This window comes from Devosia litorisediminis (assembly GCF_018334155.1).
Taxonomy (GTDB): Bacteria; Pseudomonadota; Alphaproteobacteria; order Rhizobiales; family Devosiaceae; genus Devosia; species Devosia litorisediminis.
This window is the reverse complement of record NZ_JAGXTP010000004.1, coordinates 111,454-155,221: the sequence shown is the minus strand read 5'-3', so window position 1 is coordinate 155,221 and position 43,768 is coordinate 111,454. Positions and strand designations below refer to the sequence as shown.

At 61.8% G+C, this 43,768-nt stretch carries 50 protein-coding genes and 1 pseudogene (1 of these 51 cut by a window edge); 14 read left to right on the top strand and 37 right to left on the bottom strand.

What is annotated here, in order from left to right:
- The coding region (locus KD146_RS18100; RefSeq protein ID WP_212660251.1) for a hypothetical protein at positions 1–194 on the top strand (194 nt) is incomplete at its 5' end.
- A 56-nt stretch (positions 195–250) separates the two neighbouring features.
- Here KD146_RS18100 and KD146_RS18095 read toward each other — a convergent pair.
- Positions 251–1,084, bottom strand: a complete 834-nt coding sequence (locus KD146_RS18095) for a glycosyltransferase family 2 protein (protein WP_212660250.1) — start codon at positions 1,082–1,084, stop codon at positions 251–253.
- Between the two features lie 120 nt (positions 1,085–1,204).
- Between KD146_RS18095 and KD146_RS18090 the strand changes: the two genes are divergently transcribed.
- Together KD146_RS18090 and KD146_RS18085 are read left to right on the top strand one after the other, a co-directional pair.
- Positions 1,205–1,624: an Hsp20 family protein gene (locus tag KD146_RS18090; RefSeq protein WP_212660249.1), complete on the top strand. Its 420-nt coding sequence runs from the start codon at positions 1,205–1,207 to the stop codon at positions 1,622–1,624.
- A 16-nt stretch (positions 1,625–1,640) separates the two neighbouring features.
- On the top strand, positions 1,641–1,928 hold the full coding sequence (locus KD146_RS18085) for a DUF1150 family protein (protein WP_212660248.1): 288 nt from the start codon (positions 1,641–1,643) through the stop codon (positions 1,926–1,928).
- A gap of 78 nt (positions 1,929–2,006) precedes the next feature.
- On the opposite strand, the gene KD146_RS18080 is transcribed toward KD146_RS18085, so the two are convergent.
- The 8 genes and pseudogenes from KD146_RS18080 to lnt all read right to left on the bottom strand — a co-directional run bounded on the left by KD146_RS18080 (position 2,007) and on the right by lnt (position 9,131).
- Positions 2,007–2,474, bottom strand: a complete 468-nt coding sequence (locus KD146_RS18080) for a PTS sugar transporter subunit IIA (RefSeq protein ID WP_212660247.1) — start codon at positions 2,472–2,474, stop codon at positions 2,007–2,009.
- Positions 2,475–2,521: 47 nt separating this feature from the next.
- The gene (locus KD146_RS18075) at positions 2,522–3,091 is read right to left on the bottom strand and encodes a ribosome hibernation promotion factor (RefSeq protein WP_212660246.1); all 570 of its coding nucleotides are present in this window, start codon (positions 3,089–3,091) and stop codon (positions 2,522–2,524) included.
- A gap of 233 nt (positions 3,092–3,324) precedes the next feature.
- The gene (gene rpoN, locus KD146_RS18070; RefSeq protein WP_212660245.1) at positions 3,325–4,836 is read right to left on the bottom strand and encodes an RNA polymerase factor sigma-54; all 1,512 of its coding nucleotides are present in this window, start codon (positions 4,834–4,836) and stop codon (positions 3,325–3,327) included.
- 129 nt (positions 4,837–4,965) lie between these two features.
- A pseudogene (lptB, locus tag KD146_RS18065) lies at positions 4,966–5,697 on the bottom strand (LPS export ABC transporter ATP-binding protein); the annotation flags it as partial.
- Between the two features lie 23 nt (positions 5,698–5,720).
- Positions 5,721–6,173 carry an LptA/OstA family protein gene (locus tag KD146_RS18060; RefSeq protein WP_212660243.1) on the bottom strand — a complete coding sequence of 151 codons (453 nt, stop codon included), beginning with the start codon at positions 6,171–6,173 and terminating at the stop codon, positions 5,721–5,723.
- On the bottom strand, positions 6,170–6,823 hold the full coding sequence (locus tag KD146_RS18055; protein ID WP_212660242.1) for an LPS export ABC transporter periplasmic protein LptC: 654 nt from the start codon (positions 6,821–6,823) through the stop codon (positions 6,170–6,172). The genes KD146_RS18060 and KD146_RS18055 overlap by 4 nt, the downstream gene beginning before the upstream one ends.
- Positions 6,823–7,440, bottom strand: a complete 618-nt coding sequence (locus tag KD146_RS18050) for a ribonuclease D (RefSeq protein WP_212660241.1) — start codon at positions 7,438–7,440, stop codon at positions 6,823–6,825. The genes KD146_RS18055 and KD146_RS18050 overlap by 1 nt, the downstream gene beginning before the upstream one ends.
- A gap of 80 nt (positions 7,441–7,520) precedes the next feature.
- Entirely contained in the window at positions 7,521–9,131 is a 1,611-nt protein-coding gene (gene lnt, locus KD146_RS18045) for an apolipoprotein N-acyltransferase (RefSeq protein ID WP_212660240.1), read from the bottom strand.
- 167 nt (positions 9,132–9,298) lie between these two features.
- On the opposite strand from lnt, the gene KD146_RS18040 reads away from it, so the two are divergent.
- A complete protein-coding gene (locus KD146_RS18040) occupies positions 9,299–10,225 on the top strand; it encodes a LysR family transcriptional regulator (RefSeq protein WP_212660239.1) in 927 nt (308 codons plus the stop codon).
- Here the strand turns inward: KD146_RS18040 and KD146_RS18540 are convergent.
- A complete protein-coding gene (locus tag KD146_RS18540) occupies positions 10,222–10,998 on the bottom strand; it encodes a LytTR family DNA-binding domain-containing protein (protein ID WP_212660238.1) in 777 nt (258 codons plus the stop codon). The genes KD146_RS18040 and KD146_RS18540 overlap by 4 nt on opposite strands.
- 88 nt (positions 10,999–11,086) lie before the next feature.
- On the opposite strand from KD146_RS18540, the gene KD146_RS18030 reads away from it, so the two are divergent.
- A complete protein-coding gene (locus KD146_RS18030) occupies positions 11,087–11,599 on the top strand; it encodes a DUF2306 domain-containing protein (protein WP_212660237.1) in 513 nt (170 codons plus the stop codon).
- Here the strand turns inward: KD146_RS18030 and KD146_RS18025 are convergent.
- The 4 genes from KD146_RS18025 to KD146_RS18010 form a co-directional block, all read right to left on the bottom strand.
- Positions 11,577–12,407 (bottom strand): alpha/beta fold hydrolase, encoded by an 831-nt coding sequence (locus tag KD146_RS18025; protein ID WP_212660236.1) that lies wholly within the window; start codon positions 12,405–12,407, stop codon positions 11,577–11,579. The two genes, KD146_RS18030 and KD146_RS18025, sit on opposite strands and share 23 nt — an antisense overlap.
- On the bottom strand, positions 12,404–13,384 hold the full coding sequence (gene mbfA / locus KD146_RS18020; RefSeq protein WP_212660235.1) for an iron exporter MbfA: 981 nt from the start codon (positions 13,382–13,384) through the stop codon (positions 12,404–12,406). The genes KD146_RS18025 and mbfA overlap by 4 nt, the downstream gene beginning before the upstream one ends.
- A gap of 83 nt (positions 13,385–13,467) precedes the next feature.
- On the bottom strand, positions 13,468–14,361 hold the full coding sequence (locus KD146_RS18015; protein ID WP_212660234.1) for an NAD(P)/FAD-dependent oxidoreductase: 894 nt from the start codon (positions 14,359–14,361) through the stop codon (positions 13,468–13,470).
- Positions 14,351–14,809 carry an RrF2 family transcriptional regulator gene (locus KD146_RS18010; protein WP_212660233.1) on the bottom strand — a complete coding sequence of 153 codons (459 nt, stop codon included), beginning with the start codon at positions 14,807–14,809 and terminating at the stop codon, positions 14,351–14,353. Before KD146_RS18010 ends, KD146_RS18015 begins: the two co-directional genes overlap by 11 nt.
- A 114-nt stretch (positions 14,810–14,923) precedes the next feature.
- Here KD146_RS18010 and KD146_RS18005 point away from each other — a divergent pair, with 114 nt between their 5' ends.
- Entirely contained in the window at positions 14,924–15,526 is a 603-nt protein-coding gene (locus KD146_RS18005; RefSeq protein ID WP_212660232.1) for a hypothetical protein, read from the top strand.
- A gap of 83 nt (positions 15,527–15,609) precedes the next feature.
- Positions 15,610–16,488 carry a glycosyltransferase family 8 protein gene (locus KD146_RS18000; RefSeq protein ID WP_212660231.1) on the top strand — a complete coding sequence of 293 codons (879 nt, stop codon included), beginning with the start codon at positions 15,610–15,612 and terminating at the stop codon, positions 16,486–16,488.
- Between the two features lie 3 nt (positions 16,489–16,491).
- Here the strand turns inward: KD146_RS18000 and KD146_RS17995 are convergent, their stop codons facing one another.
- Both KD146_RS17995 and KD146_RS17990 read right to left on the bottom strand, forming a co-directional pair.
- A complete protein-coding gene (locus KD146_RS17995) occupies positions 16,492–17,298 on the bottom strand; it encodes a glycosyltransferase (RefSeq protein ID WP_212660230.1) in 807 nt (268 codons plus the stop codon).
- 75 nt (positions 17,299–17,373) lie between these two features.
- Entirely contained in the window at positions 17,374–18,501 is a 1,128-nt protein-coding gene (locus KD146_RS17990) for a Gfo/Idh/MocA family protein (protein WP_212660229.1), read from the bottom strand.
- Positions 18,502–18,689: 188 nt separating this feature from the next.
- On the opposite strand from KD146_RS17990, the gene KD146_RS18420 reads away from it, so the two are divergent.
- Positions 18,690–19,271: a TetR/AcrR family transcriptional regulator gene (locus KD146_RS18420; protein WP_212660228.1), complete on the top strand. Its 582-nt coding sequence runs from the start codon at positions 18,690–18,692 to the stop codon at positions 19,269–19,271.
- Here the strand turns inward: KD146_RS18420 and KD146_RS17980 are convergent.
- The 10 genes from KD146_RS17980 to KD146_RS17935 all read right to left on the bottom strand — a co-directional run bounded on the left by KD146_RS17980 (position 19,261) and on the right by KD146_RS17935 (position 28,055).
- Positions 19,261–20,286, bottom strand: a complete 1,026-nt coding sequence (locus tag KD146_RS17980) for a DUF2793 domain-containing protein (RefSeq protein ID WP_212660227.1) — start codon at positions 20,284–20,286, stop codon at positions 19,261–19,263. The two genes, KD146_RS18420 and KD146_RS17980, sit on opposite strands and share 11 nt — an antisense overlap.
- A gap of 66 nt (positions 20,287–20,352) precedes the next feature.
- A complete protein-coding gene (locus KD146_RS17975; RefSeq protein ID WP_212660226.1) occupies positions 20,353–21,189 on the bottom strand; it encodes a metal ABC transporter permease in 837 nt (278 codons plus the stop codon).
- Complete coding sequence (locus KD146_RS17970) at positions 21,186–22,052, bottom strand: metal ABC transporter permease (protein ID WP_212660225.1); 867 nt, start codon at positions 22,050–22,052, stop codon at positions 21,186–21,188. Before KD146_RS17970 ends, KD146_RS17975 begins: the two co-directional genes overlap by 4 nt.
- Positions 22,049–22,927 (bottom strand): manganese/iron ABC transporter ATP-binding protein, encoded by an 879-nt coding sequence (locus tag KD146_RS17965; RefSeq protein WP_212660224.1) that lies wholly within the window; start codon positions 22,925–22,927, stop codon positions 22,049–22,051. Before KD146_RS17965 ends, KD146_RS17970 begins: the two co-directional genes overlap by 4 nt.
- Positions 22,924–23,808 carry a metal ABC transporter substrate-binding protein gene (locus KD146_RS17960; protein WP_212660223.1) on the bottom strand — a complete coding sequence of 295 codons (885 nt, stop codon included), beginning with the start codon at positions 23,806–23,808 and terminating at the stop codon, positions 22,924–22,926. Before KD146_RS17960 ends, KD146_RS17965 begins: the two co-directional genes overlap by 4 nt.
- Before the next feature lie 80 nt (positions 23,809–23,888).
- Entirely contained in the window at positions 23,889–25,289 is a 1,401-nt protein-coding gene (locus tag KD146_RS17955; protein ID WP_212660222.1) for a mechanosensitive ion channel family protein, read from the bottom strand.
- 6 nt (positions 25,290–25,295) lie between these two features.
- The gene (locus KD146_RS17950) at positions 25,296–25,712 is read right to left on the bottom strand and encodes a host attachment family protein (protein ID WP_249327989.1); all 417 of its coding nucleotides are present in this window, start codon (positions 25,710–25,712) and stop codon (positions 25,296–25,298) included.
- Positions 25,713–25,859: 147 nt separating this feature from the next.
- Positions 25,860–26,777 (bottom strand): hypothetical protein, encoded by a 918-nt coding sequence (locus KD146_RS17945; protein ID WP_212660221.1) that lies wholly within the window; start codon positions 26,775–26,777, stop codon positions 25,860–25,862.
- A complete protein-coding gene (locus tag KD146_RS17940; RefSeq protein ID WP_212660220.1) occupies positions 26,774–27,688 on the bottom strand; it encodes an ABC transporter ATP-binding protein in 915 nt (304 codons plus the stop codon). The genes KD146_RS17945 and KD146_RS17940 overlap by 4 nt, the downstream gene beginning before the upstream one ends.
- Positions 27,681–28,055 carry a GntR family transcriptional regulator gene (locus KD146_RS17935; RefSeq protein WP_212660219.1) on the bottom strand — a complete coding sequence of 125 codons (375 nt, stop codon included), beginning with the start codon at positions 28,053–28,055 and terminating at the stop codon, positions 27,681–27,683. The genes KD146_RS17940 and KD146_RS17935 overlap by 8 nt, the downstream gene beginning before the upstream one ends.
- A gap of 123 nt (positions 28,056–28,178) precedes the next feature.
- On the opposite strand from KD146_RS17935, the gene KD146_RS17930 reads away from it, so the two are divergent.
- Positions 28,179–28,940: a copper homeostasis protein CutC gene (locus KD146_RS17930; RefSeq protein ID WP_212660218.1), complete on the top strand. Its 762-nt coding sequence runs from the start codon at positions 28,179–28,181 to the stop codon at positions 28,938–28,940.
- A 71-nt stretch (positions 28,941–29,011) separates the two neighbouring features.
- A complete protein-coding gene (locus KD146_RS17925; RefSeq protein ID WP_212660217.1) occupies positions 29,012–29,797 on the top strand; it encodes a siderophore ferric iron reductase in 786 nt (261 codons plus the stop codon).
- On the opposite strand, the gene KD146_RS17920 is transcribed toward KD146_RS17925, so the two are convergent.
- Positions 29,794–30,372 (bottom strand): SH3 domain-containing protein, encoded by a 579-nt coding sequence (locus KD146_RS17920; protein ID WP_212660216.1) that lies wholly within the window; start codon positions 30,370–30,372, stop codon positions 29,794–29,796. The two genes, KD146_RS17925 and KD146_RS17920, sit on opposite strands and share 4 nt — an antisense overlap.
- Positions 30,373–30,475: 103 nt before the next feature.
- On the opposite strand from KD146_RS17920, the gene KD146_RS17915 reads away from it, so the two are divergent.
- The 4 genes from KD146_RS17915 to truB all read left to right on the top strand — a co-directional run bounded on the left by KD146_RS17915 (position 30,476) and on the right by truB (position 33,651).
- A complete protein-coding gene (locus tag KD146_RS17915) occupies positions 30,476–31,489 on the top strand; it encodes a 2-hydroxyacid dehydrogenase (protein WP_212660215.1) in 1,014 nt (337 codons plus the stop codon).
- Positions 31,490–31,635: 146 nt separating this feature from the next.
- Complete coding sequence (locus KD146_RS17910) at positions 31,636–32,313, top strand: hypothetical protein (RefSeq protein ID WP_212660214.1); 678 nt, start codon at positions 31,636–31,638, stop codon at positions 32,311–32,313.
- 31 nt (positions 32,314–32,344) lie between these two features.
- Positions 32,345–32,752 carry a 30S ribosome-binding factor RbfA gene (gene rbfA / locus KD146_RS17905; RefSeq protein ID WP_212660213.1) on the top strand — a complete coding sequence of 136 codons (408 nt, stop codon included), beginning with the start codon at positions 32,345–32,347 and terminating at the stop codon, positions 32,750–32,752.
- Entirely contained in the window at positions 32,749–33,651 is a 903-nt protein-coding gene (gene truB / locus KD146_RS17900) for a tRNA pseudouridine(55) synthase TruB (protein ID WP_212660212.1), read from the top strand. Before rbfA ends, truB begins: the two co-directional genes overlap by 4 nt.
- Positions 33,652–33,784: 133 nt before the next feature.
- Here truB and KD146_RS17895 read toward each other — a convergent pair whose 3' ends face one another.
- The 10 genes from KD146_RS17895 to KD146_RS17850 all read right to left on the bottom strand — a co-directional run.
- Positions 33,785–34,678 (bottom strand): hypothetical protein, encoded by an 894-nt coding sequence (locus tag KD146_RS17895; protein WP_212660211.1) that lies wholly within the window; start codon positions 34,676–34,678, stop codon positions 33,785–33,787.
- Between the two features lie 274 nt (positions 34,679–34,952).
- A complete protein-coding gene (locus tag KD146_RS17890; protein ID WP_212660210.1) occupies positions 34,953–35,924 on the bottom strand; it encodes an ABC transporter substrate-binding protein in 972 nt (323 codons plus the stop codon).
- A 19-nt stretch (positions 35,925–35,943) separates the two neighbouring features.
- Complete coding sequence (locus tag KD146_RS17885) at positions 35,944–37,014, bottom strand: ABC transporter permease (RefSeq protein ID WP_427857124.1); 1,071 nt, start codon at positions 37,012–37,014, stop codon at positions 35,944–35,946.
- 23 nt (positions 37,015–37,037) lie between these two features.
- Positions 37,038–37,904: an ABC transporter permease gene (locus KD146_RS17880; RefSeq protein ID WP_212660260.1), complete on the bottom strand. Its 867-nt coding sequence runs from the start codon at positions 37,902–37,904 to the stop codon at positions 37,038–37,040.
- Between the two features lie 15 nt (positions 37,905–37,919).
- The gene (locus KD146_RS17875; RefSeq protein WP_212660209.1) at positions 37,920–38,705 is read right to left on the bottom strand and encodes an ABC transporter ATP-binding protein; all 786 of its coding nucleotides are present in this window, start codon (positions 38,703–38,705) and stop codon (positions 37,920–37,922) included.
- Positions 38,706–38,889: 184 nt separating this feature from the next.
- Positions 38,890–39,321 carry an NUDIX hydrolase gene (locus KD146_RS17870; RefSeq protein ID WP_212660208.1) on the bottom strand — a complete coding sequence of 144 codons (432 nt, stop codon included), beginning with the start codon at positions 39,319–39,321 and terminating at the stop codon, positions 38,890–38,892.
- Positions 39,321–40,775 carry a dihydropyrimidinase gene (gene hydA / locus KD146_RS17865; protein WP_212660207.1) on the bottom strand — a complete coding sequence of 485 codons (1,455 nt, stop codon included), beginning with the start codon at positions 40,773–40,775 and terminating at the stop codon, positions 39,321–39,323. The genes KD146_RS17870 and hydA overlap by 1 nt, the downstream gene beginning before the upstream one ends.
- Complete coding sequence (locus KD146_RS17860; protein WP_212660206.1) at positions 40,772–41,287, bottom strand: endonuclease domain-containing protein; 516 nt, start codon at positions 41,285–41,287, stop codon at positions 40,772–40,774. The genes hydA and KD146_RS17860 overlap by 4 nt, the downstream gene beginning before the upstream one ends.
- Positions 41,287–42,537 carry a Zn-dependent hydrolase gene (locus tag KD146_RS17855; RefSeq protein ID WP_212660205.1) on the bottom strand — a complete coding sequence of 417 codons (1,251 nt, stop codon included), beginning with the start codon at positions 42,535–42,537 and terminating at the stop codon, positions 41,287–41,289. Before KD146_RS17855 ends, KD146_RS17860 begins: the two co-directional genes overlap by 1 nt.
- A 9-nt stretch (positions 42,538–42,546) precedes the next feature.
- Positions 42,547–43,768, bottom strand: the 3' portion of a protein-coding gene (locus tag KD146_RS17850; RefSeq protein ID WP_212660204.1) for a CoA-acylating methylmalonate-semialdehyde dehydrogenase. Its footprint extends 272 nt past the window's final position; 1,222 of the gene's 1,494 nt are visible here — the last part of the coding sequence; the start codon falls outside the window, past its right edge; its stop codon occupies positions 42,547–42,549.

The window sequence follows — 43,768 nt, the reverse complement described above, 5'->3', positions numbered from 1 at the left end:
CGAGCGCAACCGTGCTCAAGGTCAATGAGAATGAAGCCCACTCGCTGGCCTTCAACAATGACCCAGCCGCCGTAAAGGCACGCGTGCAGAACAACAAGTGGCTGATGGAGACCATTGAGCGTCAGGGTTACACGCTGGACCAGATCGTCGGTGTCAGCGGCGAAGAGAACAGCCTGACCCTCTACGCACTCTAAGATCAGCGTAGACCAAATGCTGGCCGGCTCCCTCGGGGGTCGGCCTTTTGCTGTCCTCAGCGCAGCCGGGGCTCGAGGTGATCCTCGAACAGCAGGCCGGGCTGGTGGGCCAGAGCGGGCGGATAAAGCGGCTCTGCGGCCAGGGAAATCTCGAGAAATTTCTCCAGCCCGGCGGCATCTTCAGCTGGCAGTCCATAGGCGCCGGCACGCAGGCGCTGCAGAATGGTGGCTTTGGAGGCCATCATACCCGCGGTCACATTGGCACCATTACTCATGGATGCGCTGCGCTTGATGTAGTCGTGCAGCGGGGTGCCCAGATGGTAGGAGTGCGGCACGCTGGTATAGAGCTGCAACAGGAATTCGAGATCGGTCATGTTGCTCATGGTGGGATCATAGCGGCCGTCGGCGCGGCGCCGATCCCAGACCAGCATGGAATCCATGGAAAGGCTGACCCATTTGTGCTGGCCCGGGTCCAGCGTGCGATCGGGCCCCTGCCCGACAAGCCGCAAATGGTTGAACTGCTCGTCCATAACATCGAGCGCAGTGGTGACGATGGCGTGCTCGGCCAGCGCGGCAACCGCCAGCTCGAGCTTTTGCGGCTTGAGCCGGTCATCGGCGTCCAGAATGGCCGCATAGGGTGTGCTGATCTGTTCAAGCGCCACATTGCGCGCATTGGAGGCACCACGGCCCAAGCCACCACTGGTTATGTGCATGATCCGGGAATCGCGGATGCCGGCATCCGCCAGCACGGCGGCATAGTCTTCGCCGTCATCGGCAATGATCCAGAGCTGCCAATCGGGGTGGGTCTGGCCGATCACGCTGGCCACGGTGGTCACGATTGTGGCGTGGGCCTCATAGGCTGGCGTGATGACGGACACAGTCTGGGACATGAGACGAATTCCTTGACCTTGAACGGGGCGCGCTCAGGTCCCATATTTCTTGCAGACGCGCGATGCCACTGCAATCGGGTCGCGCGTTGGTACGTTGCTTGACGATCAAGGACGGCTTGTATGTCGCGTATTTCGGTGTTTTCCGCCCCATTTCTCCTCGGCTTTGACAGTTTTGAGGAGCGTGTCGATCGGTTGGCCAAATCCGCCGACGGCTATCCGCCCTATAATATCGAGCGCACTGTTGATGCCCAGGGCACCGAGCAGTTTCTGGTGTCCATAGCCGTTGCCGGTTTTGGCGCTCATGAGCTGGACGTGATGGCTGAAGACAGCCAGATCGTGGTGCGTGGCAAGCAGCAGGATGAGGCGGGACGCGAGTTCCTGCACAGGGGTATTGCCGCACGGCAATTCCAGCGCTCGTTCCTGCTGGCCGACGGAATGATCGTCAAGGATGCAACTTTAGGGCATGGTATGCTCGTTATTGCTATCGAGCGCCCCCTGACGACCAAGGTTGCCCGCCGTATCGAAATTCGCTCAGTCTGAGGAAAGGGCCGACACTATGTATGAAAAAAGAAACGACGAGACCGTAGCAGATCACGTCATTCATCCGCTCAAGGACCTGACCCGCGCGCAGTTCGCGGCGCTGGGCGGCGATGCGGTTGCGTATCTGCGACCCGTGACTGGCGCCGTGCTGGGCACACTGATTACTGACGCAGAGTTCGAGGCGTCAGCCGAATATCAGCTTTTGATGTCCGCCGATGGCACACCGCTGCTGGTGACCGACACGGCCGATGCGGTCAGCGAGTGGCTTGGCGAAACCAATCTGGGCCTGGCCACGCTGCACTAGCCCACCAATTTTCGCACGACATGAAAAAGCCCTCCGGCACTGCGCGCCGGAGGGCTTTTGTGATTCATGGGCAGCCAATCAGGCGGCGTAGTGCGTGGCCAGTGGTTCGGTCAGCACGGCATGCAGCCGGTCCGGATCGCTGAGACGGCGCAGATCCTCAACCACCGACTCGGTGCGCAGCAAACGGGCCACGCGCGAGAGGGCCTTGAGATGATCGGCGCCGGCCCCGGTGGGGGCCAGCAACATGATCACCAGATCGACCGGTTGATCGTCGACAGCGTCGAACTCGATAGGCTGTTCAAGCCGGGCAAACAGCGCGGTAACGCCGTTCAGGCCGGCAATCTTGCCATGCGGAATCGCGATGCCATTGCCCAGGCCAGTCGAGCCAAGTTCCTCGCGGCCAGTGATGGCATCGAGGAGTTCAGCCTTGGGGTGCCCGGTCAGTTCAGCAGCACGTTCAGCAAGAACTTCGAATAGCTGGCTTTTTGCTGTTATGTCCGTGCAGAACAGCACGGCGCGCTCAGCCAGAATATCGGCCAATTCCATTCAAATCGCCTTGAGATCAACTTCGCTAGATGTGGCGCTGGCGCGGGTTAATTCGCGCCCAAGGCCGGATCAATCCAGCCTATATTGCCATCGGTGCGGCGGTAGACCACATTCAGCCCACCATGTCCAGCATGGCGGAACATCACGACTTGGCTACCGGTAAGGTCCAGTTCCATCACAGCTTCTTCGACGCTGAGCTGGCGCAGGCTCTTGGTGCTCTCAGCAATCACCGGTGGCGCATAGTCGGCATCGAGCTCATCAAACTGTGATCCCGAATCGAGGACGGTATATTGGGCGGTCAGATCGCCGCCATTGACGCCGCGGCGGTGCTGCTTGAGCTTGCGGTTGTAGCGGCGCAGACGCTTTTCGATATTGAGCGCCATGACTTCATAGGCGGCCGTGGGTTCCCCGCCCTGGGCACTGGCCTGCAGGGTCGCGCCGGAATCAAGGTGAACCACGCAATCGGCGCGGAAACCGATACCATCGGGTGTGAGGGTTAGATGCCCGTCATAGCCACCGTCGAAATACTTGCCCACGACGGCGTCGAAGTGGTCCTCGGCTTTACCGCGGAGAGCTTCGCCGACATCCATGTTCTTTCCCGAAACGCGTAAGGTCATGGCTTCTTTTCCTTCTTGTCGTTGTGCGACGCGAGGATCTCCGAAAGCCGTTCCCGGTTTTCGGGATCACGCCTGCCGCCTACCCCATTGATATGGGCATGCGACCACCATGATGCTAGACCTGCGCGCGCCACGGGTGCAATGCGCAAACCCCCGATCTGGTTTGTTTATGTTTTGGACTTCGCCCGAAAATAGCCTTAACTTACGCGAGCAAATTCGCCCGGCGCAGTACCTCAGGCCATTTGCTGCTCATTCTTCTTCTGACGCCGCCGCATGACCGAGGACGGGATGTTCATCCCCTCGCGGTATTTGGCGACCGTACGGCGGGCGACATCGATGCCCTGCTCCTGCTTGAGCATGTCGGCAATGGTGTCATCGCTGAGCACGGCCGTGACCAGTTCGGCATCGATGAGCTGCTTGATGCGATGGCGTACGGTTTCGGCAGAATGATCGACACCACCATCGCTCGAGGCGATCGCGGTCGTGAAGAAATACTTCATTTCATAGAGGCCGCGCGGGGTGGCGATGTATTTGTTGGCCGTCACCCGGCTGACAGTGGATTCGTGCATGTCGATGGCTTCGGCCACCATGCGCAGCGTCATGGGCTTGAGATGGGCGATGCCGTGGGTCAGAAAGCCATCCTGCTGGCGCACGATTTCCGCTGACACCTTGAGAATGGTCTGGGCGCGCTGATCGAGGCTTTTGGTCAGCCAGTTGGCCGTGGCCAGACAATCGGAGAGGAAGCTCTTTTCAGCTGGCGCCCGGGTCTGCTTGGTGACCGTGGCGTAATAGACGCGATTGACCAGAACGCGGGGCAGCACCTCGCTGTTGAGCTCGATCTGCCAGGCACCATCGGGGCCACGTCGGACAAATACATCAGGCACCACGGTCTCGACCGGGCCGCTGTCAAAGGCCAGGCCGGGGCGCGGATCCAGATTGCGCAATTCGGCCAGCATGTCGGCCAGATCTTCGCGGTCGCAGCCAATGGCGCGCATCAGGCCGATCTTGTCATGCTCGGTGACCATGGCCAGATTATCGAGCAGTTTGAGCATCATGGGATCAAGACGGTCCCGCTCGCGCAGCTGAATGGCCAGGCATTCGGGGACGGACCGCGCAAATACGCCGACCGGGTCACAACCCTGCAGCGCCTCGAGCACAGCTTCAATGTCGCCCATTTCGGCGCCCAGCTGTTCGGCCAGAGCATCGAGATCAATAGCGAGATAGCCCGCTTCATTGAGGCCATCGATCAGGTGCCGCGCGATCAGCCGGTCAGCAGCGGTGCGCAGAATGAGATTGGACTGGGCTTCGAGATGCTCGCTCAGCACCGGGCGCGAGGCGACGAACTGATCGATGTCGGGCGCTTCGCCGCTTTCGCTGGCGCCATTGCGATCAAGCCGACTGGCGGGGTTAAGCTGATCCTGGGCACTCTGATCGGGGAAGACATTCTCGACGGCGGTATCATAGCCATCAGCGATGGAATCGGCATCCTGAATGCGGTCGCCGCGATCAACGGTGTCTTCGTAAGCGGTGATTTCGGTGGAGCGTTCAACGGCTTCGCCGGGCTCGGCGTCGGCCGGTTCGGCGCCGTCCTCGCGTTCGAGCAGCGGATTGCGCAGCAGTTCATCCTCAACGAAGTTGTTGAGCTCAAGATGGCTGAGCTGCAACAGACGGATGGACTGCATCAGTTGCGGCGTCAGCGTCAGGCTTTGGGCCTGACGGAATTCAAGACGCGGCGAAAGAGCCATTCAGCTTAGACCTCTAGCGCAAATTCGACCAAAAACGGCCGCTTCCCAGCGCGGACCATGCCTGAAAATCGCGCATCGAACAAGGTTGGCGGCAAAATCCGTGCCAAGTCAGATCACGGCGCTGTTACGTCAGATCTGGAAATTCTCGCCCAGATAGACACGGCGTGCATCAGGATCGGCGCTGATGGTATCGGGGCGACCCTGGATCATCACCTTGCCGCCGTGGATGACATAGGCGCGATCGACCAGACCCAGGGTTTCGCGCACGGCGTGATCGGTGATCAGCACGCCAATGCCCCGTTCCGTGAGCTGGCGCACAAGGCCTTTAACCTCGGCCACGGCAATGGGGTCCACACCTGCAAAGGGTTCATCGAGCAGCATGAAGGCGGGGTCGGCCGCCAGAGCGCGCGCCAGTTCAACGCGACGGCGTTCGCCGCCTGAAAGCGCCAGCGCATTGGCCTTGGCCAGATGCTGAATGGAGAATTCCTCCAAGAGGGAATTCAGGCGCGCCTTGCGGGCTGCCCGGCCACTGACGTGATTTTCCAGCACGGCCAGAATATTGCCGCTGACGGTCAGGCCGCGAAAAATCGAGGGCTCCTGCGGCAGATAGCCAATCCCGAGCTGACCGCGCTGAAACAGCGGCAGGTGCGTGATGGCGCGGCCATCAAGCTGGATGGAGCCGGCATCGGGTTTGACCAGACCCATGATCATGGTGAAGACCGTGGTCTTGCCTGCACCATTGGGGCCGAGCAGGCCAACGGCCTCGCCGCGCCGCACGGCAATGGACACATCGCGCACCACGACCCGCTTGCCAAAACTCTTGGCGAGGCTGTGGGCGACCAGCCATCCGGTCTGGTCGAGACGCGGCTTGGTTTGCGGATCGGTCATTGCGAGGTAAAAATCCCGGTGACCCGGCCATTCTGGCCGCTGGTAAAGGTGGAGACATTGGTCGCCAGATTGACCACCAGTTCATCGGAATTGACGGTACCGCCCTCATTGACCACGATCACGTTGCCGGTCAGGCGCAGCAATTGATCACCGGGGGTGAAGACAGCGCGCTGGCCGGTAGCGGTCTGTTCGGAGGTTTCCAATTTGACGTCGCCGGTGGCTTCGAAGGTCTTGATGTCGGTGGTGCCGCCCGCGCCGTAGGTGGCGACAACCTTGGGGGCCCAAACGGTCACCGTGGGGTGAACAACCACGACATTGCCAGTGAACACGGCGGTGCTGGTCGCCTCATCAATGCTGAACAGGTCAGCCGTGATGTTGACCTTTTGCTGGGCAAAGGCCGGGCCGGCCAGCATGGCCAGGGCAAGGAAAGCGAACGTGCGCAGCATCATGGTATGTCGGATCCGGGCGTAGAGGGCAGGGTGACGTTCGCATTGGAGAATGTCCAGACCGCCTGGGTGGCGTCATAGGTCATGCCCACACCATCCAGGGTCGAACCATCGGCATAATCGATATGGACGGCGCCGCGCCCGACCAGAGTCTGGGTGGCGTAATCAAAAACAGAATCAATAATGGTGCCGGTGGTGCCGGTGGATTCGGCAATTTCTGCGAGTCCGACAATGGTCACGGTCTCGGCGCCGGTATCGAGCATGGCGTGACGGGCATTGATGCGGGTTTCCACGCCATTGGTGCGCACCATGGACAGGATGCCCTGCGTCAAGGCGATCTGGTCGGTCGCATCAATCGAGGCCTGTGCTTGTTCCGCCCAGACGCGATAGGTGGTGCCGTTGTCCAGCACCCCGGAATATTCCGGGGTCTCGATGGAGACGCTGTCACGGGTGACTTCGATGCGCCCGACGCCGAAGCGGCTGGTCAGGCTCGAGACATAGATCTGGCCGAGCAGCGACACCAGAACCAACACGCCCAGAGCAGGCACGCCGACGCGCAGGATCGCCACAATACGATTGCGGGCTTCCAGGCGCCGGTAGATGGCCTGGCGCTGAGCGGCGTCGGCCTGCAGGTTCATCGCCGCTGCCGCCATCAGCTATGCGCAAAGATGTCGGTTTCGCTCCAGCCGAGCAGATCAAGTTCGCTGCGCGTCTTGAGGAATTCAAAGCAGGCCTGAGCGATCTCGGTACGGTTTTCGCGGGCCAGCATGCGATCCAGATGCCGCTTGAGATCGTGCAGGTAGAGCACGTCGGAAGCGGCATATTCGAGCTGGGCTTCGCTGAGCTTGTCGGTGCCCCAGTCCGAGCTCTGCTGCTGCTTGGACAGATCCACGCTGAGCAGTTCGCGCGCCAGCTCCTTGAGTCCATGGCGATCAGTATAGGTGCGGACCAGCTTGGAGGCGATCTTGGTGCAATAGATGGGGCCGGTGACCACGCCAAAACGATTGCGCAAGGCGGCGACATCAAAGCGCGCATAGTGGAAGATCTTGGTGACCTTGGGGTCGGCGAGCAGCTTGACCAGATTGGGCGCTTCGCTGGCATTCTGGGGAATCTGGACCACATCGGCACTGCCATCGCCGGGCGACAGCTGGACCACGCAAAGGCGGTCGCGATGGGGGTTCAGGCCCATGGTTTCGGTGTCGATGGCCACTTCACGCCCGTCATAATTGGACAGGTTGGGCAGGTCGCCACGGTGCAGTCGGATAGCCATGAAAGGTCTCGCAAAATAGGTTCTATCCCTGATGCCACAGCATCAAGGCATTGGAAAGGCTGGGCAGGCCACCGCGCAGCCTAGAGTGGCTGCTTGCGGCGGCGATGCACCAGAACCGAGAGGCCCAGTCCGAGCAGCAGGGCGACGAGCAGGGGCCAGTAGCGCAACTGGGCGAAGGGTGTGGCGGGCAGGCGCTCATAAGGGCTGACATCAAGCGCGGCCATTTGCAGTGGCGCGAGCTGGGCGGTGACACGACCGAGCGGGTCGGTGGCAAAGGTCAGCCCGGAATTGGCCGCGCGGATCAAACTCATGCCCTCTTCGACGGCACGCACGCGGACGTGATGGGCATGCTGGGCCGGGCCGATGGAGGCATCGAACCAGGCGTCATTGGTGATGTTGAAGAGAAACTGGGCATTGGCCGCGTCGCCCAGATCGCCAGAGAACAGGATCTCATAGCAGATCAGCGCCAACAGGCTGGGCGTGTTGGGCAGGCTCATCAGGCGACGGCGGGCATCGCCATGGCTCCAACCCTCGGCGCCGGGCACGAACTGCTTAATGCCTAACTGGGCAAAGAAGGGACCAAAGGGCAGGAATTCGCCAAACGGCACCAGATGAGATTTGTCATAGCTGGCGATGACTTCGCCATTGGTGTCGATGGCCAGAATCGCATTGAAGGGCGGGGCCGAAGCCAAGGTTGAGCCCGGCTCATATTGCTGACGGGGCGCACCAGCGAGCAGGGTTGCGCCTTCGGGCAGCAGACGGGCAATGCGGGCCAATGCCTCGGGATAGGTGGACAGGAAGAACGGCAGGCTGGATTCGGGCCAGACCAGAAGATCGATATCGGCCAGTCCCTGATCGGTGGGGTCCATGCGCATGTCCGAGAGCATCAGCAGGCGATCGATCAGCGCGACAGGATCGGCATTGCTCCAGTCGGCATGCTCATAGACCAGCGGCTGCACCAGCCGCATGGCGGTATCGGTGCGTTCGGTCACGACCGTATTGGCCAGACGATTGTGCCCATAGCCGAGTTGGCCGGCGATGACGGCCACGGCAATAAAGAAGGGCAGCAGGCGGCGGCTGAGGCTGCGCTCATCGGCGGGCCAGATCAGCGCGGGGGTCATGGCGATCAGGGCGGCGACCAGGGTGAGCCCGTAAATGCCGATGACCGAGGTGATCTGCATCATCTCGTCATTGGGGGTCAGCGCATAGCCGAGCAGATCAAAGGGGAAGCCGGTCAGGACATGGCCGCGCGCCCATTCGGCAATGGTGAGGAATGTTGCCAGGGTGACGACACGCCAGGGGCCATGGGACCACAGCAGATGCGCGGCGGCGCTGGCGAGGCCCCAGAACACGGCGATCATGGCGGCCAGCGCCAGGATGGCGAACGGCATGATGGCCAGCATGACGCCGCCGTCGACGAAAAAGGCGGCGCCCAGCCAATGGAAGGCAACGATGAAATAACCCCAGCCAAAGGCGAAGCCGATGGAAAAGGCCGGACCAAACAGGCGGCGCCAACCCCGCGTGGTCTCGGCGCCATCCAGGCTCCAGATCCAGATGGGGAAGGCTATGAACAGCGCGGGCAGCACAAACAGCGGCGGCACGGACAGGCCGGCCAGCGCGCCGGCGATCAAAAGCAGCAGAAAACGCCGCCAGCCATGGCTCAACATGGCGGTTTCAGCGAGCCAGGTCATTGCGGTTTACTCAGCGAATCAGGGCGCATGCGGCCAAGCTGGCTGGTGCGGCCCAGAGCGTCAAGGCAGCGGTCATTCTGACGCATGGCTGCTTGGCTTCCGCATTGGATAAGCCAATGCTAGGCTTGAATAATCGAACTGTGTGGACACCGGGATAAGGCGGACCGATGGACCTCGACCAGCTCAGAACCTTTGACCGAATTGTGCGGGAACAGAGTTTCACGCGCGCCGCGGCTCACCTCAACATTACCCAGGCGACGGCGTCGATGCGGATGCGGGCGCTGGAGGGACTGTTGGGGGTGACCCTGTTCCGGCGCGGTCGCACGGTGACGCTGACCGATCAGGGCATGACCTTTCTGCCCTATGCCCGGCGCATTATCGGTACGGCACAAGAGGGGCGCGAGGCGCTGCGGCGGGTTGAACGCGGGCGGATCGCCATCGCCTCGCTGCGCAGTCTGGTAACGCCGCTGATCACCGAACCCTTGCTGCGGTTTCAGGCTAAATATCCAGGCGTTGATGTGGTGGTCAATGAAGGCCGCCAATCGCAGATCGCGGCCATGCTGCATGAGCGCGACGTGGAAATGGGCATATTGTGCTGGCCCAATATCGACCCGCTGGTGGTTGATCTGGTGCCCCTATTGGTGATGCGCGAGCGCGTGCCGCTGGTGGTGTCGCCCGAGATCGCCGCGCGCCTGCCGGCCACGCCGAGCATTGAAGAGGTGCTGGCGTTGGTGCCCCGGGTGATATCGCTGCGCTGGTGGCAGGCAGAACCGGAAACGGCGGCCGCTCTGGTGAGGCTGGCCAAGACCAGCGTGGAACTGCCCACCGGGCCGGCGCGCCGGCTGGCGATCAAGGGCGAAGGACTGGGGTTTTTTGTCAGCTCGGCCATTGCCGATGATGTGGCTGCGGGGCGGCTGGTGGAGATCGCGCCGACCAATTTCGAGCCGCTGCATCGCGACACTGCCATGGTAGTGCGTTCCACCGCCGCGCTGGAGCGGGTCATGCTTGCTGATTTCGTGGCCGAGATCGCCCGCGAATGCGCCGATGTCGGGATGATCGTGGAAAACCGGCTGGCCGAAACAACCAAGAGTTAAGGCAACAGGCCGGCGGCGCGGGCCGCGGGCAGATAGCTGCGACTGACTGGCACCAGCGTGCCATTTTCGAGTTCCAGCATCGGCTTGCCGGACTGGCGCAGCCCGCGCTTGACCCCATTGAGCGCCACCCAGTGGGAGCGGTGCACCTGCAAGCCTGGTTGGGGAGCGGTTTCGGCGATGGCATCGGAGAGCCGCATCAGCACCAGTTCATGGCCCTTGTCGGTGGTGACATCGACATAGTGATCCGCCACCGCCAGGTGCAGCAGCCGGCCGCGCATGGCATGGGGCAGGCGCGCCAGCAAGGCAGGAGGCGCGGCTTGCTCAGCCGGCTCAGCGGGGGCGGTTGCGCCGGCACCGAGCACATGGGAGGCCACCGTGATGCCCAGCGCTATGAGCGGGCAATAGACCAGCAGCGTCGCCAGACCGATCAACTCGCCGCCCGTGGGGCCGAAGGTGAGCAGGTTGATGACAATGACAAACAGCGCAATGGGGATGCCGGGCAACAGGCCGGTGAGCAGGAAATGGCGCCACAGCGGCCCCCGACCCAGCCACGCCTCAAAGAAGATGGCGCAGCAAAAGCCGATGGCGTAGCTGCCCGCAGCGATAGCGAACCAATAGAGCAGACGCGGCAGCACCGAGACATATTGAAAGGTATTAAACGGGCCAACCAGACCGATCAGCGCCCCTACCAGCGCAATGCCGAGCCAGGTCCGGCCATTGCTGAAATGGGCCTGCGTTCTACGCAGCGTGAAATGCAGGGGGCCGTCGTTCACGTATTGAAAGCTCCATTGGGGCAGGCGCCGTTGCCGCGCCAATCTAACGGCCGCAGGAGACAGGGCAAGTCATCGAAGAGGATTTCCCATGTCGCTCGCCCCCCTGCTTGAAGCCGGCCCCGCCGTTCAGATCCACGCCAGTACCGCCATTGCCGCCTTCCTGATCGGGGCCCTTGTACTGTGGCGGGACAAGGGCACCAAACTGCACAAGGCGCTGGGGCGGAGCTGGGTCGTGCTGATGCTGGTGGTGGCGACCAGCGCGCTGTTCATCAACGATATCCGGATGATCGGACCGTTCAGTCCGATCCATCTGTTTGTGATCACGACCTATGTGGGGATCGCTCAGGGCATGTGGGCCATCATCGTCAATCGGGATGTGGTGGCGCACAGGGCGGCAATGCGGGGGACCTATGTCGGCGGGTTGCTCTTGGCCGGCGCCTTCACCTTTCTGCCGGGACGACGCATGCATGCCGTGCTGTTCGGCGCCGATGCCGGCTGGACGCCATCGCTGATCGTTATCGGGGTGGCTTTGGCCACGACCGGCTATCTGTGGCTGCACGGACGGCCCAGGGCAGCGCCTATGCTGCGGTTAAAGCGCTAGCGTTCCAGAACCCCGTCAAGGCCGTACGCCAGGCTTCACTGGCATCAAGATTGGCGCAGTGACCCGCCTCGGGCAACTCGACAATGGTCCAGCTGGGTCGCGGGGTGTGCCGCTGCAGGGAAGGCCGCAGCGCCAGATTGACGGCAGTGTCGCGGCCGCCAACCAGCACCAGTACCGGGCCGGTATAGTTCAGCGCATTGTCGTGCAGATCATAGCGCCGGACATGGGCCGTGATGGCCGCGCCCACGTTTGGATCAAAGGCCCGCGCCATGTCGGCGATCAACGGTCTGGCCGGCGTGTGGCGGGTGGTATTGGCCGCGGTGACGCGCGCCAGCAGATTGCGGCCCAGCACGCGACACAGCGCAGGAAACACGCCACCGAGGCCGGGCGGCAGCTTGAGCGCAAAGGCGGTGCCGAACAGGGCGAGCGAGGCAAACCGTTGCGGCTGGCGCCCGACCAGATCAAGCGCGACAATACCGCCAAGGGAATTGCCGACCCAGTGCACCTGATCGATGCCGGCGTGGTCGAGCATGGCCGCCATATCATAGGCCATGGTGGCGATGGCGAAGTCACCGGGAAGGCGTGTGGTCGGGGCGCAAGATTGGCCATGGCCGCGCAAATCGGGCACCAGAACGCGATAGCCCTGCCTGGCAAAATGGTCCGCGTCAGCGTCGAACTGACGGCCACTCGCCGCCAGACCATGACACAACACAATGGCCTTACCCTTGGCGGGACCCGCGCTGCGATAACTCAACGCCGTCCCGTCTGCGGCCCGATAGTGATGGCGCTGCAGCAAGAGCGTGGTCATGCCATGCCGATGGCAATGCCCGCGGCAAACACCAGCGAACCACCGAAAACCACCTGCAGCACAGCGCGCCAGAACGGGGTCTGCATATAGCGGTTCTGGATCCAGGCAATGGCCCAGAGTTCAACCAGCACGACGATGATGGCGATGGTGGTGGCGATGGCGAAATCGTGGATCAGATAGGGCAATGCATGCCCCAGACCACCAATGGCCGTCATGATGCCGGCGGCAAAGCCGCGCTTGATGGGCGAGCCGCGGCCGGTGAGTTTGCCGTCATCGGAGGCCGCTTCGGTAAAGCCCATGGAAATGCCGGCACCAACGGCGGCAGCCAGACCGACAAGGAAGGTCTGATGGGTGTCGCCCGTGGCAAAGGCCGCGGCAAATACAGGCGCCAGAGTGGAGACCGAGCCATCCATCAAACCGGCCAGGCCCGGCTGCACATAGGTCAGCACGAACTGGCGGTGGGCCTCACTTTTTTCAGTGTCGCGCCCACCCTCACCGAGCACATCGGCATCGATGCGGTCGGCGGCCTGGGCATGCTTGCGCTCCTGTTCGGCCAGATCGCCAAGCAGTTTGCGGATATTGGCGTCGGTCGCCTGCTTGGCCGCTTCGAGATAGAAGTGATAGGCGCTCTCTTCCATCTCCCAGATCTGCTGGCGGACTGCTTCAAGCGTCATGGTCTTCATCAGCCAGAGTGGCTTGCGGGTCAGGAAGCCGCGGACATGTTCACGGCGGATCGGCACCAGATGATCCCCAAAACGGGAGACATAGAGATCAAGCAATTGCCGACGATGCTCATTTTCTTCGGCCGCCATGCCCTGAAACAGGGAGGCCGAGCCGGGATAGGTCGCGGCAAGCCGGGTGGCAAACTCGGTATAGATGCGGCTGTCTTCCTCCTCGGCGGAGACCGCCAGGGAGAGAATTTCGCGCTCGGAAAGCTCGGAAAAGGGGCGGCGATTATCAGGCAGGATGGAGAACATGACGCTCTGTTCATTAGAATGATTCTAAACAAGCTAGAGCTATTCTGTCGTCTGCGCAAGGTCGTTGCACGCCCCTGTTCCGGTTAGCTGAGCATGGAGCGCTGCGCGAAGATGCCGGCCATGGCACCGTGGGCGGTGGCGAGGGTGACGCTGGCCATTGGATTGGCGAGATCGCCTGCCGCATAGACACCCTGGAGGCTGGTCTGGCGCGTATCGTCGACCTTAAGGGCCACGCCCAGCCCGACATCCTCAAGTTCAAGGCCAAGGGCGGTATGCAGGTCCCCCGCTGGCGCATTGTGGGGATGCGCGAACAGCACATCGACCGCTACATCGCGGGTATCGTCCACCCGAACAGCGGCGATCTGGCCGTTATCGTGGTGCAAACCTGTCACCTTGCCTTCGACCAGACTGACATGGCGACGCTTGAGATCAGCACGGGCTTGTGCGTCGATGGCGTGGCCGTCAGCGAACAGGGTGATCCTATCGGTCCAGTCGCCATAAAGCTGCACCATGTGCAGCGAATGCGGGCCGGAATAGAGCAAGCCCCAATGCTGACCAGCCACCTCAAACCCGTCGCAATATGGGCATGGGAGCACCGACTTGCCCCAGCAATCGGCAAAGCCAGGCATGGCGGGGAACTTGTCGACCACGCCATAGCTGAGCAGCAGCCGGCGAGCATAATGGATCTGGCCGCCTTGCGTGGTGACGGCGAAATCATCAAGGGTGCCGCTGGCATTGGTCGCGCGCGCATTGATCAGCTCGATGGTGGGATAGCGAGCCAGTTGTTCGCGGGCGGCACCAAGAATTTCGGCGGGGGATTTGTGGTCATGGCCCAGCACGCCATGGGAATGGGCGGCGTAGCGATTGCGCGGCAGACCGGTATCGAGAACCGTGACCTTGCGGCGCGCGCGTCCAAGCTGCAGTGCGGCGGCAAGGCCGGCAAAACTGCCGCCGACGATCAGGACATCATTGTGCATGAGCGTTTTCTCCGTGGGGCGGATGAAGGGGATAGGGACCCGCCTGGCGGGCGATATCGTCCAGCGAGACACGCTCCAGGCGCGCTGCCAACAGGGCTTCGGCATCGGCGATAAACTCGCCCATGACACCGTCAACAGCGCGGACAATGGCGCAGTGCTCATCGCCGGGATCACTCTGGGTGCGGATCAGCAGGCTTTCGCCCATGGCGGCATGAATGGACTGCAGGCTGATCTGGTCTGCAGGCTGCGCCAGACGCCAGCCGCCCTCACGGCCCTTGGCGGCGCTGACAATGCCAGCCTCACGCAGTTCACCCAGCACCCGGCGCACAACGACCGGGTTGGTCATCAGGCATTGCGCCAGCGTGGCTGAGGTCATGGCCGTATCGGGCTGGTGATAGAGATGCACCAGAGCATGCAGGGCGAGTGACAGGCGGCTTGATCGTTTCATGTAACTTTTATTGTTACAATACAATCGGCCTGTCAACCCTGTTGGCAGGGCCGGCGTTTTCGTGGCGGCAGCGGGGTGTTATGCTCGGATCATGCTGACACTGGGAGAGGATGCATGAAGCGTTTGTTTGTGGGTCTGGCGCTGAGCGCGATGCTGAGCCCGGCCGCCTTTGCTTTTGACACTGCGACGCAGGCAATTATCGATCTGCAGAAGTCCGGCAAGCCGGTGCGGACTGCTGATCTGGTGGTGTTGATGCAGGCCAGCGAGCGCTGGTGCTATGTGCAGCAAGCCGATAGCTGCGCCTGGTCCGATATCTACCTTGATGTGAATGCGGATGGCGCCCAGTTCGAGATCAGCAATGCCTGGAGCGAAGCTGTCGAGATCGCCTTTATTGATACCGGCCGCGTTGAGGACGGGCGTATGATCTGCGAGACCGGTGTGGACTGGCTGCCCACTATTCGCGCCATCAAGCGGGCTGATGGCAGCATAATCGGCGGCCGCGCGCTGCACGACCTGAAGGCCGAGATCGGCGCCACCGCCGCCGATACAACAATTGATTGCTTCGACTACCGCTATTTGGGCGCCGATGCCGAGGCCGGGACGATCACGCTGTTGCAGCGGCAGTCGCGCGAGGGGGTGCACGACCCCGACCAGGACACCGAGGTGACATTGCATTTCAACCCCGCCACGGCTGCAGCGCTGACGCTGCGCTGGTAGGGAAGCGCCTGCAGTGGCCGGGCGGTTGACGGTTTGCAGCGCAGACGACATTGTCCCCGCCGATTGCGCCGGGGAGAGACGATTTGACCAGCACGCCGATCCATATAGCGCTGACCTTTGATGACAATTTCTGGGCGCCGGCCTATGCGCTGATGCGCTCGGCCTGCGTGGCGACGCATCGCCGCAAGGATCTGGTGTTTCACCTGCTGCATCTGCCGCTGAGCGCACCGCATGTGCACGATCTCAAGGAAATCGAAACCGAGTTTGGGGCCAGCCTGCGCTGGTACAATCTGGCGGAGGATGCCGAGTTTACGGAATTCGTAGCCGATCTGCCCAGCAGCACGCAGTGGCCAAAGGTGGTTTATGGGCGCCTGCTGGTTGGCAGCCTGCTGCCGGCCGATGTCACGCGCGTGATCTATCTCGATTGCGACATGATGGTGCGCGACCCGATCGAAGACCTGTTCGGGATGGATATGGCGGGCTACCCGCTGGCCGCGGTGCGCGATTCCATCCATCCCTTCATCGTGGGCAAACGCGACATGAAGCAGAACCGCGATCTGTTTGAAACCGCCGATCCCTATTTCAACTCAGGCATGCTGCTGATCGATCTGACCGCCTGGCGGGCCATCGACATACGCGCCGAGGTCAGGGCCATCGCCGCGCGCGGCATCATGAGCCGGCTGTATTATGATCAGGACATGCTCAATCTGATCTTCAAGGACCGCTGGCTGCCCCTGCCCTGGCGCTGGAACACGATTGATGCCCATGTCGCCCATGAGGGTATGAACCCGGCCATTCTGCACTATACCGGGGTCAACAAGCCGTGGGGGATTCTCTCAGGCATATTGAGGACCAGCGCCTATGCGCGCTGGTATCGCCACGTGATGACCAATGCGCTGTTCTATCGCTTTGCCCGCCATCGCTGGGCACGCTGGTGGAAAAAGCTGTTGCGGCTCAAATAGCAGCTAGCGCGGCACAACGCCCTCACGCTGGCACAGGGTACACAGCGCACTGCCGCGCTCGGGCAGTGGCATGTCGGCCCGGCCGCGCCGCGTGAGCTGGCTGCGCCAGAGATGGACGGCCAGCGTGTCCTCGCTAATAGCGGGATCAATCGAGGAGCCGGGCAGCATCAGTGCCGGTATGCCCTCATAGGGTATGGGGTAGAGCGCGCTGGCCGGGCGCACCAGATGCTCCAGTCCGCGCTGGCGCATATAGTGGGTCAGCGCCATGGGGCCGGTGGCGCCATATTGCATGTCCTCGGGCGCGATCTTTTCGCCGAGCAGGCGACGGCCAGCGACTTCGAGCCGACGAAACAGCGGCAGATGCGGCTCGAGCAGGGGCCGCTCGGTGTCGGTGAAGATCGAGATCAGATCATCGAGCAGAGGCGCATCGGCCGGAATGTGCAGCACGGCACCATTGATCGAGCCGGGCCGCTCATAGGCCATCAGATAGTCAGGCGGGCCCTGGATGGGTCGGACGCAATAGACGTCCAGATCGGCATAAATGCCCCGTCCCTGCCGGAGCACCGCCATGCGGAAATAGTCTGAAAAAACACCCGGTGTGCCCTTGCCCTTATAGAACACCAGCTTGTCGCGCGGCAGCACCTCCGCCGCGTCGCGGGCAATCGCGCCGGCTGGCAGGCCATCGATGGGATCAAAGGAATAGACTTCGACCGGATGGCCCTGACGACGGAAAGAGGCAATCGAAAGCTCTTCGAGCCAACTCATCGGGCCATGCCAGAAGCTGACAATGGTGGGCAATTGGCTGGTCATGGGCTTCCGGGGTGACGATTGAGTTGGCCGTGCTTAACCCGGCGCGGTCTGTCCTGTCACCCCGGCGGCGGCCCGTTAGCTCAATGTGCCATTGTGCAGCGAGGTGGCGAGCGGTTCGGGGCGCTCGACAGGTGTCTTGATATCGATGGTGCGGCCATCGCGCGCGGCAGTGGCGAAGGCTTCCATGACCTCGAGCACGTGCAACGCCAGATCGCCATTGGCGCGATGCGGCCGGTTGTTGAGAATGCCATGGGCCATGTCGGCCACGCCCAGCGAGCGATAATTGCCATCGGCGAATGGCTCGGTGACCGGAATTGGCGTCCAGGTCTGGTCACGCCCGCGCTTGCGCAATTCGACATCGCCACCAAAGAAATTAGGATCGGGCACGATCAAGCTGGCCTCGGTGCCATAGAGTTCAAGTGGCACATGCTTGTGCGCGGCCACGTCAAAGCTGAGCCCGACCTGCACGATGGCGCCATTGGCGAAACCGAGCGAACCGGTCACGTGGGTGTCGACATTGACGGGCATGACCTGACCCTTTTTGGGCTCGGAAGTGACCATGCGCTCGGCGCGCAGACGCGAGCTCATGGCCGAAACCCGGGCGACCGGGCCCAGCAGATTGACCAGATCAGTGATGTAATAGGGGCCCATATCCAGGACGGGACCGCCGCCAATATCGTAGTAGAAGGCTGGATCAGGATGCCAGCTTTCGTGGCCGGGGCACTGGAAGAAAGCGGTGCCGCCGATCAGCTGACCCAGCGCGCCGCTATCGACGACGCTGCGCGCCTGCTGATGCGCGCCACCCAGAAAGGTGTCGGGTGCCGAGCCGATGCGCAGGCCTGCCTTGTTGGCAGCATCGAGCAGGGTGCGGCCTTCGCCATAGGTGATGCCGAGCGGCTTTTCGGAATAGACATGCTTGCCGGCAGCCAGGCATTTGAGCCCAACTTCGACATGGGCGCGCGGGATGGTCAGATTGACGATCAGTTGCACCTCAGGGTCGGCCAGCATGGCGTCAATCGACATCGATGGCAGGCCAAATTCGGCGGCACGAGCCTGGGCCGCCTCGGGGCGCATATCAGCCAGACCCTTGATATCGAGGACAGGGAAGCCCGCCATGGCTTCGTGACCGGTGATAGCCCGCAAATAGGCCGATGAAATATTGCCTGTACCGATGAAACCGATACCCAAGCGCTTGCCGCTCATGCGTGCATTCCTCCCAGACGTACGTACATCAAACTAGCGGGAGGGCGGCAGAGTCGCCAGTATGCGGGCGGCTTTATTTTTGGGTGCGATCCGCAGCGTCCCCGCACGGTGAATCAACAGGCTCGCCGCCGCAGCCGAACTAATATACACGTTGTACGCCAGTTGACCCAGACATACCGGCGGACTGTATGTTGATACGCAAATCTCAGGCTGATCGCCGCGCGGATACCCAACTTGCCCTGGTGACGGCAGCGCGGGGACTTTTTGCCCAAAAAGGCTATGCCGGAACCAGTACGCCAGAAATCGCGGCGCTTGCGGGGGTTACCCGCGGGGCGCTCTATCACCACTTTGCCGACAAGCTGGCGCTGTTCGAGGCGGTTGCAACGCAGGAACAGATGCTGGTGACCATGGCGGTCAACGCCGCCACGGCCGGTGATGACGAGCCGGGACCCGTCAAGGCTCTGGTGGCGGGCGGTGATGCGTTCCTAGATGCCATGCAGGACCCCGGACGGCGCCAGATCCTGCTGGTGGATGCCCCGGCCGTACTGGGGCGGGCGCGGCTTGATGCTCTGGTGGCCAGCCACGGCATCGGCCCCCTGATCGCCCGGGTGCGCACGGCAATGGACGCCAAGGCGATCCGCACCCTGCCGGCAGAACCATTGGCGCATCTGCTCCACGCGCTGTTTGACCGGGCCGCCGAGGCAGGCCCGGACCAGCTCAGTGATTATCGCAAGGCCATCAAGGCGCTGATCCGCGGCCTCAAGGTGTAGCCTCAAGCGCCTGAACGCGCGTCGCCAGTTGCTGGATGGCTGCGATCAGCGGGGCGATAAAGGCATCATAGCGCAGCGCCTGTTCGCTATGCGGATCGGCCGGGTCAGCCAGCACATGGCCGGCAAAATCGCGCCCGTCCAGCACACGCTGCACATCCTGGGCCAAGAGCCCGTAATGCGTACCCTCCCCGCCGCCGCGATAGCGGTATCTGACCGGGCTGAGCGCCAGTACGAAATCAAGTCCAAGATCGCTAGGGGCGATGTCGGTCTTGTGCCGTGCATCGGAGGTCTGGATGGTGCCCGTGGCCGACCAGATGGCGGACCAGCGCGCACCCGATGCGCCCAGGGTAATGGCATTGTCGGTTGCGGGCCGGACCGAGCCGGCAAACCGGGTGATGCCGGTTTCCGGCTCGAGGCTGAGCGCACTGATCCAGCTGGCGCCATCGGCGCTCAGCTTGAGCTGCCAATTGTCATCCCCAGCCAGCCCCATTTCAGCGCGGCCGGACCAGTTGGTCTGGAACAGCAGGCTGGCGGTATCGCCGGGCGTGGCCTTGTTGAGCTTGATCTGGTGGCCATTGCCGGCATGGGTAAAAAGGCTGGCCTCAGAGGCAAGCGCCAGCCGGTTGGTGGCATCGGCGCTGGTATTGATCCCCAGCCGTGGCAGGGCGCTGCCGAGCGAGGCCAGAGGCACCCAGGCGCCGGCATCAAACACCAATTGGGTCTGATCGGCGGTGCAGTAGAGCTGCCAGCCGGGGGCTGGATCAAGAAACAGCCAGGCGCCGGCCTGGAAGCTGGCGATCTCGTCGGTGTGACCGGCCCAGACGCCGCTGGCACCAGCGGGCACCAGACAGGTTTCGCCTTCAATCGGGAAGATGGGTGGCTCGGTCAGCGTGCGGGTCTGCACGGCAAGCTGCACCAGCGCATCGAGCGCCTGCAGCGCCTGGTTGTGGGTGATATGCTTTTGCGCCTGCCCCGGCATGATGAAGGGCAATGACAGTCGCGGGTTCTGATCCATGAACGATCTCCTTTGGGAGACAATTCTAGGAGCAGGGTTGGCAGGCGGGGATAAGCGGAACCGGTGTCAGGCGGTCACTGACTGGGCACGTCGTGTGGTGATCAGGAACATCACGATGAAAGTGGCGCTCATCAGCAGCACGATGGTTGGGGCGGGCGCAGAATCGATGAAAAAACTGAGATAGATGCCCAGAAGCGAGGTGCAAACCGAGATGGTCACGGCAATCAGCATCATGGGCGCAAACCGCTTGGAAACCAGATAGGCGATGGCGCCGGGGGCGACCAGCAGGGCAATGACCAGCACGATGCCCACCGCCGTCAGGGCCGCCACAATGGTCAGCGACAGCAGCGTGAGCAGGCCATAATGCAGCACCCGAACCGGCAGACCGATGGCGCCGGCCTGTTGCGGATCAAAGATGAACAGCAGCAGGTCGCGCCATTTGAGCAGCACGATCACTGTTACCACCAGGGCAATCAGCCCGGTCTGGAGCAGATCATCGCCGCTAATGCCCAGAATGTCGCCAAACAGGATGTGGTCGAGATGCACATCGGTCTGGATCGACGTGTAGAGCACGATACCCAGGCCAAACAGGCCCGAAAACACCACGCCCATCACGGTGTCTTCCTTGATGCGGCTGTTCTCCTTGAGAAAGCCGACCGAGAGCGCGCAGGCCATGCCGGCAGCAAAGGCGCCTATGCCCAGTGGCAGAGCCAGCATATAGGCCAGCACCACGCCGGGCAGCACGGCATGGGAAATGGCGTCGCCCATCAGCGACCAGCCCTTGAGCACCAGAAAGCACGACAGCAGGGCGGTGGGGATGGCGACCATGATCGCAATGATCATGGCATTGGTCATGAAGGGGAATTGGAACGGCCAGAGCGCGTAGATCAGGAACTCGTTCATTGTCCGGCCTCGCCGGCAATATTGGCATCGCGGCGGCGCTTGGAGGCCAGCATGCCGTGCTTGGGCGCAAAGACAAAGGCGGTGAGGAACACCGCGGTCTGCAGGACCACAATGACGCCGCCGGTGGCGCCATCAAGAAAGAAAGAGATATAGGCGCCAAACAGGGAGGACAGCGTGCCCACGGCAATGGCGATCAGGATCAGGCGCGGAAAGCGATCGGTCAGCAGATAGGCCGTGGCGCCGGGCGTGACCACCATGGCAATGACGAGAAACGCGCCCACGGTCTGCATGGCCGCAACGGTACAGGCCGCCAGCAGGGTGAAGAAAATGCCACGCAACAGGGGCGGGTTGAGGCCAATGGAGCGGGCATGGCTCTCATCGAAAAAGGTGACCATCAAATCCTTCCAGATGAAGAACATCACCACAAGGGTGACCACCGAGATGATCACGAGCTGGATGGTGTCTTCGGGTGTGACGGCCAGAATATTGCCCATGACGATGGTCTGGATGTTCACCGAAGTGGGCGACAGGGAAATCATGAACAGGCCGAGCCCGAAAAAGGCGGTGAAGATCAGCCCGATGACCGAATCTTCCTTGAGCTTGGTGCGCTGGGTGAGAAACAGCATGGCCGCGGCTGCCAGCCCGCCCGAGAAAAAGGCGCCCAGCGAGAAGGGCAGACCCAGCATGTACGCGCCGGCCACGCCGGGCACGATGGAATGGCTGAGCGCGTCGCCGATGAGCGACCAGCCCTTGAGCATGAGATAGGCGGACAGGAAGGCGCAGACGCCACCGACCAGTGCCGAGACCCACATGGCGTTGGTCATGTAGCCGTAATTGAAGGGCAGCAGCAGGTATTCGATCATTCTTCGACCGGCCCCGACTGCTGGTGGGTCATCTTGCCCTTTTCGCCATACATGACCAGTGGCCGCTCATCATCGGTGATGACTGTGAGGTGGCGCGGATCGTCATCGTCATGCAGGCCCGCACCGGCCAGCACGAAGTGGCGCAGTGCGCCCCCAAAGGTGACTTCAAGCCATTCGCGGGTGAAGATTTCGCTGGTCGGACCAGAGGCCAGCACGGTGCCCTTGACCAGCACCGTGCGGTCGCAGAACTCAGGTACAGAGCCCAGATTATGGGTTGAAACCAGCATGACCTTGCCCTCATCGCGCAGGTCGCGCAGCAGGGCGACAATGGCGTCTTCGGTCTGCACATCCACGCCGGTAAAGGGTTCGTCGAGCAGGATCACTTCGCTCTGCTGGGCCAGTGCGCGCGCCAGAAAGACGCGCTTTTTCTGGCCACCGGAGAGTTCGCCGATCTGGCGGTGGCGGAACTCGATCATGTTCACGCGCTCAAGCGCCTGGGTGACCATATCGTGGTCGACCGGCCTGGGGCGACGCAGCATGTTCATATGGCCGTAGCGGCCCATCATGACCACATCCTCGACCAGAACCGGGAAGTTCCAGTCAACATCTTCGGATTGGGGGACATAGGCAACCAGATTGCGCTTGAGCGCCTGCTTGCCGGGAATACCCAGAATATCGACCGCGCCGGCGGCCAACGGCACAAAGCCCATAATGGCCTTGAACAGGGTGGACTTGCCCGACCCGTTGACCCCGACCAGCGCGGTGATCGAGCCGCGCGGAATCGTGAAGCTGGCATGGCGCATCGCCGTGGTGCCATTGCGATAGGCTACGGTGATATCGGTGACACGCAGGCCGGGCGCTGCAGCATCGGTCATTGGCTGAGGCCTTCAATAATGGTGGCGGTGGTGACGCCCAGCAGATCAAGATAGGTGGGCACCGGACCATCGGGCTCGGACAGCGAATCCACATAGAGCACGCCGCCATAGGCCGCCCCGGTTTCACGCGCCACCTGCTGGGCTGGCTTGGGCGAAATCGTCGATTCCGAGAAAATGGCCGGGATCTGGTATTCGCGCATGGCGTCGATCATGCGGCGCACCTGCTGGGGGGTGCCCTGCTGATCGGCATTGATGGGCCACAGGAAAAGTTCGGTAAGGCCGAAATCGCGCGCCAGATAGCTGAACGCTCCTTCGGAGGTGGCCAGCCAGCGCTTTGAGTCGGGAATTGCCGCAATGGCCTCGCGAATGGGGGCAACAGTGGCGGTGATCTGCGCGGCATAGGCCGCCGCATTGGCATTGTAGGTTTGGGCATTGTCGGGGTCTGCGGCCACGAAGGCGGCGCGGATATTGTCGACATAGATCAGCGCGTCGGTGGGCGACATCCAGGCGTGCGGATTTGGCTTGCCGGCATAGGGGCCCTCGCCAATGCCCATGGGCTCAACGCCGTCCGACACCGTGACCGAAGGCACATCGCCCAGATTGGAAAGGAACTGGGCAAACCATTGTTCGAGATTGAGGCCGTTCCAGAGCAACAGATCGGCATCCTGGGCGCCAATCAGATCGCCCGGGGTGGGTTGATACTGGTGGATTTCGGCACCCGGCTTGGTGATCGAAAACACATCGGCGGCGTCACCGGCCACGTTCTGCGCCATGTCGGCAATGATGGTGAAGGTGGTCACGACCTTGAGCCGGTCCTGGGCGGCTGCCGGCAGGATCGACAGGAGCGAGGCGAGGAACAGGGCGGGCAAGAGGCGGCGCATCAACTACTCCGGAATGGGTCGGCTCGCATATGTAATGCAATTGCAAATCATTCGCAAGAAGCAAAGCGCGGTGTCTGTCTTCAGGGCTTGAGCAGGTTCACCTCGGATTCAGGCACCCGACCGGCATTCTGATCGATAGCGCTGGATTCGCTGGACAGATCACCCTCTTCGGCGGTGGCGTCGCAGGCTTCTTCCTCAGGCGCCGGGGGCACGGGTTGCGGCGCTGATTGAGGCGCCGTTGCAGTAGATGCTGCGTCCATCTGCATGATCGGCACGCCCTTGGGGAACACCACTTCGCGGGCGGGGTCGGGCAGCTCGATACCGCCCTTGAGCAGCGCATTCTTGGTCTGGCGCAACAGGGCCGAATTGATCTTGGCGGGAGAATAGGCGGCGCTGTCGAACCAGTAAAAGATGCGCAGATTGATGGTGGCATCGCCCAGCGCATCGACCAGCACCAGCGGTTCGGGGCGGTCCAGTACGGCCGGATGGGTGGTCAGCACTTCGCCAATCAGGCGCTGGGCCAGCGACACCGATGAGTCGTAGCCAATGCCGACCATGAACTCGGCGCGGCGGCTGGGGATGGAGCTGTAATTCTTGATGGTGCTCTTGAACACAGTGGCATTGGGGATCTGCACGTGATTGCCATCAAGCGTGAGCAGGACGGTTGAGCGGGTATTGAGGTTCTGCACGATACCGGTATGGCCCGCGACCTCGATCATGTCGCCGCCCGCAAAAGGGTTGCGCATGCTCAGCAACAGGCTGGCGAGGAAGTTCTCGGCAATGTCGCGAAAGGCAAAACCGATAATGATACCGATCAGCCCGGTGCCGCCCAGCACGGTCAGCGCCAACTGGGTCAGCCCGGCCACGCGCAGCACGAAATAGATGCCGAGCAGGAAGACCGGGATGGCTATGGTGCGCACCACCACATTGAGCAGCAGCGGTGAATCGATGCGGGGCGTCAGCAGGCGGCGCGCCAGGGCGGCAACCAGCATCGAGACCAGCCAGGAAATCGCGATGATGACGATGGCCAGCAGCACCAGTGGCCAAGCCTGCAGCGCTTCCTGCACCAGCCCGGCGCTCTCGGCCACGGCGCGATCAAAGGTCGAGCCGACATCGGCATTGATGGCAATGCGATTGACCACCGCGACAACGCCTTCGGTATTTTCAGCCAGATTGGTCGCCCAGCTGCGACGATCCTGGGTATCGGCGGCGCCGTCGATAAAGGCCACGCCGTCGGTGACGGTGACGCTGGGGCGCTCGAACCAATCAGTGGCCAGCAGAATATCCTGCAGGCGCGCGGCGATCTGGCTGTCGGAAGCGGCAGGCACCACCGCCACCTGTCGCGCAGGGGCGTCTCCGGCTACCGGGCTGGCCGCCGGTATAGCGATCTGCGCAGCGCTGCCAGCAACGCCGAGCAACAGCACGATGACTGTGGCCAGCGCGCGCAGGCCCGTAACAAACCTGAAAGACGCCCCCGACACCGGGCTTTAGCCGGCTGCGGTGCGGATGATGCCGGCAATGTCATTGGCGGCGTGGTTGGTCAGTTCCTTGTCCAGCGTCAGCACGATCGAGGCCTGCACTGTCTTGTGTAGGGTGTCGCGCAGCTGGCCAAGGCTTTGCGGATCAGCGGCGAGCACCATGTGCTCGAACTTGTTGGCCTGCTTCATGGCGAACAGCGCTTCGGCCAATTGCTTGATGAAAGTGGCCTCATCGGTCTGACGTGGTGTCTGCTCCTCGGGCCGGGAGCCCGATGGACCTTCTTCGGCAAGGTTCTTTGGCGTGAGGCGACGCTCTTCGGTCAGGCTGAGGGAATCCTTGACGCCGTGCGTCCGCAACAGGATCGCCTGATGACCATCAGCGACGACGACGAGGGTCTGCTGCGGAATGGAAGTGATATCGGACATGGCGAGCTCCTTTGGTTGACGCCCCATAGAGCGGGATATGGGTCAACGGGTGGGCGCCGGTAACGTTCCGCCCGGAGCGCCTGCACAAAGCAAAGCCGCCGCACCCGATGGGGATGCGGCGGCTATTGGTCGGCGCAGATTGCCGGCCTAGTTGTCGTTGACGCGGCGGCGGTATTCGCTGGCGATGTAGATCACCGCAACGGCGAAGACAATGCCGATGCCGATCTGGGTCCAGTCCAGATTGGCGAACAGATCACTGGCAGCGGCCACGCCGTCGAAACGGGCAATGTCGAAGCCGATGCTGTCGGCCTGTTCGACATTGACGAACCAGTTATCGGCATAGGCGGTAGTTGGCAGAGCCAACCGGTACTGCAGAAAGTCCCAGGTATTGGTGGCGAAGGGGTGCAGGCCGCCCAGTGTCACCCATTCCAGGGTCGAGACCAGAGTTGGCAACAGCAGGGCGATGGGGATGGCCCAGCGACCAATGGCGGCAGCAATGGCGCCGACCAGCGCCATGATCGGCAGGTACCAAAGCAGTGCAACAATCAACGCGGTGAACAGGGTGAGCGCCACATTGCCGTAGATGCCGACAATGGCCCCCAGCGCACCGACACTGGCCGTGCCATTGATGGACATGACGACAAAAGCCACACCGAACAGCAGCACACCGCTCAGCAGGGCGATGGCGAACACCATGCCGGGCAGAATGGTCAGGGCCGCCGTCATCTTGCTGAGCAGGACCTTGAAATCGGTTACCGGCATGGACTTCCAGAACAGCATGGAATTGTTGCGCTTGTCGGCGGAGAAGCCGTCGGCGCAGTAGAAGAACAGCGTCACGCCCAGGTAGAGCGACCAGGCAAAGCCGAGCCCGAAAAACCCGATCTCATATATGATCAGCGGGACGATAGTGAGCAGAGCGCCTGACATGTGCACATCAACCCGACCGACGGTAAACGCCAGAATGGTGATGCCGAACAGAATGCCCAGCATGATGAGCGGGCCGGTCAAAAAGGCGCCCCGGTGCTCGATGAACTCGCGATGGACGAGTGCGGTGAAGGCCTTCATCGGGCGGTCTCCGGGTTCGCCGTTGGCCGCTGCATCAGGGCAACGAACAGATCGGACAGGGTTGGTGTGGACAGGGCGCCGAGTGGATCGAGCTGGGCGCGATCCACGCCGTCAAAGATCAGCACGGTCTGACCGAAGCGGGTTTCCTCAAAGACAGGCTTGAGGGCCCGCGCGGCCTCCAGATGGGCTGGATCGGTGATGACCAGCTGGGTGAATTTGTCGTTCACGGTCTCCATCTGCATGTGCAGGATCAGATCGCCATCGCGAATGAACATGATGTCGGAGAGCATGAACTCAATCTCGTCCACCTGATGGGTGGTGATGAGCAGGGTGCGCTCTTCGGTCATGTAGTCTTCGAGCAGGCGGCGATAGAAGCGCTTGCGATAGGTGATATCCAGACCCAGCGTGGGTTCATCGAGCACCAGCAGCTTGGCGTCGATCGCCATGACCACCGCAAGATGCAGCTGGGCCATCATGCCCTTGGAGAGGTGCTTGACCTTCATTTCAGGCCGAATATCGGTGCCCTCAAGGAAGCTGTGCGCCTTTTCCTGACTGAAATTGGGGTGAATATTGTTGAGTAGTGCGAACAGCTCACGCACCCTGAGGAAACGCGGCAGGCTGGCGACGTCAGAAATGAAGGCGACGTTTTCCATCAGCTTGGCGCGCTGGGCAAAGGGGTCTTCGCCCAGAACCCGAATGGTGCCTTCGCAATTGGTCAGGCCCAGCATGGCGTTGAGCGCGGTGGTCTTGCCGGCGCCGTTATGGCCGATCAGGCCATAGATACGCCCGGCCGGAATATCGAAGTCCAGCCCGTGCAGGACTTCTTTTTTGCCAAAGCTCTTGCGCAGCCCCCGCGCAGAAACGATGGACTGACCGGGCTCAGCCGGTGTCGCGAGGGAAAGCTCATTCATGGTTTTGCCCCTGGTCGATGGTGGATTGTGAAAGCAATTGCTTGAGATCGAGATCAAGCGCCTTGATCTGGGCGGCGATGCGCGGCCAGTCCTGTTTGAGGAACTTGTCACGCTCATGCGTGAGCAGTTCGGCGCGTGCGCCCATTTTTACGAACATCCCCAGTCCCCTGCGTTTTTCGACCACACCGATATCGACCAAAGCCTCAAAGGCCTTGGTGACCGTCAGCGGATTGACCGAGAGATCAGCGGCAATCTGGCGAACCGAGGGCAGAGCCTCGCCTTCGGCCACGCTGCCGCGCAGGATCATCTCGGCGAGCCGCTGCCGGATCTGAACGAAGATCGGCTGGCTGGTGTGAAAGTCATCCATGTGTTTTGCCTATCTAGTGTGCTACACATCTAACACACCGTTACGGCACGTCAACAGGAAATTTTCGGCTTGCCGTCTGCGGTGCCAAACACTATCCAATACAATACCAATTGGAGACCAGTTATGAGCAAGCACCCGTTCAAGATCGAGATCTGCGTCGAAGGCACTGACGGGCTGATTGCCGCGCAAAATGGGGGCGCCGACCGGGCAGAATTGTGCGCCAGCCTGTTCGAAGGCGGCCTGACGCCCAGTCTGGGCGTTATCCGCGAAGCTGTGCGTGTGGGCACGATCCCGTTCCACGTCATCATCCGCCCGCGCGGCGGCGACTTTCTCTATTCCGAGGTCGAGTTCAACGCGATGCTCGCCGACATCAAGGCGATCCGCGATATGGGCGATGTCGCCGGTGTGGTGATTGGTTGCCTGACAGCCGATGGCAGCATTGACGAGACGCGCACCAAGGCACTGGTCGAGGCTGCCCGCCCCATGAAGGTCACCTGCCACCGCGCCTTTGACATGACCCGCGACTATCGCGTGGCGCTCGAGGCCCTGATCCGCTGTGGCGTTGATCGCGTGCTCACCAGCGGACAGCGCGACACGGCTGTCGAGGGCAGCGCAATCCTAAAGGACGTCATGGCAATTGCCGATGGCCGGATTGTCATCATGGCCTGTGGTGAGCTTGATGCGAACAATATTGCCCAGGTGCGCCGCGATACCGGCGTGGATGAAATGCACTTCGCCGCGCCCAAGACGCTCAAGAGCGCCATGGCATTCCGCAACCCGCATGTGGGCATGGGCGGCACTGCCATTGAGCGCGAATACGAGATTACCGTGACCGACACCGAGGCAGTGCGCGCCACCATTGCCGCGGCCAATGCAGCGCTGTAAGCCCCAGAGGCCGCTGCCTGTGACATTGGCGGCCTTTTTTCTTTTGCCCCGGGGCGCTAGAAGCTGGGCCCATGGCCCGCTCCTTTCTGTTTGCCCAAGATGATGCCGATAGTGCCACGACGCGTCTGATCACGACGGCGGCGCAGGTGACGGGTTTCATGAAGGGCGAACCCGGCGCGGCGCGCCCTGGCTGGTATCGGCCGGGCGGCGACAATGCCGATTTCATGGCACAGCTATATCAGGCGCTGGCCACGACCTATCCAGCCGCGGGCCCCGCCTTCTGGGCCGTGCGACTATGGACCAATCTGATCTGGCAGCCGGCCTATCTGGCGGTGATCGGCACCCATATTCACAATGCCCTGCCCGATCTGGACAGTCTGAGCCAGCAGCGGCGCGGCATTTATGTCGATGGCTACCGGCTGGTACCGGGCGCCCAGAGTCAGGGTGATGTGGCAGCACGGATCGAGCGTGCCAGCGGCCAGCTCAAGGTGATGAGCGCGCGCTTGCACCAAGAGGTGAATGCCGTGGCCAAGCTGCGCCACCTGCCCGCGCAACGCCTGCTGGCTGACCGTATGCTCAGCCTGATGGTGTGGCTGCGTAGCCGCCAACCCACACTGTCAGTCGATACGGTCGTGGCCTATAGCGAGGCCTGGATGGCGGCGTTGGGATTGAGTAGTCAGGGTCAGCTGGAAACAGTGCGCGCGCCCGATGGACGCGCGTTGCTGATCGTCAAGCGCAAGGGCTGTTGCCTGGATTATCTGATCGACCCGACAAGGCTGTGTGCCAGCTGCCCCAAGCAGGACAACGCCCTGCGCGTGGCCCGGCAAAGCGCCAATGCGCTGGCCGAGCTGGACTAGTCGAATTGCTCGTCGGGATAGACGCCCCAGAGCTCTTCCTGACGCACATAGCCCGAATAGCTGGTGGAACGCTTGCTGGCGTCCTGGGAGGTCGCGGTGACATCGCACCAGACGCCGTCACACTGCTTGATGATCACCTTGAACCCCGGACCCAGCCGCGCCCGCGTGGTGGCCGAATCGGACTGATCGGCGCGCAGCACGACCTCGCCATTGGCCATGAGCGGCGCAGCATAGCCGGCGCGTGTGCCCTGCAGCAGGTTCTGATGCACCCAGCCTTCGGCGCCATCGACATCGCGGATTTTGCGCCAGGTATCGAATTCCTGGATGATTTCAACCGGAATGACCGATTTGAGATAGGTCCAGGAGACCTCATATTTGGTGCCGGGGCCGACGCGGACATTGATCGGGTCCGAGCGCGTGCTGGCAAAGCGCGGCAAGGGCAGGCCGCTGGGATTGCCCGACTGCGCCAGGGCAGGGGGCACCAGAGTCAGCAGTGCCAGCAGCAGCCAGACGATGGTGCGGACAGAGAGCTTGAAATGGCGGACAAGGCCGCCATGTAGGGGCTGGTCAAACATGGCTTTGCAGATGAAAAGGAATTACCTTATCACTAGCCCATGATCCTTAATGGTCGCTGAAGGGTGGCGTTTTCCACACCTCGCGCCCGCAAACCGGAACCTCATGGCCAGTCAGAAACCCAAAATTCTGGTGACTCGACGTCTGCCCGAGAGCATAGAGTCCCGCATGGCGACCCTGTTCGAAACAGACATTAATGATGGCGACATCACCCTGACCAGCGATGACATCATCGCCGGGCTTGAGGGCAAGGATGTGCTGGTCTGTTCGATCACCGATACCATTGATGCGGCGTTGATTGCCCGCCTGCCCCAGAGCGTGCGGCTGATCGCCCAGTTCGGCAATGGCATCGACAATATCGATGTCGAGGCGGCCTGGGCTGCCGGGCTGACCGTGACCAACACCCCATCGGTTCTGACCGAAGACACCGCCGATATGGCCATGGTGCTGATGCTGGCGCTGCCCCGTCGGCTGGTGGAAGGCACGCAGATGCTGGTGCGTGACGGAGTGTGGGCCGGCTGGTCGCCGACCTCGATGCTGGGGCATCGGCTACGGGGCAAGGCGCTGGGCATTGTCGGCATGGGCCGCATTGGCACCGCCGTGGCGCAACGCGCCAAGGCGTTTGGGCTCAACATTCACTACTATTCACGCAATCGCCGGCCACCAGCGATCGAAGACCCGCTCGAGGCCACCTACTGGCACGATCTGGACAGCATGATTGCGGCGGTCGACATAGTCTCGCTGCACACGCCCCATACGCGCGAAACCTTCCATCTGCTCTCGGCCAAACGGCTGGCGGGGATGAAGCCTGGCAGCTTCGTGGTCAATGTCAGCCGGCCCGAACTGATTGATGAGACCGCGCTGGTGGCCGAGATCGAATCCGGCCATCTCAGCGGTGCCGCGCTCGATGTGTTCGAGAACAAGAACGGTATCAATCCGCGCCTGCTGGCGCTGGCCGAGCAGAACAAGGTGGTGCTCACCGCCCACATGGCCTCGGCAACGCTGGAAGCCCGGGTGGAGATGGGTGAAACGGTCATCGTCAATATTCGCGCCTTCATGGATGGCCATCAGCCGCCGCATCGCGTGTTGCCCGAAGGTGGTCGCGGCACGCTGAGCTAGCGGTCGCTGCGCCGATAACCGTGATTGCAATCGATTGCGTTGGCGCTTGCCAGCGCTGTCGTTTCCCGCCAAAACCGAGAGTGACCGCCCCGTCTGGAGGATAGACGCTGCGGTCGCGTGCGTATTGTCAGGTGAGGAGACCCCCAATGGTATCGTCTGTAACGCTGGCGCGGATTGCCCGCGCGGTTGTGGTAAGCGGCCTGTTGGTGGCCGGTGCGGGGGCGCAGGAGCTTACCGAGTCCCCGATCGTGCAGGACGGCAATGCGCTGCTGCTTGGTGCGGTCGAGCACGATCTGACCCTGCCCCTGCCCGACTGGCTGTCGCCCGCGGAGCGGCTGAGCGGCAATGTGATTGATCAGGTGGTGGCCAGCTATCGGGCGGATGCCAGTCAGGCGCTGCTGGAAATCTACCCCAAGGGCGAGAGCGAAGCCGACTGGCGCACGCTTTATGGCGCGCGCATTACGCTGCAGGCCGATCGCCCGCTCGACGATTATCGCAGCGCGGTAATGTACGGGTACAGCCAGAGCTGCAAGCCCGAGCTGACGGGCTTTTTCAAGTTTGGCGAGGATGACGGCGATGCGCTGGCGCCGCTGGGCTTTGTGTGTGGCGCCTATCTCGACAATTTGAAGAGCTATGCCGGTCAGGGCGAAGTGATGGTGATGAGCTTTCACAAGACGGCAAAAGGCTCGGCCATTGTTTATCAGGAATGGCGCGGCCGGGCGTTCGATCCGTCCGACCCCAAGACCTGGCCAGTGGAAGCCAATGTGCTCCAGACGCGGGCCGAACAGCTTAAATCGGGGGCGGCACTGGCGCTGGCGGATTGACGGGAGCGCGGCGAGGGCATAATTGGCCGCAATGAGCAAAGACAACAAAGCTAATGGCCCGACCCAGCGTTCGCTGCGCGTGGGCGAACTGGTCCGCCACGCCCTGGCTGCCATGTTTGCCCGTGGCGACGTCGAGGATGACGCCCTGCGCGGCGCGGTGATCACCGTGCCCGAGGTCCGCATGAGCCCCGATCTCAAGCTGGCCAACGCCTATATCATGCCGCTGGGCGGCCAGCACGCCGAAGAAATCGTGGCGGCGCTGAACCGTCATCGCAAGTTTGTGCGCGGCCGCGTGGCGCCACAGATCAACATGAAGTTCGCGCCTGAAGTGCGGTTTCATGTCGATGACACCTTCGAGGAAGCCAGCCGCATCGATGCGCTGCTGCGCTCGGAGAAGGTGCAGCGCGACCTCGATGAAGATGATGGCGAGACCGATTGAGCGCCCCCAAACGCGTCAAACGCGCGATCTCCGGCTGGGTGGTTCTCAACAAGCCCTATGACATGACCTCCACCCAGGCGGTGGGCAAGGTGCGCTGGCTGTTCAGTGCAGCCAAGGCGGGTCATGCCGGCACGCTTGATCCGCTGGCAACGGGCATTCTGCCCATTGCACTGGGCGAAGCGACCAAGGCCGTGCCGCAGGTGCAGGATGGCACCAAGGTGTATCGCTTTGCGATTGCCTGGGGCAGCGCCACCACCACCGATGACACTGAAGGCAGCGTGATCGCCACTTCCGAAGTGCGTCCCGACCGGGATGCGCTCGAAGCCGTGCTACCGCAATTTACCGGGACGATCATGCAGCGCCCGCCGATCTTTTCGGCGCTCAAGATCGATGGCGAACGCGCCTATGATCTGGCCCGCGCCGGTGAACAGGTCGATCTGCCACCGCGCGAAATCGATGTCGATGCGATACGGCTGATCGAGCATGACAGCACGCAGAGCATTCTTGAGGTGAGCTGCGGCAAGGGCACTTATGTGCGCTCGCTGGCGCGCGATATCGCCGAGGTACTGGGCACGCGTGGCCATGTCAGCATGCTGCATCGCGCCGCTGTGGGACCGTTCACCGATGCAGACGCCGTCACCATTGAGCAGCTTGAAGCGCTCGAAGGGGAGGCCCGTGATGGCCTGCTCAAGCCGGTCTGGTCAGGCTTTGGCGATCTGCCCGAAGTGCGCCTGGACGCGTTGCAGGCAAATTCGGTGCGGCACGGCAATAATGTGCTGCTGACCGGCGCCGGTGCGCCGGTTACGCTGGATGAATGCTGGGCCAGTTTCAAGGGCGAGGTGCTGGCGACCGGCTGGGTCGAATTTGGCCAGTTCCGCCCCAAACGGGTGTTCAACTGACAGGCAAAAGGCGGGGTTTTGGCCCCGCCTTTTTATTGGGTCTTCTAGATGAAGAAGACGATGATGATGATCAGCCAGATCGGCACGCCGAGCAGCCAGAGTCCAAGACCTCGAAACATCTGATTTCCTTTCCTTAGAAGCGGCGGAACACGTCAGCGAAGACGCTGTTATTGTCGCGGTGGTTGCCACCCTTCTGGGCAGCCCAGAAGGCACCAATGGCCGAGATCAGCAGCGATGCAGCCAGCAGGAATGCACCGATGATGGTGGTGTTGCGGGCAATGCGGGCGGCTTCTACGGCATCCTGGCGAGCCGCTTCAACATTGGCGATGGCCTGATCGACACGCGCCTGAGCCTCTTCCGGGGCAATGCGGGTGTTGGCTGCCACGACATTGGCCAGATAGGTGCGGTCAGCATCGGCAACCGTGCCATCATTCAGAGCGGCCTGCGTGAAGATGCGGCCAGCTTCGGCACGGGCCTGATCAGCTTCAACCGGCTGGCTGGAGCGGAACATGGTGTCGATGAAGTAGGCATTGGGGTCGACCGCGTCAGCGGTGCCTTCGGCGACATTGGAAGCAGCAGTGGTTGCTGTTGCCGCAACATTGCCGACGGTGGAGGCTGCAGCGCCAATACCGCCAACGGCGATAATTGTGCCCAGAACAGCTGCACCGGCCCAGACCAGAAGACCATGGGCGCCATCGCGCACATCGCTTTCGTCTTCATTGGCATCAAAGTGACGACGGCGCAGACGGCCGGTCAGATAACCGCCAGCCATGAAGCTGGAGATCTGAACCCAGAGGAACCAGCTGGCAGCAACAATGCCGACAAACAGCGGGTTGGCACCGGTGCCATAACCAAAGTCGAGGAAGTTCAGACCAACAGCCGAGCCGAAGCTGATCAGCACCAGGCTGATGGCCGAAGCCAGCACGATGCCGGCAATGATAGCGGGCCAATCGACATAGCTGGACTGGTCGCGCTCGGAAGTGGTGGATTCGATAACGGCGACGCCCGCGGGCGCATCAATGCTCATTGTGGCAGCTCCTGAAAAAGTGGTGGTTGCACTGGCCTGAAAAAGGCTCAGGCGAGACCGATGAACGACAGGATTGCCATGACGACGACGACGAGACCGACGAGATAAATGATCGAGTTCATTGTGATTGCCTTGTTTGTTGACGCAGGTGTCCCATCAACAGAACGTGAGCCGAATTCGTTCCAAGCGTGCCCAAGATATGTTCAGAACATGGCATGCAAAAAGGGCGGGGATTGCTCCCCGCCCTGCATGATTTTTCTTTTATTACAGTCGGTTACAGGCCGTCGGTGACGACAGTGGTAAAGCCGCCTTCTGGCTCGGCCGTGATGATCGACTGATCGAGCAGCGCCTTGACCGTGCGCTCATAGGTGGCCATGTCCAGTGCTGGATCGGTAGCGTCGACCAGCTTGGACACTTCGCCAACCATGTAGAGCTGGTGCGCCAGTTCGGCACCGCCGGTGTCATCGCTGTCAACAACGATCTGGGCGGCTTCTTCAGGGTTCTCCAGCGCGTATTCCCAGCCCATCATCGAAGCTTTGACGAAGCGGGTATAGGCGTCGACCTTGGCTGGATCTTCGAGCGTGTCTTCCATGACATAAAGACCGTCTTCGAGCAGGTCATTGCCCATATCGGTGTAGTTGAAGATGGTCAGATTGTCGGGGCCATAGCCGGCATCGAGCGCCTGACCATATTCGTTGTAGGTCATGACCGAGATGCAGTCGGCCTGGCCCTGGATCATGGGTTGGATGTCAAAGCTCTGCTGCAGCACGGTGACATCGCCACCTTCGGCCGTGTCCAGGCCCAGCTTGTTCATCCAGGCAAAGAATGGATATTCATTGCCGAAGAACCACACACCGAGCGTGTGACCGGGGAAATCGGCTTCGGAGGTGATGCCGGTTTCGGTGGGGCAGATCATCATCAGGCCCGAACGCTTGAACGGCTGGGCAATATTGACCAGAGCCACACCCTTTTCACGGGCAGCCAAGGCGCCGCCCATCCAGTCGACGATGATGTCAGCGCCACCGCCGGCAATCACCTGTTCGGGGGCCACGTTGGGGCCGCCGGGTGCGATGGTGATGTCCAGATCAGCATCGCTGTAAAAGCCCTTTTCCTTGGCTACGATATAGCCAGCGAACTGTGCCTGAGTGACCCATTTCAGCTGCAAGGTGAGCTGATCGGCGGCCTGCGCGGATGCTGCTGTCAGCAAAAGTGCGCTGGCGGTCAGTCCCAATAGAAGTTTCTTCATAGTGCGTTCCCTTACACTGTTACGCCCGTCCACCACGGACAGACGGATGCCAGAAAGTGACAGCTCTCTCGATGAGAGCGATCACCCCGTAAAAGGCAGAACCAGCCACCGCCGCCACGGCGATTTCTGCCCAAACCAAGTCGATATTGAGCCTACCGACTTCGGTTGAAATTCGGAAACCCATTCCCACGATGGGCGTCCCGAAGAACTCCGCGACAATCGCGCCGATCAAGGCCAGTGTGGAATTGATCTTGAGCGCGTTGAATATGAATGGCGCCGCTGCGGGCAGCCGTAACTTGAAGAGTGTCTGCCAGTAACTGGCCGCATAGGTGCGCATCAGGTCGCGCTCGATCTCGGAGGCCTGACTCAGCCCGGCGACCGTATTGACCAGCATGGGGAAGAAGGTCATCGCGACAACCACCGCTGCCTTGGATGGCCAGTCAAAGCCGAACCACATCACCATGATCGGGGCGATGCCGATAATGGGCAGGGCCGAGACGAAATTGCCGATCGGCAGCAGGCCGCGTTTGAGGAAGGGCGAGCGGTCGACCAGAATGGCCACCACAAAACCGGCACCACAGCCCATGGCATAGCCGGCCAGCACCGACTTCATGAAGGTCTGCTGGAAGTCGGCGATCAGGGTGGGCACCGAATCGATCAGGCGAGCCCAGATCTGGCTGGGCGCGGGCAGCAGCACCTGGGGCACATTGGCGCCACGGGTGACGACTTCCCAGACAAACAGCAGCGCCAGTCCAAACACGATGGGGATCAGCAGACCAAAGCCGGTTTCAGGCATTTCGCCGAGGCGAATGGCCTGCGACAGCCGTTCGGCAGACAGCCAGGCAAAGCCCCAAAAACCGAGCAGACCAAGCCAGAAGAAGGCGGGCGCTGTCTCATAGACCGGCAAGGTCGCCAGCAGGGCAATCGCCCCCAGCAAGGCCAGCAACGCATCAACCCAGAAGGGGAGGGGCAGGCGGAAGCGGATCAGGGTCAGCGCACCTGCGGCGGCAAAGGCCAGGAACAGCACGGGTGCGGCGCCGTCTAGGACAGCCAGCAGCAATGTTGCGACGCTGACCAGACCCGAAATCATGGCGAGAAGAGTTTGTAGCCGGCTCATGTCTGGGCCCCCATGGCGCGGTTGGCGACCCGTTCGGCACTGCCCACGGCAATGACCAGAACAGCGGCCAGTGCTGCGGCAATAAACAGCGCCGCCCACATCTGGATGGTCTGGCCGTTATAAGAGCCGGTGAGCAGACGCACACCCAGCCCGCCACCGGCATTGTTGGAGAGTTCGCCAACCACCGCGCCGATCAGGGAGATGGCGATACCCACCTTCATGGAGGCAAACAGAAAGGGCACCGAAGCGGGCCAGCGCAGCTTGGAAAAAACCTGCCAGGCAGTCGCATTATAGGTGCGCATCAGGTCGAGCTGGATACCCTCTGGGGTGCGCAGGCCCTTGACCATGCCCACCACGACCGGGAAAAAACTGAGATACATCGAGATCAGCGCCTTGGGCACCAGACCGGTGACCCCGATGGCGCCCAGCCCGACCACCACCATGGGGGCAACTGCCAGGATTGGCACGGTCTGGCTGGCAATGATCCAGGGCATGAGCGAGCGTTCCGAGGCGTCATTGTGTACGATGACCACCGCCAGCCCGACGCCCAGCAGCGTGCCCAGCGCAAAGCCGAGCAGGGTCGAGGACAGCGTGATGGAGGCGTGATAGGCCAGCGAACGCTTTGAGGTGATATCGGTGCCGATGGTGGCGTTCCAGATTTCACCAAACACCTGATTGGGCACCGGCAGCAGTGGCTTGGCCTGGCTCCAGGTCTGGCCGACAAATTCGATGAACGACGTTTCCAGCCCCGCGCGCTCATTAAGCCGCTCCTGCCAGGGGGCATTCATGGGAATGGCGGCGGCGTACCAGATGACCAATATGGCCGCCAGCACGATCAGGATGGGCAGGGTTTTACCGTTCATGAGCCGGGTCACGCGCTATTCCTCATAGGAGTGGCCGGCGCGCAGGCCTTCGCGCACCCGATGGGCAATGGCGAGAAATTCTGGCGTTTCGCGAATGTCGAGCGGACGCTCGTGCGGCAGCGGGCTGTCGATCACGTCGATCACCCGACCGGGGCGCGGGGACATGACCACGATCTTGGTCGACAGATACACGGCCTCGGGAATGGAGTGGGTGACAAAGCAGATGGTTTTCTGCGTGCGCGCCCACAATTTGAGCAGCTCGGAATTGAGGTGGTCGCGGACGATTTCGTCCAGCGCGCCAAAGGGCTCGTCCATCAGCAGCAGATCGGCGTCAAAGGCCAGGGCGCGGGCTATCGAGGCGCGCTGCTGCATGCCACCGGAGAGCTGCCAGGGGTATTTCTGTTCAAAGCCGGCCAGGTTCACCAGTTCCATGGTGCGGGCGATGCGCTCCGACTGCTGGGCTGCCGAGTGGCCCATGATTTCGAGAGGCAGGGCAATGTTCTTGGCGATGGTGCGCCAGGGATAGAGCGCTGGCGCCTGAAACACATAGCCATAGGCGCGGTTCTGCCGCGCCTCTGCAGGGGTCAGACCATTAATGGTCAGCGTCCCCGATGTGGGCTGTTCGAGATCGGCAATGGTACGCAAGAACGTGGTCTTGCCGCAGCCCGATGGGCCGATAAAGGAGACGAACTCGCCCTTGGCAATATCGAGATTGACGTCGCTGAGCGCGATGACGTCTCCGTCACCGGTCGGAAAGGTCAGGCCGAGATTTTTGGCCGAAACGACGATGGGCTTGTTCATATCTGCGCTCGTTTGTTCTTGACCGATAGCGTTGCCGTATCGGGCCGCTGTTGCCGCGGGGTGACTTGTCTATCGGTGCAGGTCTGCACGTCGTGCTGCGTCGTCAGGGCTGTCTGGTATTGCCCTTGCATGTCTTGTGCCAAGTCTCGCATGTCTCGTGCCAGATGCATGTTACCCGAACAGATCATGAGGCAAGCTCGCTCAATCCGGCGATTTGGCGCGCCAGCGGGACGATGTGGCGCTGCAAGAGCGGCGCGAGAGGCATGCGTTCGGGATGATCGAGGTCAAGCCAGGCCAATTCGGCGATTTCGGCGGCCGCCCTGGGCGTCTCGGTTGTCCTGGCTGAAAAGATATGAGCCAGAACCTGCATGCCCGGCTCGTTGGCCGCGGGCGCTGAGTAGGTCCCCAGCGCCACCACTGCCGAAGGGGCAAGCGTTATGGCTATTTCTTCGGCAATCTCGCGCCGGAGCGCCATTTCTGGCGTTTCGCCGGCGTCGATCTTGCCGCCCGGCTGCTGGAACAGGGCACTGCCGTGCTTGCGCACGACCAGCATGCGCTGGTCAGCCCCCAGAATGATGGCGGCTGCTATGGTTATCTGTCCTGCAGCCGACGCCATCAAACCCCCGAAGCCGGAATACCCGACCGCTCTACCTTGCGCGGTGCGACGAGCTCTTTCCACTGGCTGAGCGCGCGGTTCACAGGGTTCTTGGCCTCGCGACCAACAAATTTGCCGTGACCGGGCTCGTGATGCATCTCGTTTTCGATTACCGCGACCTTGCCACGGGTCAGCACGAACCGCGGCAGGCCAGTCAATTCGAAGCCTTCGAACACATTGTAGTCGATCGCCGACTGCTGGGTCGCGGCCGAGACGGTCTTCTTGCGGGCGGGATCCCAGACGATCAGATCGGCATCAGCGCCGACCAGTACCGCACCCTTTTTGGGGTAGAGGTTGAGTATCTTGGCGATGTTGGTCGAGGTAACGGCGACGAATTCGTTCATGGTCAGCCGGCCGGTATTGACGCCGCGGCTCCACAACACGGCCAGGCGATCTTCGAGGCCACCGGTGCCGTTGGGGATCTTGGAAAAATCGCCAATGCCGTTGCGCTTCTGTTCGGTTGTAAAGGCACAGTGATCGGTGGCGACCACAGAGAGCGAGCCCGACTGCAGGCCGGCCCACAGCGAATCCTGATGCATCTTGTTGCGGAAAGGTGGTGACATCACCCGGCGCGCCGCGTGATCCCAATCGGGATTGGCGTATTCGCTATCGTCAAGCGTGAGATGCTGCACCAGCGGCTCGCCATAAACGCGCATGCCCTTCTGGCGGGCGCGGCGGATGGCTTCATGTGCCTGTTCGCTCGAGACATGCACCACATAAAGCGGCACGCCCGCCATATCGGCAATCATGATGGCGCGGTTGGTGGCTTCGCCCTCAACTTCGGGCGGGCGCGAATAGGCGTGCGCTTCGGGGCCGTTATTGCCCTCGGCAAGCAGTTTTGCCGTCATCGCCGCAACGACATCGCCGTTTTCGGCATGCACCAGTGGCAGTGCGCCCAGCTCGGCGCAGCGGCCAAACGAGGCAAACAGCTCGTCGTCATTGACCATCAGCGCCCCCTTATAGGCCAGGAAGTGCTTGAAGCTGGTGATGCCGCGTTTGACGACGTCGTCCATTTCGCGCCAGACCTGCTCGTCCCACCAGGTGATGGCCATGTGGAAGGAATAGTCCGCAGACGCCTTGCCGGACTTGTTGTCCCACATCTGCAGCGCTTCGAGCAGGCTCTGGCCGGGGCTGGGCAGGCAAAAATCAACCACCATGGTGGTGCCGCCTGCCAGACCCGCGCGGGTACCGGATTCAAAATCATCGGCCGAATAGGTGCCCATGAAGGGCATTTCGAGATGGGTGTGGGGGTCAATGCCGCCGGGCATGATGTAGCAGCCGGTGGCATCGAGTGTTTCATCGCCGCTCAGATTGGGCCCGATTTCGACAATGACATCGCCCTCGATCTTGACGTCGGCCTTGTAGGTCAGGTCCGCGGTCACGACGGTGCCGTTCTTGATGACTTTGCTGCTCATGGTTGTGTCCCTTGAATATTGGGGGCGCACTCCACCTGCCCTCGCCCCTCTGGGGAGAGGGTGGCCGGAGCGTAGCGGAGGTCGGGTGAGGGGTTGCCGTTCAGGACCGAAACAATCGCGTGCCAGCAACCGTCCCGATTGCCCAACAGTTCGTTGTTCCAGAAGCGTAGAACGCCATAGCCATGGTCGTTCAAATAATGGGTACGTGCTGCGTCCTGATTGCTGTCAGCATGCTGGCCGCCATCGAGTTCAATGAGCAGCATGGCCTGCCGACAGGCAAAGTCGGCGACATAGGGTCCGATAGGATGCTGGCGCACGAATTTGTGGTTGTCGATTTGCCGATTGCGCAGCATTTGCCAGAGGCGATGCTCGGCTTCGGTCTGGTTTCTGCGCAGTGATCGTGCTCGGGATATAGCAGGCCGGGAGGGTTTTGCGCCCCTCTCCCGCCGCTGCGCGGCGACCTCTCCCCGAAGGGGCGAGGTAAGATCAGCTCTTTCCTCGCCCGTCACCATCACTCAACGATCTCCGCGGTTTCGACCACGGCGTGGAACAGCACGTCGGCGCCGGCGGTGGCCCATTCCTGGGAGATGTCTTCGGCCTCGTTGTGGCTGAGCCCGCCAACGCAGGGGCACATCACCATGGTGGAGGGAGCAACCTTGTTGGCCCAGCAGGCGTCGTGGCCAGCCCCCGAGATGATGTCCATATGGCTGTAGCCGAGCTTTTCGGCGGCCGAGCGGACGCGGCTGACCAGGGTGGAGTCAAATTCGACGGGGTCGAAATGGCCCACCGCCTCGACCGAACAGCCAACGCCCAGGGCATCGGCGATCTGTGCGGCCTGGGTTTCGATCTGCTCACGCATATTGGTGAGCTTGTCGAGATCTGGGCTGCGGATATCGACGGTGAAAACCACCGTGCCAGGCAGCACATTGCGCGAATTGGGCGAGAACTTCATCTGACCCACGCCACCCACAGCGCCTGGCTGATGATCCATGGCGACGGCCTGGACCATTTCGAGGATACGGGCCATGGCCAGACCGGCATTGACGCGCATGGCCATAGGCGTGGAGCCCGTATGGGCTTCCTTGCCGGTCAGGGTGAATTCGAGCCACCACAGGCCCTGGCCGTGGGTAACCACGCCAATTTTCTTGTTCTCGGCTTCGAGAATGGGGCCCTGCTCAATGTGGTATTCGAGATAGGCGTGCATCTTGCGGGCGCCGACTTCCTCGTCGCCACGCCAACCGATACGGACCAGCTCATCGCCATAGCTCAGGCCTTCCTGATCGGTGCGGCCATAGGCGTATTCCTGGCTGTGCACGCCGGCGAACACCCCCGAGGCCATCATGGCGGGGGCGAAGCGGGCGCCCTCCTCATTGGCCCAGTTGGTGACCACGATGGGGTGTTTGGTCTTGATGCCCAGATCATTCATCGAGCGAACGATTTCGAGCGCGGCCAGAACACCGAGCACCCCATCATATTTGCCGCCGGTGGGCTGGGTATCGAGATGGCTGCCGACATAGACCGGCAGCGCATCGGGATCGGTACCCGGACGGGTCATGAACATGGACCCCATCTGGTCCACGCCCATGGTCAGGCCGGCCTCGTCGCACCAGCGCTTGAACAGGTGACGGCCTTCGCTGTCTTCGTCCGTCAGGGTCTGGCGGTTATTGCCCCCGGCGATGCCGGGGCCAATCTTGGCCATTTCCATCAGGCTGTCCCAGAGGCGGACGCCATTGATGCGAAGGTTTTCTCCTGGGGCCGACATGGCGCACTCCTATTTGACGCTGGGGAAGCTGAATTCGGCACCGCCCTTGATGCCGGCGGGCCAGCGGGTGGTGACGGTCTTGAGGCGGGTATAGAAGTGCACGCCTTCTGGTCCGTAGATGGAATGATCGCCAAACAGGCTGCGCTTCCAGCCACCAAAGGAATGGTAGGCCACGGGCACGGGAATGGGGACGTTGATGCCCACCATGCCCACTTCGATCTTGTCGGCGAACTCGCGGGCGGCGTCGCCGTCGCGGGTGAAGATGGCGGTGCCATTGCCGTATTCGTGCTCATTGATGAGCTTGACGGCTTCGGCATAGTCATTGGCGCGGACCACCGAGAGGACGGGACCAAAGATCTCTTCCTTGTAGATGGTCATGTCGGCGGTGACATTGTCGAACAGCGTGCCGCCGACATAGTAGCCGTTTTCATAGCCCTGCAGGCTGAAGCCGCGACCGTCAACGACGAGGTCTGCGCCCTGTTCGACGCCGGAATCGATATAGCCGACGATCTTGTCGCGATGCATCTTGGTGACCACCGGACCCATTTCGGCGTCCTTGTCGGTGGCCGGGCCGATCTTGAGGCTTTCCACGCGTGGCTTGAGCTTGGCGACCAGCGCATCAGCGGTTTCCTTGCCCACCGGCACAGCCACCGAAATGGCCATGCAGCGTTCGCCGGCCGAGCCATAGCCGGCCCCCATCAGGGCATCGGCGACCTGATCGAGGTCGGCATCGGGCAGGATCACCATGTGGTTCTTGGCGCCGCCCAGAGCCTGGACGCGCTTACCGGCCTTGACGCCGCGCTGATAGACATATTCGGCAATCGGGGTGGAGCCGACAAAGCTGACAGCCTTGATATCGGGGTGGTCGAGAATGCCGTCGACCATTTCCTTGTCGCCATGGACGACATTGAGAATGCCTTCGGGCAGCCCCGCTTCCATGAACAGGTTCCAGGCCAGCATGGAGGCGGACGGATCGCGTTCGGAAGGTTTGAGGATGAAGGCATTGCCGCAGGCGATGGCGGCCGGATACATCCACATCGGCACCATGGCCGGGAAGTTGAAGGGCGTCACACCGGCAACAACACCCAGCGGCTGGCGATCGGAATAGCTGTCGATCGAGGGCCCCACATTACGGGAAAACTCACCCTTGAGCAGTTGCGGGATACCGCAGGCAAAATCGACGCAATCAATGCCGCGGGCCACTTCGCCCAGCGCATCGTCATGCACCTTG

Excerpts from the sequence above, each read along its gene's own strand:
- KD146_RS18095 (WP_212660250.1), bottom strand. The coding sequence starts at position 1,084 with ATGTCCCAGACTGTGTCCGTCATCACGCCAGCCTATGAGGCCCACGCC.
- KD146_RS18090 (WP_212660249.1), top strand. The coding sequence starts at position 1,205 with ATGTCGCGTATTTCGGTGTTTTCCGCCCCATTTCTCCTCGGCTTTGAC.
- KD146_RS18085 (WP_212660248.1), top strand. The coding sequence starts at position 1,641 with ATGTATGAAAAAAGAAACGACGAGACCGTAGCAGATCACGTCATTCAT.
- KD146_RS18080 (WP_212660247.1), bottom strand. The coding sequence starts at position 2,474 with ATGGAATTGGCCGATATTCTGGCTGAGCGCGCCGTGCTGTTCTGCACG.
- KD146_RS18075 (WP_212660246.1), bottom strand. The coding sequence starts at position 3,091 with ATGACCTTACGCGTTTCGGGAAAGAACATGGATGTCGGCGAAGCTCTC.
- rpoN (WP_212660245.1), bottom strand. The coding sequence starts at position 4,836 with ATGGCTCTTTCGCCGCGTCTTGAATTCCGTCAGGCCCAAAGCCTGACG.
- KD146_RS18060 (WP_212660243.1), bottom strand. The coding sequence starts at position 6,173 with ATGATGCTGCGCACGTTCGCTTTCCTTGCCCTGGCCATGCTGGCCGGC.
- KD146_RS18055 (WP_212660242.1), bottom strand. The coding sequence starts at position 6,823 with ATGGCGGCAGCGGCGATGAACCTGCAGGCCGACGCCGCTCAGCGCCAG.
- KD146_RS18050 (WP_212660241.1), bottom strand. The coding sequence starts at position 7,440 with ATGGCTATCCGACTGCACCGTGGCGACCTGCCCAACCTGTCCAATTAT.
- lnt (WP_212660240.1), bottom strand. The coding sequence starts at position 9,131 with ATGACCTGGCTCGCTGAAACCGCCATGTTGAGCCATGGCTGGCGGCGT.
- KD146_RS18040 (WP_212660239.1), top strand. The coding sequence starts at position 9,299 with ATGGACCTCGACCAGCTCAGAACCTTTGACCGAATTGTGCGGGAACAG.
- KD146_RS18030 (WP_212660237.1), top strand. The coding sequence starts at position 11,087 with ATGTCGCTCGCCCCCCTGCTTGAAGCCGGCCCCGCCGTTCAGATCCAC.
- KD146_RS18025 (WP_212660236.1), bottom strand. The coding sequence starts at position 12,407 with ATGACCACGCTCTTGCTGCAGCGCCATCACTATCGGGCCGCAGACGGG.
- mbfA (WP_212660235.1), bottom strand. The coding sequence starts at position 13,384 with ATGTTCTCCATCCTGCCTGATAATCGCCGCCCCTTTTCCGAGCTTTCC.
- KD146_RS18015 (WP_212660234.1), bottom strand. The coding sequence starts at position 14,361 with ATGCACAATGATGTCCTGATCGTCGGCGGCAGTTTTGCCGGCCTTGCC.
- KD146_RS18010 (WP_212660233.1), bottom strand. The coding sequence starts at position 14,809 with ATGAAACGATCAAGCCGCCTGTCACTCGCCCTGCATGCTCTGGTGCAT.
- KD146_RS18005 (WP_212660232.1), top strand. The coding sequence starts at position 14,924 with ATGAAGCGTTTGTTTGTGGGTCTGGCGCTGAGCGCGATGCTGAGCCCG.
- KD146_RS17995 (WP_212660230.1), bottom strand. The coding sequence starts at position 17,298 with ATGACCAGCCAATTGCCCACCATTGTCAGCTTCTGGCATGGCCCGATG.
- KD146_RS17990 (WP_212660229.1), bottom strand. The coding sequence starts at position 18,501 with ATGAGCGGCAAGCGCTTGGGTATCGGTTTCATCGGTACAGGCAATATT.
- KD146_RS18420 (WP_212660228.1), top strand. The coding sequence starts at position 18,690 with ATGTTGATACGCAAATCTCAGGCTGATCGCCGCGCGGATACCCAACTT.
- KD146_RS17980 (WP_212660227.1), bottom strand. The coding sequence starts at position 20,286 with ATGGATCAGAACCCGCGACTGTCATTGCCCTTCATCATGCCGGGGCAG.
- KD146_RS17975 (WP_212660226.1), bottom strand. The coding sequence starts at position 21,189 with ATGAACGAGTTCCTGATCTACGCGCTCTGGCCGTTCCAATTCCCCTTC.
- KD146_RS17970 (WP_212660225.1), bottom strand. The coding sequence starts at position 22,052 with ATGATCGAATACCTGCTGCTGCCCTTCAATTACGGCTACATGACCAAC.
- KD146_RS17965 (WP_212660224.1), bottom strand. The coding sequence starts at position 22,927 with ATGACCGATGCTGCAGCGCCCGGCCTGCGTGTCACCGATATCACCGTA.
- KD146_RS17960 (WP_212660223.1), bottom strand. The coding sequence starts at position 23,808 with ATGCGCCGCCTCTTGCCCGCCCTGTTCCTCGCCTCGCTCCTGTCGATC.
- KD146_RS17950 (WP_249327989.1), bottom strand. The coding sequence starts at position 25,712 with ATGTCCGATATCACTTCCATTCCGCAGCAGACCCTCGTCGTCGTCGCT.
- KD146_RS17945 (WP_212660221.1), bottom strand. The coding sequence starts at position 26,777 with ATGAAGGCCTTCACCGCACTCGTCCATCGCGAGTTCATCGAGCACCGG.
- KD146_RS17940 (WP_212660220.1), bottom strand. The coding sequence starts at position 27,688 with ATGAATGAGCTTTCCCTCGCGACACCGGCTGAGCCCGGTCAGTCCATC.
- KD146_RS17935 (WP_212660219.1), bottom strand. The coding sequence starts at position 28,055 with ATGGATGACTTTCACACCAGCCAGCCGATCTTCGTTCAGATCCGGCAG.
- KD146_RS17930 (WP_212660218.1), top strand. The coding sequence starts at position 28,179 with ATGAGCAAGCACCCGTTCAAGATCGAGATCTGCGTCGAAGGCACTGAC.
- KD146_RS17925 (WP_212660217.1), top strand. The coding sequence starts at position 29,012 with ATGGCCCGCTCCTTTCTGTTTGCCCAAGATGATGCCGATAGTGCCACG.
- KD146_RS17920 (WP_212660216.1), bottom strand. The coding sequence starts at position 30,372 with ATGTTTGACCAGCCCCTACATGGCGGCCTTGTCCGCCATTTCAAGCTC.
- KD146_RS17915 (WP_212660215.1), top strand. The coding sequence starts at position 30,476 with ATGGCCAGTCAGAAACCCAAAATTCTGGTGACTCGACGTCTGCCCGAG.
- KD146_RS17910 (WP_212660214.1), top strand. The coding sequence starts at position 31,636 with ATGGTATCGTCTGTAACGCTGGCGCGGATTGCCCGCGCGGTTGTGGTA.
- rbfA (WP_212660213.1), top strand. The coding sequence starts at position 32,345 with ATGAGCAAAGACAACAAAGCTAATGGCCCGACCCAGCGTTCGCTGCGC.
- KD146_RS17895 (WP_212660211.1), bottom strand. The coding sequence starts at position 34,678 with ATGAGCATTGATGCGCCCGCGGGCGTCGCCGTTATCGAATCCACCACT.
- KD146_RS17890 (WP_212660210.1), bottom strand. The coding sequence starts at position 35,924 with ATGAAGAAACTTCTATTGGGACTGACCGCCAGCGCACTTTTGCTGACA.
- KD146_RS17885 (WP_427857124.1), bottom strand. The coding sequence starts at position 37,014 with ATGATTTCGGGTCTGGTCAGCGTCGCAACATTGCTGCTGGCTGTCCTA.
- KD146_RS17880 (WP_212660260.1), bottom strand. The coding sequence starts at position 37,904 with ATGAACGGTAAAACCCTGCCCATCCTGATCGTGCTGGCGGCCATATTG.
- KD146_RS17875 (WP_212660209.1), bottom strand. The coding sequence starts at position 38,705 with ATGAACAAGCCCATCGTCGTTTCGGCCAAAAATCTCGGCCTGACCTTT.
- KD146_RS17870 (WP_212660208.1), bottom strand. The coding sequence starts at position 39,321 with ATGGCGTCGGCTGCAGGACAGATAACCATAGCAGCCGCCATCATTCTG.
- hydA (WP_212660207.1), bottom strand. The coding sequence starts at position 40,775 with ATGAGCAGCAAAGTCATCAAGAACGGCACCGTCGTGACCGCGGACCTG.
- KD146_RS17860 (WP_212660206.1), bottom strand. The coding sequence starts at position 41,287 with ATGGTGACGGGCGAGGAAAGAGCTGATCTTACCTCGCCCCTTCGGGGA.
- KD146_RS17855 (WP_212660205.1), bottom strand. The coding sequence starts at position 42,537 with ATGTCGGCCCCAGGAGAAAACCTTCGCATCAATGGCGTCCGCCTCTGG.